Origin of the sequence: Shewanella sp. 10N.286.52.C2 (assembly GCF_002874545.1) — a bacterium.
Taxonomy (GTDB): Bacteria; Pseudomonadota; Gammaproteobacteria; order Enterobacterales; family Shewanellaceae; genus Shewanella.
This window is the reverse complement of record NZ_MCTV01000005.1, coordinates 57672-115223: the sequence shown is the minus strand read 5'-3', so window position 1 is coordinate 115223 and position 57552 is coordinate 57672. Positions and strand designations below refer to the sequence as shown.

The 57552-nt window shown below is 41.5% G+C and carries 59 protein-coding genes and 1 pseudogene (2 of these 60 running past the window's edge); 27 read left to right on the top strand and 33 right to left on the bottom strand.

Translation table 11 applies throughout. From position 1 onward, the window contains the following. Together BCU94_RS03020 and kdsA are read left to right on the top strand one after the other, a co-directional pair. Positions 1 to 991, top strand: the 3' portion of a protein-coding gene (locus BCU94_RS03020; protein WP_076543123.1) for a DUF819 family protein. 263 nt of this gene lie to the left of the window's left edge; the window shows 991 of its 1254 coding nt (coding positions 264-1254); the start codon falls outside the window, past its left edge; it ends in the stop codon at positions 989 to 991. Positions 992 to 1053: 62 nt separating this feature from the next. Continuing rightward, positions 1054 to 1902 (top strand): 3-deoxy-8-phosphooctulonate synthase, encoded by an 849-nt coding sequence (gene kdsA / locus BCU94_RS03015; protein WP_102438923.1) that lies wholly within the window; start codon positions 1054 to 1056, stop codon positions 1900 to 1902. 202 nt (positions 1903 to 2104) lie between these two features. Here the strand turns inward: kdsA and BCU94_RS03010 are convergent. The 4 genes and pseudogenes from BCU94_RS03010 to BCU94_RS02995 all read right to left on the bottom strand — a co-directional run. Next, positions 2105 to 2278 (bottom strand): annotated as a pseudogene (locus tag BCU94_RS03010) (transposase); the annotation flags it as partial. Positions 2279 to 2346: 68 nt separating this feature from the next. Next, a complete protein-coding gene (locus tag BCU94_RS03005) occupies positions 2347 to 3048 on the bottom strand; it encodes a phosphatase PAP2 family protein (protein ID WP_241904950.1) in 702 nt (233 codons plus the stop codon). A gap of 25 nt (positions 3049 to 3073) precedes the next feature. Further along, the gene (locus BCU94_RS03000; RefSeq protein WP_102475582.1) at positions 3074 to 4114 is read right to left on the bottom strand and encodes a 2-dehydropantoate 2-reductase; all 1041 of its coding nucleotides are present in this window, start codon (positions 4112 to 4114) and stop codon (positions 3074 to 3076) included. Positions 4115 to 4131: 17 nt separating this feature from the next. Beyond that, positions 4132 to 4509 carry a VanZ family protein gene (locus tag BCU94_RS02995; RefSeq protein ID WP_102438911.1) on the bottom strand — a complete coding sequence of 126 codons (378 nt, stop codon included), beginning with the start codon at positions 4507 to 4509 and terminating at the stop codon, positions 4132 to 4134. A gap of 169 nt (positions 4510 to 4678) precedes the next feature. On the opposite strand from BCU94_RS02995, the gene BCU94_RS02990 reads away from it, so the two are divergent. Continuing rightward, complete coding sequence (locus BCU94_RS02990) at positions 4679 to 5164, top strand: YajQ family cyclic di-GMP-binding protein (protein ID WP_102438909.1); 486 nt, start codon at positions 4679 to 4681, stop codon at positions 5162 to 5164. 120 nt (positions 5165 to 5284) lie between these two features. Here BCU94_RS02990 and BCU94_RS02985 read toward each other — a convergent pair whose 3' ends face one another. The 4 genes from BCU94_RS02985 to BCU94_RS02970 all read right to left on the bottom strand — a co-directional run bounded on the left by BCU94_RS02985 (position 5285) and on the right by BCU94_RS02970 (position 8744). Beyond that, positions 5285 to 6691, bottom strand: coding sequence for an MFS transporter (locus tag BCU94_RS02985; protein WP_102475581.1), 1407 nt, complete (start codon positions 6689 to 6691; stop codon positions 5285 to 5287). Positions 6692 to 6948: 257 nt separating this feature from the next. Then, entirely contained in the window at positions 6949 to 7287 is a 339-nt protein-coding gene (locus BCU94_RS02980) for a hypothetical protein (protein ID WP_102475590.1), read from the bottom strand. Between the two features lie 291 nt (positions 7288 to 7578). Further along, complete coding sequence (locus BCU94_RS02975) at positions 7579 to 8163, bottom strand: peptidylprolyl isomerase (protein WP_102475580.1); 585 nt, start codon at positions 8161 to 8163, stop codon at positions 7579 to 7581. Positions 8164 to 8177: 14 nt separating this feature from the next. Further along, complete coding sequence (locus BCU94_RS02970; RefSeq protein ID WP_102438903.1) at positions 8178 to 8744, bottom strand: YajG family lipoprotein; 567 nt, start codon at positions 8742 to 8744, stop codon at positions 8178 to 8180. A gap of 222 nt (positions 8745 to 8966) precedes the next feature. On the opposite strand from BCU94_RS02970, the gene BCU94_RS02965 reads away from it, so the two are divergent. Continuing rightward, entirely contained in the window at positions 8967 to 10004 is a 1038-nt protein-coding gene (locus tag BCU94_RS02965; RefSeq protein WP_102475579.1) for a DUF2804 domain-containing protein, read from the top strand. A gap of 87 nt (positions 10005 to 10091) precedes the next feature. Then, the gene (locus BCU94_RS02960; protein WP_102475578.1) at positions 10092 to 11009 is read left to right on the top strand and encodes a sterol desaturase family protein; all 918 of its coding nucleotides are present in this window, start codon (positions 10092 to 10094) and stop codon (positions 11007 to 11009) included. A 211-nt stretch (positions 11010 to 11220) separates the two neighbouring features. Here BCU94_RS02960 and BCU94_RS02955 read toward each other — a convergent pair whose 3' ends face one another. From BCU94_RS02955 to BCU94_RS02940, 4 genes are all read right to left on the bottom strand, one after another. Continuing rightward, entirely contained in the window at positions 11221 to 12522 is a 1302-nt protein-coding gene (locus tag BCU94_RS02955) for an MFS transporter (protein ID WP_102475577.1), read from the bottom strand. Next, entirely contained in the window at positions 12519 to 12866 is a 348-nt protein-coding gene (locus tag BCU94_RS02950; RefSeq protein WP_102438895.1) for a cupin domain-containing protein, read from the bottom strand. The genes BCU94_RS02955 and BCU94_RS02950 overlap by 4 nt, the downstream gene beginning before the upstream one ends. A gap of 25 nt (positions 12867 to 12891) precedes the next feature. Further along, positions 12892 to 15183: a polysaccharide lyase 6 family protein gene (locus tag BCU94_RS02945; protein ID WP_241904949.1), complete on the bottom strand. Its 2292-nt coding sequence runs from the start codon at positions 15181 to 15183 to the stop codon at positions 12892 to 12894. A gap of 110 nt (positions 15184 to 15293) precedes the next feature. Continuing rightward, the gene (locus BCU94_RS02940; protein WP_102475576.1) at positions 15294 to 15599 is read right to left on the bottom strand and encodes a hypothetical protein; all 306 of its coding nucleotides are present in this window, start codon (positions 15597 to 15599) and stop codon (positions 15294 to 15296) included. 374 nt (positions 15600 to 15973) lie between these two features. Between BCU94_RS02940 and BCU94_RS02935 the strand changes: the two genes are divergently transcribed. Next, the gene (locus BCU94_RS02935; RefSeq protein ID WP_102475575.1) at positions 15974 to 16714 is read left to right on the top strand and encodes a FadR/GntR family transcriptional regulator; all 741 of its coding nucleotides are present in this window, start codon (positions 15974 to 15976) and stop codon (positions 16712 to 16714) included. A gap of 912 nt (positions 16715 to 17626) precedes the next feature. On the opposite strand, the gene BCU94_RS02930 is transcribed toward BCU94_RS02935, so the two are convergent. Continuing rightward, a complete protein-coding gene (locus BCU94_RS02930) occupies positions 17627 to 18778 on the bottom strand; it encodes a methyltransferase (protein ID WP_102475574.1) in 1152 nt (383 codons plus the stop codon). A 274-nt stretch (positions 18779 to 19052) separates the two neighbouring features. Here BCU94_RS02930 and BCU94_RS02925 point away from each other — a divergent pair, with 274 nt between their 5' ends. Together BCU94_RS02925 and BCU94_RS02920 are read left to right on the top strand one after the other, a co-directional pair. Continuing rightward, positions 19053 to 19460: a hypothetical protein gene (locus BCU94_RS02925; RefSeq protein WP_102475573.1), complete on the top strand. Its 408-nt coding sequence runs from the start codon at positions 19053 to 19055 to the stop codon at positions 19458 to 19460. Positions 19461 to 19688: 228 nt separating this feature from the next. Beyond that, complete coding sequence (locus BCU94_RS02920; RefSeq protein ID WP_277869668.1) at positions 19689 to 21434, top strand: ABC transporter transmembrane domain-containing protein; 1746 nt, start codon at positions 19689 to 19691, stop codon at positions 21432 to 21434. Positions 21435 to 21542: 108 nt separating this feature from the next. On the opposite strand, the gene BCU94_RS02915 is transcribed toward BCU94_RS02920, so the two are convergent. Beyond that, positions 21543 to 23141: an AMP-binding protein gene (locus BCU94_RS02915; protein WP_102475572.1), complete on the bottom strand. Its 1599-nt coding sequence runs from the start codon at positions 23139 to 23141 to the stop codon at positions 21543 to 21545. A gap of 474 nt (positions 23142 to 23615) precedes the next feature. On the opposite strand from BCU94_RS02915, the gene BCU94_RS02910 reads away from it, so the two are divergent. Further along, positions 23616 to 26183 carry a TonB-dependent receptor gene (locus BCU94_RS02910; RefSeq protein WP_102438881.1) on the top strand — a complete coding sequence of 856 codons (2568 nt, stop codon included), beginning with the start codon at positions 23616 to 23618 and terminating at the stop codon, positions 26181 to 26183. 87 nt (positions 26184 to 26270) lie between these two features. On the opposite strand, the gene BCU94_RS02905 is transcribed toward BCU94_RS02910, so the two are convergent. Further along, positions 26271 to 26801 (bottom strand): thioredoxin family protein, encoded by a 531-nt coding sequence (locus BCU94_RS02905; protein ID WP_102475571.1) that lies wholly within the window; start codon positions 26799 to 26801, stop codon positions 26271 to 26273. 196 nt (positions 26802 to 26997) lie between these two features. Between BCU94_RS02905 and BCU94_RS02900 the strand changes: the two genes are divergently transcribed. Beyond that, positions 26998 to 27615 carry a LysE family translocator gene (locus BCU94_RS02900; protein ID WP_102438877.1) on the top strand — a complete coding sequence of 206 codons (618 nt, stop codon included), beginning with the start codon at positions 26998 to 27000 and terminating at the stop codon, positions 27613 to 27615. Between the two features lie 70 nt (positions 27616 to 27685). Here BCU94_RS02900 and BCU94_RS02895 read toward each other — a convergent pair whose 3' ends face one another. Together BCU94_RS02895 and BCU94_RS02890 are read right to left on the bottom strand one after the other, a co-directional pair. After that, positions 27686 to 28018 (bottom strand): DUF3144 domain-containing protein, encoded by a 333-nt coding sequence (locus tag BCU94_RS02895; protein WP_102438875.1) that lies wholly within the window; start codon positions 28016 to 28018, stop codon positions 27686 to 27688. 119 nt (positions 28019 to 28137) lie between these two features. Then, positions 28138 to 28683, bottom strand: a complete 546-nt coding sequence (locus BCU94_RS02890) for a prepilin-type N-terminal cleavage/methylation domain-containing protein (RefSeq protein WP_102475570.1) — start codon at positions 28681 to 28683, stop codon at positions 28138 to 28140. Between the two features lie 68 nt (positions 28684 to 28751). Between BCU94_RS02890 and ung the strand changes: the two genes are divergently transcribed. After that, on the top strand, positions 28752 to 29417 hold the full coding sequence (gene ung, locus BCU94_RS02885; protein ID WP_102475569.1) for a uracil-DNA glycosylase: 666 nt from the start codon (positions 28752 to 28754) through the stop codon (positions 29415 to 29417). Positions 29418 to 29493: 76 nt separating this feature from the next. On the opposite strand, the gene ispB is transcribed toward ung, so the two are convergent. Continuing rightward, on the bottom strand, positions 29494 to 30465 hold the full coding sequence (ispB, locus tag BCU94_RS02880; protein WP_102438869.1) for an octaprenyl diphosphate synthase: 972 nt from the start codon (positions 30463 to 30465) through the stop codon (positions 29494 to 29496). A gap of 280 nt (positions 30466 to 30745) precedes the next feature. On the opposite strand from ispB, the gene rplU reads away from it, so the two are divergent. From rplU to BCU94_RS02845, 7 genes are all read left to right on the top strand, one after another. Further along, on the top strand, positions 30746 to 31057 hold the full coding sequence (gene rplU / locus BCU94_RS02875; RefSeq protein ID WP_076541221.1) for a 50S ribosomal protein L21: 312 nt from the start codon (positions 30746 to 30748) through the stop codon (positions 31055 to 31057). A gap of 16 nt (positions 31058 to 31073) precedes the next feature. Continuing rightward, positions 31074 to 31328, top strand: coding sequence for a 50S ribosomal protein L27 (gene rpmA / locus BCU94_RS02870; RefSeq protein WP_055024328.1), 255 nt, complete (start codon positions 31074 to 31076; stop codon positions 31326 to 31328). 262 nt (positions 31329 to 31590) lie between these two features. Next, complete coding sequence (gene cgtA / locus BCU94_RS02865; RefSeq protein ID WP_076541219.1) at positions 31591 to 32757, top strand: Obg family GTPase CgtA; 1167 nt, start codon at positions 31591 to 31593, stop codon at positions 32755 to 32757. A gap of 14 nt (positions 32758 to 32771) precedes the next feature. Beyond that, positions 32772 to 33536, top strand: a complete 765-nt coding sequence (locus BCU94_RS02860) for a threonine/serine exporter family protein (RefSeq protein WP_102438865.1) — start codon at positions 32772 to 32774, stop codon at positions 33534 to 33536. Continuing rightward, entirely contained in the window at positions 33533 to 34000 is a 468-nt protein-coding gene (locus BCU94_RS02855; protein WP_102438863.1) for a threonine/serine exporter family protein, read from the top strand. The genes BCU94_RS02860 and BCU94_RS02855 overlap by 4 nt, the downstream gene beginning before the upstream one ends. Positions 34001 to 34032: 32 nt before the next feature. Then, complete coding sequence (gene folA, locus BCU94_RS02850; protein WP_102475568.1) at positions 34033 to 34515, top strand: type 3 dihydrofolate reductase; 483 nt, start codon at positions 34033 to 34035, stop codon at positions 34513 to 34515. 80 nt (positions 34516 to 34595) lie between these two features. Next, positions 34596 to 34988 carry a DUF3718 domain-containing protein gene (locus tag BCU94_RS02845; RefSeq protein WP_102438859.1) on the top strand — a complete coding sequence of 131 codons (393 nt, stop codon included), beginning with the start codon at positions 34596 to 34598 and terminating at the stop codon, positions 34986 to 34988. 222 nt (positions 34989 to 35210) lie between these two features. On the opposite strand, the gene BCU94_RS02840 is transcribed toward BCU94_RS02845, so the two are convergent. The 7 genes from BCU94_RS02840 to lptD all read right to left on the bottom strand — a co-directional run bounded on the left by BCU94_RS02840 (position 35211) and on the right by lptD (position 44140). Continuing rightward, positions 35211 to 37232, bottom strand: a complete 2022-nt coding sequence (locus BCU94_RS02840; RefSeq protein ID WP_102475567.1) for a methyl-accepting chemotaxis protein — start codon at positions 37230 to 37232, stop codon at positions 35211 to 35213. Positions 37233 to 37352: 120 nt separating this feature from the next. Continuing rightward, positions 37353 to 38171: a symmetrical bis(5'-nucleosyl)-tetraphosphatase gene (locus BCU94_RS02835; RefSeq protein WP_102475566.1), complete on the bottom strand. Its 819-nt coding sequence runs from the start codon at positions 38169 to 38171 to the stop codon at positions 37353 to 37355. Between the two features lie 4 nt (positions 38172 to 38175). Next, positions 38176 to 38556 carry a Co2+/Mg2+ efflux protein ApaG gene (apaG, locus tag BCU94_RS02830; RefSeq protein WP_102438854.1) on the bottom strand — a complete coding sequence of 127 codons (381 nt, stop codon included), beginning with the start codon at positions 38554 to 38556 and terminating at the stop codon, positions 38176 to 38178. A 50-nt stretch (positions 38557 to 38606) separates the two neighbouring features. Next, complete coding sequence (gene rsmA, locus BCU94_RS02825; protein ID WP_076541204.1) at positions 38607 to 39413, bottom strand: 16S rRNA (adenine(1518)-N(6)/adenine(1519)-N(6))-dimethyltransferase RsmA; 807 nt, start codon at positions 39411 to 39413, stop codon at positions 38607 to 38609. A gap of 6 nt (positions 39414 to 39419) precedes the next feature. Beyond that, on the bottom strand, positions 39420 to 40406 hold the full coding sequence (gene pdxA / locus BCU94_RS02820) for a 4-hydroxythreonine-4-phosphate dehydrogenase PdxA (RefSeq protein WP_102438852.1): 987 nt from the start codon (positions 40404 to 40406) through the stop codon (positions 39420 to 39422). A gap of 9 nt (positions 40407 to 40415) precedes the next feature. Further along, the gene (gene surA, locus BCU94_RS02815; RefSeq protein ID WP_102438850.1) at positions 40416 to 41720 is read right to left on the bottom strand and encodes a peptidylprolyl isomerase SurA; all 1305 of its coding nucleotides are present in this window, start codon (positions 41718 to 41720) and stop codon (positions 40416 to 40418) included. Positions 41721 to 41842: 122 nt separating this feature from the next. Further along, on the bottom strand, positions 41843 to 44140 hold the full coding sequence (gene lptD, locus BCU94_RS02810) for an LPS assembly protein LptD (protein ID WP_102475565.1): 2298 nt from the start codon (positions 44138 to 44140) through the stop codon (positions 41843 to 41845). Positions 44141 to 44275: 135 nt separating this feature from the next. On the opposite strand from lptD, the gene BCU94_RS02805 reads away from it, so the two are divergent. From BCU94_RS02805 to BCU94_RS02780, 6 genes are all read left to right on the top strand, one after another. Continuing rightward, positions 44276 to 45289, top strand: coding sequence for a phosphotransferase (locus BCU94_RS02805; RefSeq protein ID WP_198590847.1), 1014 nt, complete (start codon positions 44276 to 44278; stop codon positions 45287 to 45289). Between the two features lie 58 nt (positions 45290 to 45347). Beyond that, a complete protein-coding gene (murU, locus tag BCU94_RS02800; protein WP_102475564.1) occupies positions 45348 to 46046 on the top strand; it encodes an N-acetylmuramate alpha-1-phosphate uridylyltransferase MurU in 699 nt (232 codons plus the stop codon). Between the two features lie 107 nt (positions 46047 to 46153). Continuing rightward, a complete protein-coding gene (gene djlA / locus BCU94_RS02795; RefSeq protein ID WP_076541194.1) occupies positions 46154 to 46930 on the top strand; it encodes a co-chaperone DjlA in 777 nt (258 codons plus the stop codon). Positions 46931 to 46989: 59 nt separating this feature from the next. After that, on the top strand, positions 46990 to 47604 hold the full coding sequence (locus BCU94_RS02790) for an outer membrane beta-barrel protein (protein ID WP_102475563.1): 615 nt from the start codon (positions 46990 to 46992) through the stop codon (positions 47602 to 47604). Between the two features lie 14 nt (positions 47605 to 47618). Then, the gene (locus BCU94_RS02785; protein WP_102438842.1) at positions 47619 to 48569 is read left to right on the top strand and encodes a D-2-hydroxyacid dehydrogenase; all 951 of its coding nucleotides are present in this window, start codon (positions 47619 to 47621) and stop codon (positions 48567 to 48569) included. 31 nt (positions 48570 to 48600) lie between these two features. Beyond that, entirely contained in the window at positions 48601 to 49059 is a 459-nt protein-coding gene (locus tag BCU94_RS02780; RefSeq protein ID WP_102438840.1) for a hypothetical protein, read from the top strand. 179 nt (positions 49060 to 49238) lie between these two features. Here the strand turns inward: BCU94_RS02780 and purT are convergent, their stop codons facing one another. Continuing rightward, entirely contained in the window at positions 49239 to 50435 is a 1197-nt protein-coding gene (gene purT / locus BCU94_RS02775) for a formate-dependent phosphoribosylglycinamide formyltransferase (RefSeq protein WP_102438838.1), read from the bottom strand. Positions 50436 to 50666: 231 nt separating this feature from the next. Here purT and BCU94_RS19720 point away from each other — a divergent pair, with 231 nt between their 5' ends. Together BCU94_RS19720 and BCU94_RS02765 are read left to right on the top strand one after the other, a co-directional pair. Beyond that, entirely contained in the window at positions 50667 to 51062 is a 396-nt protein-coding gene (locus BCU94_RS19720) for a DUF3302 domain-containing protein (RefSeq protein ID WP_241900959.1), read from the top strand. Positions 51063 to 51064: 2 nt separating this feature from the next. After that, positions 51065 to 52210 (top strand): HlyD family secretion protein, encoded by a 1146-nt coding sequence (locus tag BCU94_RS02765; RefSeq protein ID WP_102475562.1) that lies wholly within the window; start codon positions 51065 to 51067, stop codon positions 52208 to 52210. An 83-nt stretch (positions 52211 to 52293) separates the two neighbouring features. Here BCU94_RS02765 and BCU94_RS02760 read toward each other — a convergent pair whose 3' ends face one another. After that, the gene (locus BCU94_RS02760) at positions 52294 to 52881 is read right to left on the bottom strand and encodes a DUF4136 domain-containing protein (RefSeq protein WP_102438834.1); all 588 of its coding nucleotides are present in this window, start codon (positions 52879 to 52881) and stop codon (positions 52294 to 52296) included. Positions 52882 to 53091: 210 nt separating this feature from the next. Between BCU94_RS02760 and BCU94_RS02755 the strand changes: the two genes are divergently transcribed. Then, positions 53092 to 53400 (top strand): DUF1289 domain-containing protein, encoded by a 309-nt coding sequence (locus BCU94_RS02755; protein ID WP_102438832.1) that lies wholly within the window; start codon positions 53092 to 53094, stop codon positions 53398 to 53400. 146 nt (positions 53401 to 53546) lie between these two features. Here the strand turns inward: BCU94_RS02755 and BCU94_RS02750 are convergent, their stop codons facing one another. From BCU94_RS02750 to BCU94_RS02725, 6 genes are all read right to left on the bottom strand, one after another. Next, the gene (locus tag BCU94_RS02750) at positions 53547 to 54833 is read right to left on the bottom strand and encodes an ATP-binding protein (RefSeq protein ID WP_102475561.1); all 1287 of its coding nucleotides are present in this window, start codon (positions 54831 to 54833) and stop codon (positions 53547 to 53549) included. Between the two features lie 17 nt (positions 54834 to 54850). Further along, positions 54851 to 55564: a winged helix-turn-helix domain-containing protein gene (locus BCU94_RS02745; protein ID WP_076541172.1), complete on the bottom strand. Its 714-nt coding sequence runs from the start codon at positions 55562 to 55564 to the stop codon at positions 54851 to 54853. Continuing rightward, on the bottom strand, positions 55564 to 55983 hold the full coding sequence (locus tag BCU94_RS02740) for a DUF3019 domain-containing protein (RefSeq protein ID WP_076541170.1): 420 nt from the start codon (positions 55981 to 55983) through the stop codon (positions 55564 to 55566). Before BCU94_RS02740 ends, BCU94_RS02745 begins: the two co-directional genes overlap by 1 nt. Positions 55984 to 55985: 2 nt before the next feature. Beyond that, entirely contained in the window at positions 55986 to 56861 is an 876-nt protein-coding gene (locus BCU94_RS02735; RefSeq protein ID WP_102475560.1) for a MipA/OmpV family protein, read from the bottom strand. A 150-nt stretch (positions 56862 to 57011) separates the two neighbouring features. Next, positions 57012 to 57299, bottom strand: a complete 288-nt coding sequence (locus tag BCU94_RS02730) for a hypothetical protein (RefSeq protein WP_102475559.1) — start codon at positions 57297 to 57299, stop codon at positions 57012 to 57014. A gap of 41 nt (positions 57300 to 57340) precedes the next feature. Beyond that, a protein-coding gene (locus BCU94_RS02725; RefSeq protein WP_102475558.1) for a YcxB family protein crosses the window boundary here: on the bottom strand, positions 57341 to 57552 show its final stretch. It continues 280 nt past the right edge of the window; 212 of the gene's 492 nt are visible here — the last part of the coding sequence; its start codon lies off the right edge, out of view; its stop codon occupies positions 57341 to 57343.

Here is a 57552-nt window from a genome sequence, read left to right as displayed (position 1 = left end):
CGATTTAAAAGCGATTTTAAGTTTAGGCCCTAAAGCCATTGTGATGTTTTTAACCGGCACCGTGGGCATTGTGATTGGCGGTCCCATTGCGTTATTGATTATCTCAGCCATTAACCCTGACGTATTAGGCGGCAATGGCCCTGATGCAGTATGGCGCGGAATGACCACTCTTGCGGGCAGTTGGATTGGCGGCGGCGCTAACCAAGCCTCAATGAAAGAAATTTATGAAGTGGGCGGCGATATCTTTTCCGTGATGGTGACTGTAGATGTAATTGTCGCTAACCTGTGGATGGCAGTATTACTGCTGATGGCATCTCGTGCTAAAGAGATTGATGCTAAAACAGGCGCAGACACCACCGCCCTTGAAGCCCTTAAAGCCAAAGTTGAAAAGTACCATGCAGAAAATGCCCGTATACCTTCACTGCGTGACTTAATGCTGATTGTGGCCATAGGTTTTGGTGTTACCGGGTTAGCGCATTTTGCGGCAGACTTTTTAGGACCATTTTTTGAAGTTAATTACCCTTGGACTCAAGACTACAGCTTAACCTCCAAGTTCTTCTGGCTGGTTGTTATCGCCACTACTATTGGTTTAGCTTTATCCTTTAGTCCAGTAAAGCAGATAGAAGCTGCGGGCGCCTCGAAAGTGGCATCGGCATTTTTATATATCCTTGTTGCGACCATTGGTTTGCATATGGATGTATCCAAACTCGCTGATGAGCAAAACCTGTGGTATTTCGCCATTGGTATTATTTGGATGCTGGTACACGCAAGCTTTATGCTTATCGTGGCTAAAATTATTAAAGCGCCGCTGTTTTATATGGCGGTGGGCAGTCAGGCTAACGTTGGCGGCGCAGCGTCAGCCCCTGTGGTTGCAGCAGCGTTTCATCCAGCACTTGCGCCAGTTGGCGTATTGTTGGCGGTATTGGGCTATGCTGTAGGCACATATATGGCTTGGATGTGTGGCCAGTTACTGCAGATACTTGCGGTATAACATTATTTTTTAATGGGGTTAGCAGCGGCTAATCCCATGGTATTGATTAAAGAGAAATGACTATGGATCATAAAATCATTGGTTTAAATGAGCTAGAAATTGCGAATGATAAACCGTTTGTTTTATTTGGTGGCATGAATGTGCTTGAGTCTCGCGATCTAGCAATGAAAATTGCAGAGCATTACGTAGAAGTAACCCAAAAACTGGGTATTCCTTACGTATTTAAAGCGTCATTTGATAAAGCAAATCGCTCATCTGTGAACTCATATCGTGGTCCAGGTATGGAAGAAGGCTTAAAGATTTTCGAAGAGATTAAGTCGACCTTTAATGTACCTATTATCACCGATGTGCATGAAATTCATCAATGCCAGCCAGTGGCTGATGTGGTTGATATTATTCAGTTGCCAGCATTTTTAGCCCGTCAAACGGACCTAGTAGTTGCTATGGCAGCAACGGGTTCAATCATTAACGTGAAAAAGCCGCAATTCTTAGCGCCCCATGAAATGCGTCATATCATTAAGAAGTTTAATGAAGCCGGTAATGACAACATTATTCTGTGTGAACGTGGTTCAAGCTTTGGCTATAACAACCTAGTAGTGGATATGCTGGGTATGGATGAAATGAAGCAGTCTGGTTACCCAGTCATCTTTGATGCAACTCATGCACTGCAGCGCCCAGGTGGTCGTACTGATAGTGCAGGCGGACGCCGCGCTCAAGCAACCGAACTTGCACGTAGCGGTATGGCATTAGGTTTAGCGGGGTTGTTCATTGAAGCGCATCCAGATCCTGATAATGCTAAGTGCGATGGCCCATGTGCATTGCCGCTTAATCAATTAGAAAACTACTTAACCCAAATGAAAGCGGTAGATGATTTGGTTAAGTCGTTTGAGCCGATTGATACCAGTAAGTAGATAAGAGATTTTTTAAAAGCCCTGAACTTATGATTAAGTTCAGGGCTTTTTTTTGCTTGAACTTAACGTTGTTTGGATAGGTTAAGAAATCGTTTTGATACTCTAGTTGGTAATAAGATCAAGGTCGTGGTGCTTCGCCCACACCAGACCAAAAGGGTATCAACAGCAATACTCTCTTGGAACACCCAGCTGCCCCAACGAAAAATGCTGAAAAGTGTCTGCCATTATTAAAATCATTACCCTCCCCAGCAGCTGCATAAAATGCGGTAACTGTGACTGGCCCGATACCTGGAATACTTTCTAAACGCCAACAAACTTGACTACTTTTTGCCTCTTGTTGTACCTGCTTATCACAAGATTTAATCTTTTCCTCAATACCAATTTGTGGTTAGCTTTGGTATCGACATTTAAGCGGTTAAAAATGACTTAATCAAAGACAGTTATTTATGGATTTTTTGTGCCCGCAATTGGGGCAAGGCAATAATGACTCACCAACTGACTTATCAATACTCCTAGTACCGCCCCTGCCAGTAAGTCACCTAAGTAATGGTAGTTTTGCCCTAATTGACCGATAAAAACGCTTACCATGGCTGTTAACCACAACCAGTAAAGCTTTGGGCTGTATTGCCAAAATAAACTGGCGAAGGCAAAGGTAAATAGCGCATGCCCTGAAGGAAACGAATGATAGCTTTGCGACAATGAAAATGGCGCAAATATCTCCACGCCATGCTCAATCCAAGAGGGGTTATTATTAACCCAAGTTTCTGGCCAGGTGCGGCCGCTGATAATTTTAGCCCCAAAACGGACCACTGTGGCGCTAATAGCGACCAAGACAATGGGCTTAACTAAATGACTGAATGCGTTATTACGACCTAATAAGCCAATTAAAACAAGCACGCCTGCCAATACTTCTAAGGCTAATGGAGTATTTGCCAGTAGTTTAAATACTGAGGTTAATCCAAAGTCGCTTTGCTTACTATCATGTAAAAGCTGTGCCAAAGGTCGATCAATGTAGCTTACGCTTACCAGTATGGCGATAACGGCAACAAGGTAGAATAAACCGACTCGAGCACTAAACGGCAGGGCTTGAGGCTGTAATAAGGCTTTGGGGTGCAATAACATAAGTTTAGCGGCTTGTTTTTTCATAGCTATGGTTTTTCATCTATTGGGTTTATAGCGCACTTTCTAGCGCGGTTATTTCAGTTAGCATGCTTTGATTTATCGCAGCTGTTAAACCGTGATGGGCTGCGCGGGCGACCACGTAACCGTTAATTTGCAGTATCTCGGTTTTGCGATTGTGATGAATATCTTGATGCATAGACGAAAAGTTGTTGGCTGTGAGTTTAATTACCTGATTGATGATGGCAACAGAATCAAGCAGCGAAAGGTTAACCCCATCAGCTTTGGCGACCATGATGCACTCTTGCGTTATCGCCTCGATTTGCTGCTGAAATTGCGGCTGGGCCAATTCACCATTAGCACATTGGGCTAATGCCGTCAGTGGGTTAATGGCGCAATTAACCAGCAGCTTTTGCCACAAACTAGTGACGATATCATCGACTACCGACATATCTTCAACAGCAGCCAGTAATTGGTTTTGTATTGCTAAAGGCATTACTGGGCCAGATAAATGGCCAATAATGCTTTTACCTTTACCCGTATGGCGCACCTGCATCGGCGCCAGTTTTAACGCCGCTTGAGATGTCGTGCCTAAAGATAACCCCAGTTTAAGTTGAGGGTGTTGCTTTAGAAGGGCTAACACCTCTAAATGTGGCCCCATACCATTGTGTAGCAGCAGAATATGACAACTCTGTGGAATAAGCGCCAATATAGAAGCAATAGCATCAGTCACTTGATAAGCCTTTACGCAGACAATGACTAATTTAATATTGGCTAACGCAGCCTTGTTAAGCTGATTTATGTTCGCTTGGATACAGGGCTGATGCAAACTGTCACCGTTAAGAGTTTCAAGAGTGATTGTAGAGCAATCATCATGGCTTGTAGCGCCTACAGAGCGACTGCGTGTGAGTAGTAATGGCTGCTTGATTGCTGCTAACTGGCAGTACAGCAAGCTGCCAATAGCGCCAGCCCCAATAATCGCAATATCAGTCTGGTACACATGATTATCGTTAACATGGTTGTCGTTAACATCAAAAACTGGCTTTTGGGTAGTGTTAAGGATATTGCGGTCGCTGTTAGTGCGCTGTGGCATGTGGTTTCTCTTGAGTGCTATAGGGCAGATTTGAGCGGTCCCTTTTTGAATAACTTTGCAGCTTGATATTTTCTAAACACAAATAGCAATAAGTAAAATAATACCACCCCAATTAAATCTGCAACTACATCAGCAATAGAGGCGCTACGATAGGGGATCTGCGATTGTATCAGTTCAATTAATACCGCATAGGCAGTCATTATCAGCCCCATCCAGTACCATTTAGGCTTGAAGGCAAAATAAGCTAAAAACGTTAAGCCCAAAAAACTGACGGTATGGCCGACTTTATCCATATTAGAAAACGTCATTGGATAGTTAGGTTTAGAGAAAACCAAGTAACTGATGATGATGACAGCGAAAGCAAAAGCGGCGCTAAAAAACAATTTCATTTTCATGCTGTACATATCTTAGCTGGATGCAATGTCGTTTGAGTAAATCAATAATAAAAAAAGCAGCGTTCAAAGTCATTAAATTCCAACTATTAATTGTTTTCTCTTTAGTCTAGGCTTTGCCTACAGGCTTAGAGTGTTAAAATAACCCTAAATAATTTATTGGAGAATGACTATGCCATCTATGGATGTCGTATCAGAAGTTGACGAAGTTGAATTACGTAATGCCGTTGAAAACTCTCGCCGTGAATTGGCGGGACGATTTGATTTTCGCGGTAAAGATGCTGAAATCGAATACAAAGATCATGTGGTGACTTTAAAAGCCGAAGATGATTTCCAATGTCAGCAGTTGGTGGATATTTTACGCATTCAGCTTAGTAAGCGTAATGTTGACCCATCAGCCATGGATGTGGATGACAAGACGGTACATAGCGGTAAAACCTTCAGTCTAAAAGTGAAGTTTAAAGAAGGCATTGAAACACTTATCGCCAAAAAATTAGTCAAAGCGATTAAAGATAGCAAGCTTAAAGTGCAAGCCGCGATTCAAGGTGACTCGGTTCGAGTGACAGGTAAAAAGCGTGATGATTTACAAGCGGTCATGCGTTTAACTAAAGAAGCTGACTTAGGCCAGCCGTTCCAATTTAATAACTTTAGAGATTAAATTTCTGAAGCGTAAAATGCTGCTGCATTAAGTTGTGCTGCGGATAAGCCTCTTAATATAAAAAAGCCCAATGTAATTGGGCTTTTTTTATGCTGAATATCTTGTGATGAATTAAATAGATTAGTTTTTATCGGCCTCAGCTGACAGTATAGGCTCATCAGTTTGTTGATGTTTAACCGAGCTATAGCGTTGTAATAAACTAATTAAAATCAATACCGGAAAGCCAATTAAACTGGCGGCGATAAAGAAATTTACATAGCCAAAGGCATCAACATAAACCCCAGAAAACCCAGCGATAAACTTAGGGAATAGCAACATGATAGAGGAGAGTAGGGCATATTGAGTTGCGCTGTAACCGCTACTAGTTAGGCTTGATAAGTACGCAATAAATGCCGCAGTAGCAATACCAGCGCTGAAGTTATCCACTGAAATAGCAAAGGTCAAAAATGGCATGTTGTAGCCAATGTAAGCTTGCCAAGCAAATAACAGGTTAGTAATGGCCACTAATAATGCACCTAAGAAAAGGATCTTCATGGTGCCATAACGCACTAATAATACCCCGCCAAATGCTGCGCCAACTAAGGTCATGATTAAACCATAGACTTTACTAACAAAAGCAATTTCCTCTTTACTAAAGCCCATGTCGACATAGAACACATTGGCCATAATTCCCATAACAATGTCTGAGATGCGGTAGCAAGATATAAGTAATAAAATCAGTATCGCGGTTTTACCATATCGCTTAAAAAAGTCGATAAAGGGCAATACGCTGGCGCTATACAACCAAGCCAATGGCGCTGCAAGTTTAGGCGGATACTTTTGTGCAAAGCGTTGTTTAAGTTGTAACTCTTGTTCATCAGCGCTTTTGGTGTCAACTTCAGGCTCTTTACTGCAAAGAGTGGTAATAATACCCACTGACATTAATAACGCCATCACAAAGTAAGCGGTTTGCCATGATTCAAGATTGTAGCCATCATTGCCAGGGTCAACCCAAGCGGCAATGGTTAACGCCCCTGCTGTGGCGACAATCATTGCGCCGCGATAACCTACTTGATATGCCGCAGCTAAGGCTGCTTGCATTTTTTCTGGAGCAGATTCAATACGAAATGCATCAATGACAATGTCTTGGGTGGCTGAGGCTAAGGCGAGTAAGAAAGCGCAAATGGCAAGCCGCTCTAAATCCACTAAGGGATCGCTAAATGACATGCCGGCAATGGCGCCCACCAGACATAACTGCGCAAATAGCATCCAGCCACGGCGGCGGCCAAAAAATCGGGTAAAAATAGGCAAAGACATGCGGTCAACCAGTGGTGACCAGGCCCATTTGAAGGCGTAGGTGAGGGCTATCCAACTAAAGTAACCAATGGCGGCGCGGTCAACGCCAGCTTCTCTTAACCAAAAGCTTAAGGTTGAAAATACTAACATTAACGGCAGGCCAGCCGAGAACCCGAGTAACAATAAAATAACCACGCGCTTATGATAATAAACTGACAGCGCTTCTCGAGTTCGACTAAATAATTCTGACATAAGACAACAGATAAGAGGAGAATGGCTCTAGCTTAAGCGGGCTCGCTAGATGGTTCAAGTTATTATCAAGTTATTAATAGTACAGCAATTTGAGCTTGGTCAATAAACAAGGGTATTTGTAATACTCAGGTTTGTTAAACCATGAGTTTAAGCTCAACGCTGCTATGAGTGAGCATTGGTTATATTGATGATTAAAATAATAAAAAAGTAATTAGCATAGCGCTTATAACAAGCTGTGTTGTAACTAAAAAGACCCACTAAATAGTGGGTCTAATGCCAACACAACCTTGAGGTACTTCACCACCGCTATTAATGTAATCACAGCAATCGTGAACTTGTTGACGTAAATATTGATTACCGCGGATAACCATTGCTGGCCATTCATGAAAACAGTGCAATAAATGCCAAAATACTTTTTCAGTATCAGTTGGAGTCATAGTTTCAGGAGGGTTATCTAAGTCGACGGCTTGCCACTCTTCCAATACATCCCACATGTAGAGTTTGATTTCATGGTGATCTAGTTGGTTATCTAAGAAGGCTTTTCCATAATACGCCAGTTGAGGGGCTTTGGTTTCTATAAAATCATTGGGCGTCATCGTCTTTGGCGTTGTTATCTTAATTGGCATGAGAAGCGTCCTTATAATTCCATTTATTGACCAATAAGGTTTGTTACAAGATAGACTAAAGTATAGTTGGTTATCTTGAACATTCACTCGGATTTACAAAGTAAAATGAAATTCAGTATTTATGACTAGATAATCATCGCTAGGCATTGTAAAAAACTACAAAAAAGCGGCGTTAAATGTATATTTAACGCCGCTTTTTTAAATAATTGATGAATTTACGTAACGTAAATGAGTCACCTATAACCATGAAATTTATAAGGTTTATCGTTTCAGTAGTGTCGCTTTATTCAATTTCACTTCTTTAACGGGCACATCAGGCCAATTGAGTTGGGCATTATGGCCAGTTGGAACATATGACATGGCTTCCAGTACTGCCATTCCTTCTACGACTTCGCCAAATACCGCATAACCCCAACGGCGCTTGGAAGGATTGAGGTTTTTATTATCGCCTACATTGAAGTAAAACTGACGCGTGGCAGAGTGGGGGTCGTTATCGCGAGCCATAGCAATGGTGCCCATAGCATTGGATAAACCATTACCGGATTCATTAACGATAGGGTCTAGCGATGGAAGTTCTTCAAACTCCGAGGTTAATCCGCCACCTTGAACCACAAAATCGGCAATGACGCGATGAAAAATCGTATTGTCATAATCGCCTTTGACCACATAGGTCAAAAAATTATCCACAGTGAGTGGCGCACGGGTTCTATCTAGCTCAACCACGACCTTGCCCATGCTGGTATCAAACTCAACTTTTGGGTAAAGCGTATCGGGCTGAATATCCACGGCTGCTTGAGCAACCATGGTTGATAATGCAAGTACGCTGGCTAACATCCACTTAAGCATGGCTTCTTCCTGGGTTATTGTTGTAAGAAATGGTGCAGTTCAGCATCATTAATAATTTTGCTGGTCAGTTCATCGATGAGCTTATTCATATCCAGCTCAAGGGTGGCGTAATCTGGGCTAAATGGGCCCTTTAATAAACCTTTAGCGTTATATATCTTAGTAAATTCTTGGGTTTGATTTTTAGCGACCACATTGATGGTTAATGTCGTCTTTGCCTCAAAACCGAAAGTCGACTCGGTGACATCTGTCAGTAAATAATCTAATTGAAATTCAGCCGAATTGGTCGCTGCAGGGTCAACTTGATAGCCCGCCTTGGTCATGGCTTGCTTAAATACATTGTCCAGTTGCTGCCTGATAGGTTCACTTGGGCTAATTAATTCTGCTGCTTCACCTTCTTTATTAAAGCGAACAATAAAGTTAGCTTTGCGGACATCAATGGTGTTTACCGCAACAGTGGCATATTGGTCGATTTGATTCAGTGGTTGGGGGACACTGGGGTTAAGCGCAATATGGGTCGGGGTGTAACTGGCGCAAGCTGAAAGAAATAACGAGCTGCATAACAACAAAGGTAATGATTTCATGTCACAAAACGGTAAAAAATGATGGCCTCAGAATAACAGATTTTTACTGCCTTGCCAGCCCAATAACCTGAGTTAATCAGTTTCACTGGTTCATTTATTAGTCTGGATTATTTCGCCATGATGATGAGAGATTAGTGGTGATATCCCATGGTAACAAACCATTGACTTTAGCCCTGAAAGTATAGAGGTTAGAGTCTAATCATATTATTCATTGGATGCTAAATGGCTTTACATCATCGACAACCCACTTCGGCATTAGCGCCAGAATCGTTAATTAAAAATGACGGCCAACCTATATATGGGCATTTTGATGGCATTGTCGCAGATCTTGGTGTTAAGCAATTTAGTTACTTTACTGACATGGATAAGCCCAGTTCATGGTTTGCAAAACATGTCGATTTTAAGCAATTTCAATTTGTTAATATTACTACCCCTCGTTATATCATTGGGGTGGCTATTGCCGATATTCGCTATGTTGGCAGCAGTTTTTGTTACCTCTATGACATAGAAAAAAATCGCTTAACACAGACGCAAACCTTAAAACCGTTAGCGCTGGGTATGTTACTGTCTCAGTCACCTAAAAATGGTCAGTCGCGCATTAAGCATCGCCAATCTCAGATTGAATTTGTTATTAAAGACGGTGTCTGGCAGTTATATATCGCCGCAGACAATATTCAGGCTGAGCTTACATTAACAGCGCCCATGTTAAGTTTGCCGATGAGTTTATGCACGCCAACCGGCTATAACGGTTGGACGTATACCCAAAAACACAATGGTTTAAAAGTATCAGGCAGTTTAACGGTCAATGATGAACCGCAGCCGCTGAATCAGGCTTTAGCGAGTTATGATTTTTCTGCCGGATACATGCGCCGAGAAACCAGCTGGCGCTGGGCGTCAATTAATACTCAAGTAGAGTCTGGTGTGTTGGGGCTTAACTTAGCCGCGGGCGTTAATGAAACAGGCGCCACCGAGAACGTGTTATGGATTAATGGTGAACGCCATTTTATGCCCGCTGTAAGGTTTGAGTTTAATCGCCAGCGCAGTGACGATGATTGGTACATCACCGGGGGGGACAATCAAATTGATTTAAGCTTTCACGCATTAAAGTGTCGCAGTGAGAAGATTAACCTTGGGTTTCTTAAAAGTAATTTCAGGCAGTATATTGGTTATTTTAGTGGCCAGATAACCGACAATAATGGCCGAGTGCATCAGTTACAAAATCAACTTGGATTAACCGAAGATCATTTTGCAAAGTGGTAATGAACCTAAGCCTGTTAGCGCCAATGGGTTAATGCATTTATAAATAGATTCATAAAATACAATAATAAAAAATAAAGAAGGTTTTCAATGGATTTGAATATACTGATCACTCACCCCGAGCTCTTGCTACTGGTGCTGGCGCCACTATTTTTCCTGTGCATTTTACTGGAGTGGTATCTAGGCACTAGAGCCAATAAGTTACCCGAATCAGCCAAGTACGCCCCTATGGAAGTTGCGTGTAATTTTTGCCTTGCCGCAATGCATCAACTAACTGACATTTTAGCCGGATTATTTATCGCAAAATTATACCTGATGGTATTTGATTGGAAGCTACTTGATATTCAAATGGGAATTGGCAGTTTTATTGCGTTGATGATCGCCCAAGATTTCTGTTATTACTGGTTTCACCGCGCAAGCCACCGTGTGCGCTGGATGTGGGCGGCTCATGTTGTTCACCATAGCTCTGAAAATATGAATTTCAGCACTGCTTTTAGGCAGAGTTTGCTTTACCCCTTAGCGGGAATGTGGCTGTTTTGGCTGCCATTGGTGGTGATTGGGTTTGACCCCAATTGGGTGGTATTTGTAGTACTGCTTAATTTGGGGTTACAGTTTTTTGTGCATACCCAAGCGATTAAATCTCTTGGCCCGCTTGAGCTTATTTTTAATACGCCGTCACATCATCGGGTGCACCATGGCCGTAACCCACAATATATTGATAAAAATTATGCAGGCGTGCTGATCATTTGGGATAAGTTATTTAACACCTTTGAGCCTGAAAATGACACGGTGATTTATGGTATTACCAAGCCGGTTAATAGTTTTAATCCTATAATCGTGAGCTTTGCTGAGTGGCGAGATATGTTTAAGGAAGTGACTATGGCGGGGTTAACATTAAAGCAAAGATTAGCGGTGTTATTGTCGCCGCCGGCTCAAGTTGATGCTAAGCCCAATAGTCATACTGAAAACCTTAACCATCTTGAGGAAGAGCAGAGCCAGACTCGATAATGATGACGGATTTTTAAAGAAAGGTTTAACCTACTTAACAGATACTCGGAAGGGGTTGAGTACATGAAAAGTAGGTCTCACCAAATAAAAAAGGGCTATTTGGGTTCAGCCCCAGCGACAATTAACTAGTCACTTTATGTTTGCTCAGAACATAAGGTTTATTACTAGATAATGTAATGCTAAATTGTTTAAAGCTAATTCCTTGCTGAGGCTATTTGCTTTTGGGGCTAACAGGCTCAATTCTGGGGATCAATATCCACACCGCAGCAATGGCAATGAGAGCTAAAGATGCACCAATAACAAATGCTGGCGTGTAGTTACCGTCAGCCGTTAAATAGGGCACTAACGCTGTTAACCCTAATGCCCCTAGCTTGGCAGCCATTCCTGAAACCCCTGCTAGTGTACCCACAGCTTTTTTCCCAAATAAATCACTGGGCAGTGTTTGTACATTACCAATAGCGGTTTGAAAGCCGAACAAGATCACCGCCATGATCATTACCGCGGTCGTTGGCCCACCTGGGTTTGCCATAGATAAAAGCGATGGCAACATAATCAAACAACCCAGGGTAATCGTCAGCTTACGGGTTTTATTGGTATCCCAACCTGCTTTTAAACGGTTTTGTGCCAGTAAGCCACCAAACCATGCCCCAAGCATTGCTCCCACATAAGGCACCCAGCCGTATATCCCAATAGACTTAACATCCATGGCGTACACTTCATTGAGGTAAATAGGGATCCAGAAAACAAATAACCACCAGATAGGATCGATTGCTGCAGACGCAATAATCACCCCCCAACTTTGCTTATGAGAAAGTAGCTCTGTGGTGGTCGGGTTATATTCTTTTGCATCAACTTCATCGTCAGCGTTAGTGCATTTCTGACCTGTTAAAATGTATTGTCGCTCCTCCTCGGTAATCCAAGGGTGAGACTTAGGCGGTGCTTTAACTAAGATAATCCAAGGGATTAACCATAATAAACCAACCAAACCAATGACAACGAAGACCATTTGCCAGCTAAAATAAACGGTCATATAAGCGATAAGTGGAATCGATATAATGCCGCCAATCGCAGCGCCTGAGTTAAAAATGCCTTGAGCTAAAGCACGCTCTTTTGTAGGAAACCAATCAGCATTACTTTTAGCTGCGCCTGGCCAGTTACCTGCCTCAGCCAGACCTAGAATTGCTCTAAAGATACTGAAACTCAGCATGCCCTGTGCGAATGCGTGCGCAGCTGTTGCAATAGACCACACCCCAATTGAGAGCACAAAGCCTAGTCGGGTACCAATCCAGTCAAATATTTTACCAAATATCGCCTGACCAAAGGCATAAGATAATATGAATACAATAGAAATATTGGCATAGATCTGTTTGCGCTCTAGTGCGGTTTCATTAGGAAATATATCTTCAACAATATCAGGCCAAAGCACGCTTAGCGCTGAACGGTCGATATAATTAATTACCGTAGCTAATGCGATGAGTAGAATCACCCACCAGCGTAAGTTTCTTATTTTCATTTTAGTCCCTCAATGAAATCTTCTCTTGCGGGACTAAAGGTATCAATTAAAATACCGCCTGTTGGGCAAGTGGCCCCATGGTCTGCATGAGGCGGGATCATACAGCTATCACCCGCTCTTAGAATTTTAGTGACGCCATCGATATTAAAGTGAAATTCACCTTCCACAACGTATGAAACTTGTGAGTGTCTGTGGGCATGATTGTAACCAATGGCTCCTTTCTCAAACCAAATTTTTACTGCCATTAGCTCTTGATTAAACCCAAGCATTTGACGCTTTAAACCGCCGCCAATGTCTTCAATTTCTGTTTCATTTCCAAATGAAAAATGTTCGCTCTGTTTCATTGTGACTCCTACTGCTTATTTTTAGTTATTGGTTTTTATGGATAAATTTAGGGTTTTCATAAAGCGCGCTAATGGTTGGTAGTAGCGTATGAGTAAATTGGTTATGACTGAGTTGAGTGACGGGGTCACCTGTGGTGTGTTCTATTTTGACTGCGGCACTGTCAGTAAATTGATTATTAGCCATATCGGTCACTTGCACGCCATGAAGGTATAAGCTGGCTTTGAAGGGATTACGTTTTCCAAGGCCAACCTGATTGATGTGATTATTCACAAATGTAAGGTGAGGGCCGAAGGTACTTTCGTCTTTACCGCCGCGATATAAATTAACCAGTGAGCCTTGAATATGCTCAAACTGATTGTTGTTTACTTGTACATACTCAGCGTTATAAATGCCTTTATCATCAGTCTCTTTATTGAGCCTTAAAATATCACCGCTGATATTGATAAAGTGATTATTGCTAATGACAATATTATTGGCAAAAGCTCGCGCACCTGAGTCAAAAAAGTGAAATGAAGGCTGGTTATCAAGTTGTTTGATTTCACTATTTAATAAGCTGAATCGATAATTGGTTAACATGCCGGAGCTGGTGGTTTTTACCACACTGTTTTCTGCAACATCGTTAGCTGCAATATCGTTACCTGCAATATTGGTACTATTTTTACCGCTAATGACTAAACCATCGAGCTTTAAACTGCCGTTATTTTGAATTTCAAATAGGCTGGATTGGCTAAAACTCAGTTTGGCTTGTTGCTTTACTCGTGCCTTGATGGTGAGCGGCTTATTGATAAGTAACACTTGTTCAAGTTGATATTCGCCGTTATTGAGTGCGATAACATCGCCAGCGCTTGCATGGTTAACGGCTTGCTTAAGCTCTTGCGCGGTTGAAACTGCGATTTGGTTACCTGAATCAAAGGCGATTTCTGGTTCTGTTTTCGGATACCAACTCACGCCAGTTGCGTTTTTTAAAGTGGGAGTGAGTGAGGTCGATATGCCATAGGCGCTTAAGGCGTTATTGCTTGGATATAACAGGCCATTTTCAGCCCGCACGAGTTTAATCGATTGCGCATCAATGCCTTGAGTAATGCTGTTATTGTTAAGCTTATTAGAAACGTTGTTAGTAAAGCTTATCCCTGAAATATCATCAAATATGGCGAATGGTGATAGTTGATTGCGATTAACTAACAGGTTTTTTGAAAACTTAGTTTCTAGCGGCGCAGCAGAGCGTTCAGCATTACTACCTGCAGCTAAATGAATATGGTTTACATCAATAAAACTGTTGTGATTAATATTGGCATTAACCACTTGGTGATAACGATTTAAAGGCGAGTTAGGTACGCCATTCATAATGGTGAAGCCACTGCCAAAGCGATAACCCGTTAAGCCTTCAAAGTAGTTGTTGGTGACGATTTGATCGCGATTGATCACCCGAACGCCGCCAGTGTGCTCTACGCCATTACCTAAAAATACATTGCTGCTTATTTGGTTAGCATTACCATGACGTAGGGTTAAGGTGCCGCGGGATGCAAAAAAGGTGTTGTTACGAATGGTGTTGTTGCCGGACTTAACGGAGATGATTTCTACTTCGCCATCACAGCGGTCAAAGTAGTTATTTTCGATGACAGTTTGCGATGCCGACATGGAATGATGGCTAGTGCCAATGCGGATTGTTTCACCGCCATTGGATCCCAAGGTTGGCCGAGGACCAAAGTAGTTATGATCAATCTGATGATTATTTTGCTGACTTAACGGCGATTTTAATCGCACCGTTAAGGTCACGCCTTTATTACGCTTACCCACTAAATGATTGTGGTCGAAGCGGTTATTTTTACCATACAGCGCCACCCACTGATCAGAATCAAATCGCTCTGGCTTATTGAAGTTGTCGATGACCACTTCAGATACTCGCGAATGATGAGCAAAATCATCATCACTGCTTCTAAAGGCAATCACTTCACGGCTTGGACTGTAGCCATTTTTAAATACTAAGCCGCTTACATGTAAATACTGGCCAGATAAACGCAAATTAGATTGGCCTGATAATATGACTTTGCCTTTGGTTTGCGCTGACAGTGTGATGGGGGCCGCTTTTGTGCCTTGACCTGTAAAGTTGATTTCAAAGTCTTGCCAAATACCGTCAGCCAAGATGATTTCATCACCTGCGACAATATTTTTTATTGTTTGGTTATATTCCACAGGCGTCTTCACTGTGTAAGTGGCTGCATTGAGCGATAAGAAAGGGCTTAATGCCGATAGACACAGCATAAGAGCAATATGTTTTAAGTTTTTATCCTTGCTAGGTAAATATTGATATTGCATTAGTACGCTCATTGTTATTTTTATACTGAGTTTTAGTGTTGTTTTAATCGTAAATAAACTCCTAGCTCAATAGTGGGGTAGGAGTGGCAATGCTAAGTTTCTAATGCGGATTAAAACTTAACTTTCGCGCCAAGGAAGTACTTAGGCCCTGAACGAGAGTAGTCAGAAACTGTGGTGTCATTACCACGAGTCATGATTTGTGGCTCGTCTAGCAGGTTTAGCGCTTTAAGTGATACCGATAAGTAATCAGAGTCTTGCACATAACGGTTTGAACAATCTGGAAACGGCAAGTTATTAGGTTGGAAATAGGACTCACGGTACTTATAAAGCACTGGCAATGCTGCCCAATCACCTTCCCAATACACTGACGCAGATGCCACTTGTGGTGAGAAACCAAATAGATTTGCATCAGGCACAATATTTTGGCTGCCAGTTAAGCTTACTTAACCTTAATGCGTCGCTTATTTTATTAAGTTTCACGTTTATCTCCCCAGATAAAATATTGTATTTAAATGCGAACACAATCCTTTAAACATGATCTTTAAATACAACCTTTCGCTGCATAGAAACTAACCAATGGTCATGGTGCGTGTCAACCATTTCGTGTTACCAATATTAAATTGGCTTTACTTTTTTGTTATTACCAATAACATTAAGGTAACAATGATTACTGCTTGTATGATTGCTGAATTGCACTCTAAAGTGATAAATAGGCTTTGCGTTGAATGACTAAATCGATATGATGTAGGTTATGCAAATTGTTATTTTTTAAAATATTGAAGGACCAAACATGAAAAATAGACGTATGTTTTGGCGCATCGTAGAAGAGATTGAAGCGTCTATTACTCGCGGCGAATATGTACCTGGTAGTCGTTTACCTCCAGAAAGGGAGCTAGCTGAAAAGTTTGATGTTAGCCGTCCAACCATTCGTGAGGCGATTATTGCACTGGAAGTGCGAGAGAAAATTGAAGTTAAAACGGGTTCGGGTGTTTACGTCTTACAATCAGTCAATCAGTCCCAGCTAAAAAACAAAATCAACGCCTTTGAATTAACCCAGGCTAGAGCACTTGTTGAAGGTGAGATAGCGGCACTTGCTGCAAATACTATTACCGAAGAAGAATTGGTAGAGTTAAATAAGACGTTGGTTATGATGGAAAATAAGTCTTATGTAGAAGAAGCAGATCAAATGTTTCATAACATCATTGCTAACTCCACTCGTAACGGTGCATTAATAAAAATGTTTGAAAGCTTGTGGGCATTGCGGGCATCAAGTCCAAAAATTATTGACGACTATGATAGCGTTTGTAGCAAAGACAACCAGAAGACCTTAGATGAACATACTGCCATTTATGAGGCTCTCGCCGCAGCAGATGCTTCAGAGGCGCGCTTGGCTATGCACAAACACTTTAATCGCTTGATTAATGTATTGTTTGATACTGTTGAGGCTAAATCACTTGAAGAAGTGAAACGTAAAAACAGTGAGAAGCGTGATTTATATTCAATTGATAACTTGGTTAACAGATTAAGTTAACCATCAATACACACTTTAAAGGACGCTAAGCGTCCTTTTTTTATGGTTGTAGAGAATTCTGTTTGTTTTTTTGTACAAAATCAGCGGCCAAAGCAAGGGCTGCGGTTAAAGGTTGTCTTTTTTACTCTTATCGCTAATTCAAATCGCTAATTCAAATCACTAATTTAATGACTTAAGCCGAGTTGGTCTAGAGTCTAACCTTGGTGATATTTTACCTTATCAATTAACAAGGATTGTCAGTTTATTGGACATTATATTAAACCTTCGGGATAAGCTTTTATTGATTTACAGTGAAAAAGTGATGATAGGTGCTTAAAAAGCATGTAATTACCTTGCTATCTTAAAAGTTTTTTTATTACTAAATTGTAACAAATTTTCTGAGAATGATATTTGTTTGTATTTTTGGCGTTGGTTACGAAGATCATTTAGCCGGTCTATTGGTATACCAATTTTTTCTGGTGTTATTACCAATTCAATTGCCTTATCTAAGCTTTTATTTAGGGGCTGGTGGCAGCTTATTAGCTTGAATAATAGCGTCTCGGGTTAGTTAATAGCGTTATAATTTGCTATAGGGTGTCATATCAATATCGATTTATTAGGCGCTTTATTTTATAGCCAGTCTTCGATCATTAGCCGTTATGGTAAGCTCGATTGTTACAGCTGGTAATAAACTTACATGAGTAACAACTTAAGTGGTAATGCTCGTCTTGGCGGTTAACTGTTTTGACTCGGCCGAGTAAAGTATCTGTGGGGGAGAAGTATTGAAACTAGGGCCTGATATGACTAACACAGATTAGCGGCACAGATTAACTGCACTGATTAGCCAGAATGAGTCGTTTAACTGTTAGCGCGATTAAGCCTTTAAGTTAAAGGCTTAATCGAAGCTTGAACAAAGGTTGAGTCTGGCAGGGTTTACTTAATTGCTTGTAAAATAACAAACTTACCATTTGACGCCACAGTGTTGCAGTTTTTAAATAAACGCTTCAATTTTACATGGTAAGCCAAATGCCGATTGCCCACGACTTGTAACATGCCGCCAGGGGCTAAACGTTTACGGGCATCAACAAACATCTGCCATGCAATGTGATCGGTTATTGCTTCCCCCTGGTGAAAAGGAGGGTTACACAACACCAAATCAGCCACCATTTCAGCATCTAAGTGGGTTAAACAATCATCCCAATGAAACTGCGCTTTTTCAGCCCCAAAGCCATTTGCTTGCCAATTGTGACGACTCGATGCAACGGCCATTTCTGAGTCGTCTACAAAGTGGATAGTTGCTTGCGGGTAAAGTTGTCCGGCTCGCAGGCCTAAAATACCATTACCACAACCAAGATCTATAACGGTATTAAACTCACCTTCTGGCAAGTTATCTAGCATGATACGAGCACCAATATCGAGCTTGTTAGCGGCAAATACATTGCTTAAGTTACTGATGTTAAGTGATAACTCATCAACAGGCCAGTTGACAGCTTGTGGAAGTTGGCGTTTATTACCGTCAGCAATACAAGTGATTACGCGGGTTTTCTTCCAAGTTAAGCTAGCATTAGCAGCGCCTAAATTTTTCTCAATGACGGCTAAAATCGCTTTATTGATGGTTTTTGCTTTAGCGCCAATGAGTACCTGAGTACCTTTTGGTAAAACCTGAGATAAGCGCTGCAATTGATGAGCAAAATAACTGAGGTTTTTTGGCAGCTTCATTAACACTAGCTGCAAGGTGTCAGGTAATAGCTCACGGCTATGAAAACGCTGGATATTATCTGATGGCAGTTGATTGGCTGCTAAGTTTAACTCAGCCCCCAGTAAACTGGTTTTCGCGTCGGTTTCCACAAATAAAGGCCAGCTTGGCTCAATCGCAACAAGGCCGCATTGCAGCGCCCCAAAATTATCATTAATGATGGCGGTATTAACTGGGCTCGTGTTTGACTGAATCTGGCTTGACTCAATAATATGTTTTATCAGGTGTTCATCGGCGGCATCCCAAGCTTGCAGGTTGGACTCTTGCTGCTTTGGATAGCGAAAAAGTGTTAACTCAATTCCTTCACATGAGAATTGGTTTGCCGTCATTATAATTACCTGTCATCAACATCATCAAAATAGCCGATAATTATCGCAGATAAGCGTTTATTGTGCGAGAGGAACTCAGGGCTTATCTGCAGTTAATCGCCCCGTTTAATCGCCATATCTAAAATGATGACGCCTTACACCCAAATTGCCCTGTGGCGTATTTGTTCGACATAGGCTGATAAGGTTTGCAGCGCCAAGGTGACTGATGCTAGATTACATAGGCAATAGATTAAGCTCAACGCGCTAATAACATTAACATTTACAAAGGAATTGTATGAAAGGTGCAGGTGGAACGTCAGGTGGAATTGGGTCATTTTTTATTGGTTTGATTATGATGTGCGGTGGTTTTTATATGCTACTGAATGCCATTAAAATCACCAGTTCATTTGGTATGGGGCATAGTCTATACAGAATGGGCGGTATGAACCTGACCAGTGGCATGATCATGATCCCATTTATGTTTGGAGTAGGTTTGATGTTTTACAATGCCAAAAATATTTTTGGCTGGATCCTAACCTTTGGCTCACTGGTTGCGCTTATCTTCGGCGTGATTAGCTCAATTAATTTTCGCTTTACCCAAATGAGCGCGTTCGAATTAATTGTTATCTTAGTGCTGAGTGTTGGCGGCTTAGGGATATTTTTACGCTCACTGAAAACCATCGACAGTAACAGCTTGAGCTAATCTACTGTTTTGTTTTACTGCAAGCAATAGTAAAACCCTGCACCATTTTGCAACAATGCTGAGTTCAATAATTGGCTCAGTATTGTCAATGCTATATTTATCTTCATCTGCTTGATTGTTTATTGGTACTATTTGGCTACTTAGTTTTTATTGGTATCTATTTTGACTACTGACTCGCCTTCACAGCCACTTGAACAAAAGCCATCGTCTAAACAAGCATTTCCAGTATTGCCGTGGATTATGACATTTCTGAAGCCTTATCGAATGAGAGTGGTAGCGGCAATTATCTTTTTATTTATCGGCTCATTTGCTTGGTTATCATTAGGCCAAGGAGTGAAGATGATGGTCGATGAAGGCTTTGTGGCTGATAACGCTGGCCGGCTCAATGAAATCGTCTTGTTTATATTAGTGATAACCGCAGTAAGTGGCACGGCGGTCTTTTGTCGCTTTTACTTAATGACTTGGCTAGGTGAGCGGGTTATCGCTGATATTCGCTTGAAAATATATAACCATTTATTGTCATTATCGCCGGCATTTTTTGCCGAGCAGCGCACTGGTGAAGTGATTTCACGCTTTACCGCTGACAGCACGTTATTGCAAAGTGTGGTGGGCAGTAGTTTGTCGATGGCGTTTCGCTCAAGTGTTACCGTGCTCGGCGCTATAGTGATGATGGCGCTGACCAGTATTAAGTTAACGGGCTTAGTGTTACTGGCTGTGCCTATGGTGTTTGTTCCGGTTATTTTTCTTGGTAAAAAAGTGCGTCAGTATTCACGTACCAGCCAAGATAAAGTGGGCGATCTGGGGGCGTATATCGATGAAACCCTCCATGAAATTCATACCGTGCAAGCCTACGGCCATGAAAGTAAAGATCGCTACGTGTTCAATGAGCAAGTTGAAGCTGTGATGACCGCGGCTAAAAGCCGTATTCTCTATCGCTCTATTTTAATATCTTCAGTAATGTTTTTAAGTATTGCCGCTATTGCCTTGGTGCTGTGGGTTGGGGCGCAAGATGTGATGGCGCAAAATATTACCGCTGGTGAATTATCCGCCTTTATGTTTTATGCGGTAATGGCAGCAGGTGCAGTGGCCACCATTAGTGAAGTGTTCAGTGAAATTCAGCGCGCCTCAGGCGCTGCAGAGCGATTAGTTGAGTTAGTGAACACTCCTATTGATTTACCACAAGTTACAACGCCTCAGATGCTACCTGATGAGGTTAAAGGCCAACTGAGTCTAGAGCAGTTACGTTTTGCTTACCCTAGTGTTGCCGATGATGTCATTAAAGGCATTGATTTACAGATTAAGGCGGGTGAAAGAGTTGCGTTGGTAGGAGAAAGCGGCGCCGGTAAAAGTACCTTATTTGAATTGCTGCTACGTTTTTATCAACCTCGCTCAGGCGCTGTTAAGTTAGATGGATTTGATATCTCGCAGTTGAGCTTAAACCAATTACGCGAGCAGTATGCATTAGTGCCACAAGACTCAGTTATTTTCGCCACTAACGTACTTGAAAATGTTCGCTATGGCCGGGTTGATGCCAGCGAAGATGAGGTTATTAACGCTTGTAAAACAGCTAAAGCTGATGAATTTATTAATGAGTTACCTGACGGCTATCATACCTATTTAGGTGAGAGAGGCGTTAAGCTCTCAGGTGGTCAAAAACAGCGCATTGCCATTGCCAGAGCCATATTGGCAGACAGACCTATTCTATTATTAGATGAAGCCACCAGTGCCCTAGATGCGGTGAGTGAAGTGTATGTAAAGCAAGGTTTAGATAATCTGATGCAGGGCAGAACCACCTTGATCATTGCCCATCGATTAGCCACAGTGATTAATGCCGACAGAATTGTGGTGTTAGAAAAAGGCCAAGTCGTTGCTGTGGGCACACACCAAGAGCTAATGCATACAAGTGAAATTTATAACGCGTTTGCCAGCTTGCAATTACTCGCTGACATTGACATAGGGCAAGAATCTGCTTAGCGCTGACTATTTTCAGTTTAGCCAGCGATAAAAAAATGCCTTCAATTGTGAAGGCATTTTTGATGTTGTTACGAATGATATTTCTTTTAAATCATATACCGTGGACTGCTACTTTCTTAACTCGCGGCGTAAGATTTTACCCACAGTGCTTTTCGGCAGTTGCTCGGTAAACTCAATAATGCGTGGAATTTTATAGGCTGTTAATTGGCTGCGGCAATAATCTGAAATTTGCTGTTTGGTTTGCGCTTCATCAATTGAGGGATCTTTTAAAACGATCACTGCTTTAACTGCTTCACCGGATTTTTCATCTTCGACACCGACTACCGCGCACTCAAGCACTAATTCGTTTTGGGATAAAATATCTTCCACTTCATTGGGATAAACATTAAAACCTGAAACGATAATCATGTCTTTTTTGCGATCGACTATTTTGTGAAAACCATCTTTAGTAGCGACTGCAATATCGCCGGTTTTAAAATAACCGTTACGGGTCATGACTTTGGCGGTTTCTTCAGGCTTTTGCCAATAGCCTTGCATCACTTGTGGGCCTTTAACTGCAAGTTCGCCAGCTTCACCTAATGGCACTTCTTCATCGTTTATATCTAATATTTTAACCTCGGTGGCCAATACAGGTTTACCAATAGTGCCTAACTTTTGGTAACCCGGCGCATTTAAGCTCACTACCGGGGCGGTTTCTGATAAGCCATAACCCTCAGATATCATACTGCCAGTAGTTTTTTGCCAAATATTTGCCGCAGCACTTGTCAGTGCTGTGCCGCCAGAGAGCGTAATGGTTAACTTACTAAAATCCAATGCTTGAAATTCTGGTTGGTGGCATAGGCCAACAAATAAAGTATTAAGCCCTGCAAAGCCAGTAAACGGATAACTGGCCATAGTCTTTATTAAGCCTGCAATATCGCGTGGGTTAGGGATTAGCACTGAGCAGCTGCCAGATTCAAAATACAGGACTAAATTCACCATAAAGGCATAGATATGATAAATCGGTAACGGCGCGACAAAAATGTCCTTGCCTTCAGTCATAGTGCTGGCAATACGCGATTTTACTTGGCCTGAGTTAGCCAACATATTGCGATGACTTAGCATGGCACCTTTTGATAAGCCCGTGGTGCCGCCAGTGTATTGCAGCGCGGCTAGATCTTCTTGCTGAGGTTTGTAAGGACTAAAGCTTGATTGTTCACCTAAGGCGAGCATGTGGTTAAATTCGACTTTTGCAAAAGGGGTGTCGGCTTGAGGCTGAGGATTAATTAAATCCAGTGCATGGGTGCTGATGACTAATTCAATATCAGTTTTCGCAACTACATTATTTAATGTGGGTAATAAGTCAGATAACACCACCAAGGCTTTTGCGCCGGAATCATTAAACTGATGGATTAGCTCACGTTCAGTATACAGCGGGTTAGTGTTGACTATGATTAGCCCCGCACGAATTGCACCGTATGCGGCAATCACAAATTGAGTGATATTTGGCAACTGAATCGCGATGCGATCCCCAGGTTTTAGCTGACTATGGTTTTGCATGTAGGCGGCAAACTGACGTGAAGCAAGTTCGAGTTCTTTAAAGGTGGTTTGTTTCCCCAAACAAGCATAAGCCACATTATCCCCATAACGTTGGCAAGTTTGTTCGATCAAATCTACCAATGAATCATATTGCTGTAGATTGAGTTCTTTATCTGCGTCATACCCCATGCTTATCCCCTTTGTTGTTTTTTTGCTGCATTTCAAACAGGCGTTTAGATTAGAGTGGTTTTAGTTAACAGGTCAACAACATTCTATAGCTTTGTAAAATTATAGTATTAAAAAGAATGGAGTTTTTGCTCTATAATGGCTGATGGTTAGCATTATCTATTCGTTCAGTTTTGATGGTTTTTTGAACTAGAAAGGTGTTCTTGAGCCTCATGGTTAATTGGTTTGTAAGTATAAAGTCAGCGTTATCAACTGCCTTGCTATTCATTTAGTTAGTGTTTTAGTCTTTTACTCTGTTATTACCTCGAAATGCGTAGATTGTTTTGAGAGGTAATCGAAATTGTTCGCAATTAGCTTGCATTTGTTATAGAAATGTAACTGAGATGATGTATTTCATTTTGGGAGAGACGATTTTTAATCATATGTTTATGAATAAAAATGAGTCACAAGCAAAAATATAATAAATAAAGAGACCACATGATGACCAATCTAAAGAAAACAACCAAGTTTGGCTTTAGCTCATTAAGCCTCGCAATTACAGTAGCATTGACTGGTTCAGTCATGTCTACTCAAGTCGCAGCTGCGGAAGAAGTTGCAGACAATGTAGAAAAAATTGCTGTTGTAGGTAGCCGCGCTGCACCTCGTTCAGTGGGTGAGTCCCCTGTACCTATCGATATCATTAGCGCTGATGATTTAAGGAAGAATGGCTCTACCGACATGATTGATATGTTGGTCACCTCAGTACCATCATTTAACTCGCGCGCTCAGCCGATTAGTGATGCTGCAACCCTTGTACGCCCAGTCAATTTACGTGGATTGCCTTCAGACAGTACTTTAATCCTTGTTAATGGTAAGCGACGTCATCGTGCTTCTGTCATTGCATTCCAAGGAGGTGGCATAAATGATGGTGCTCAAGGGCCTGACATTTCGGTGATTCCAAGTATTGCGTTAAAGCAAGTTGAAGTGCTGCGTGATGGCGCCGCGGCGCAATATGGTTCTGATGCCATTGCAGGTGTAATGAACTTCCAATTAAAAGATAGCGCTGAAGGTGGCTCTGTCTCTGTTTCTCACGGTGAATATTATGAAGGCGATGGTGCAACGACAACCGTGGATGGCAACATCGGATTGCCGTTAACAGATGCTGGCTTCGTTAATATTAGTGCGCAATACAAAACTGCTGATGCAACCAGTCGCAGTGTACAGCGCCCTGATGCTGCGGGTTTAATTGCGGGAGGAAACACATTCGTTAATGATCCTGCCCAAATATGGGGTAACCCAGAAATTAAAGATGATTACACTGTATTTGCGAATCTTGGCTTTGACTTTAATGACAAGCACAGCCTTTATGCATTTGGTAACGTATCGTCAAGAGATGCTGTGGGTGGCTTCTATTACCGTAACCCCCATAACCGTGGCAATGTTTACTCCCTTGATGGCGGCGAAACCTTGCTAGTGGGGGCAGTAAATGGCGATCCATCAACATGTGATGTTGTGCCTGCAAATGTACCTAATGTACTTGATACCCCTGAATATGCAGCAATGGTTGCAGATCCTAACTGTTTCTCAATGAACCAAGTGCGCCCAGGTGGTTATACCCCTCAATTTGCTGGGACCATTGAAGATATGTCTTTCTTCTTAGGTTTTGAAGGCGAATTTGGTGAGTGGGCTTATGATGCCAGTGCAGGTACCGGTGCCAACAAAGCAAGTTTTAGCTTAAGGAACTCGCTTAACCCTTCTTTAGGTTTAGCGGCTAACCCTGAAGATACTCAAACTGATTTTGATACCGGTGCTTACGAGCAAGTTGAAACCACAGTCAACCTCGACTTCTCGCGTTATTTCACCATTGGCTCAATTGAAGATATTAGCTTTGCAACGGGTTTTGAGTGGCGTGAAGAGTCATTTGAAATTACTCAAGGTGAAGAAGCTTCTTGGTTAGCTGGCCCATACGCAGATCAAGGTTTCAATATTGGTTCCCATGGCTTTAAAGGTTTTGGTCCTGAAGCTGCGGGTAAAAACTCTCGAACCAATATTGGTATTTATGCCGATGTTGAAGCGTATTTAACTGATGATTGGTTATTGGGTTTAGCGCTGCGTTATGAGGACTTTTCTACTTTCGGCGATACCTTAAATTATAAGATTTCAACCCAATACTCAGTGAATGATTACTTGTCAATTCGTGGCTCACACAGCACTGGGTTTAGAGCGCCAACAGTCGGTCAAGAGAATGTGGTTAACACTCAAACCTCGATTGTAAACGGTGATTTGATCCAGACATTTATTGCTCCACCAACGGATCCATTAGCGGCATTTTATGGTGGTGAAGTTTTAGAACCGGAAGAATCCATCAGCTATGCGTTAGGTACGGTATTTGAGTATGAAGACTTTTTCTTAACGGTTGATTACTACAATATTGAAGTGACAGGTCGTCTGGCGCAGTCAAGTCAAATTGAAGTACAAGCGGATGATTATGATGCGTTAAGAGCGGCGGGAGTAGAGTTTCCTGAGTTAATTTCGGCGGTTACTTATTATACCAATGACTTTGATACTACAACTCAAGGTATTGATATTGTGGGTTCGTATGAAACAGAGCTGATGTCTGGTGACTCAATGTTCAGTCTTGCCTATGGCTGGACGGATACAAACGTTGATAAGTTTGATCCAGATACTACTGACGAAGGTAAAGTGCGTCGTTTAGAAGATGGTATTCCTGCTCATCGTGCGACCTTAACGTGGAATCAAACCTGGGACGATTTAAACGTATCGTTACGTGGTAATTACTTTGGTGAATACTATGCAACCCATGCTGATGATACGTCTGATTGGGGTTCTGAAACGGCAGATTCTGCTTTCACTGTTGACCTTGAAGTGAGTTATACGGTAGTTGATGCATTAACTATTTCAGTGGGTGCGAATAATATCTTCGACCAAGAAGCTCAAAAGCTTAAAGACGGTACTTTAGGTGCTCTAGGTGCAGTTTACTATGAAAGTGGTCCATTCGATTATAACGGTGGCTTCTACTACGGTAAGTTAACTTACAGCTTTTAAGCGTTTAACTTGAACAAGAAAGACTGCATCTGCAGTCTTTTTTTTGCGATAAATTTATTGAGTTGAACTTGCTAAACACTAATCGAATCAGTTAACCGCATCTAAAGTATCAAACAATGATTCAATGGTGAGCACTGTTGGCAGCTTAACCCCTTGTGGGTACTTAGGGCCGTAAACTTTATTGAATGGCGTACCCATGCCGCCTTCATTGGTTACATAGGTTTCGATAAGTGCATTAGGTTCAGTCCAATTGCCTTGCATTAAAATGATATTATCTGCAGTAAGTACATTAACGACTTTTTCTCTATGGGTGACATTGGCTTGGTTGGTTCGACAAGGCAAGCACCAGTCCGCGTATACATCCACAAATACAGTATAGCCTTGCTCAACTAAAGGCGCTATTTGGCTTGGGTTAAGCGTTTGCCACTGCAAGCGTTTATAAGCAATGTAATCTTCATCTTTTTGTAAAAAAGCATACACCCCGCCAAAACATAAGGTCATAAAACTAAGTAACACGATGATCGCAGTAGGAATATTATTCCCTTTTATTTTTAGGATAATCAGTAAACCGATACCGGTTAATAGTAATCCAAGTAATATTGGCAGCAATAAGGCCATAGGATGTGTTCTCAGTTAATTATGCAGAAGATATAGGCGACTATATCAAGTTTTACTTAATTTGAGGTTAAACCCATGTTGTCAGTGGTCATTCATGGTAACGTTACGCCTTTATTAAACTGCAGATAATTAAATGAATATAATCATCTGTATTTAATTGTAAGAATATTCACTCATTAATGATTTGGGAAATAAAATGGCGTTTAGTACGTGGTTAGGTCTATTGGCTATCTGTTGTTTAGGAGCCATGTCTCCAGGTCCTAGTTTAGCTATGGTGTTAAAACATACTTTATCTGGTGGGCGATTACATGGTGTTGTTTGTGCCTGGGCACATTCAATAGGTATTGGTGTTTATGCTTTGGTGACCTTATTAGGGCTTGCAGTGGTGCTAGAAAAGTCGCCAATTGTGTTTAACGGTATTGCGATTCTGGGGGCGCTTTATTTGGCCTGGATGGGGTTTCAAGCACTAAACTCTAAAGGTGGTATGGAGCAAAAGCTACAAGCAGGAGTGCCAGCATCTTTACTTGAGGCTGCAAGAGACGGTTTAGCGATATCATTATTTAACCCAAAGATTTTATTATTCTTTTTAGCATTATTTAGTCAGTTTGTGCTTGCAGCTGAAACCATGGCAGGTCAAACCGTTATTGTGCTAACGCCCTTGGTTGTTGATGGGCTTTGGTACACCCTTATTGCCGTGGTGTTATCCCATGGGCCGATCTTAAATCGGTTACGAAACAAAGCGGCATTGATTGATAAGTTATCGGGTGTGGTACTTATCTTGCTGGCAGTTCGGGTGTTGATAAATCTATTTTAAATAGTATTTATTACAGATAGAGAGAACAAAAAAGCCATCTTGCGATGGCTTTTTTTGGTTAAAGCAGTTGTTAGTTCTTAAATACTTGTACTGAATCGTCTTTCTCTACAACGGCCTCTTCTGATGCCTGCTGGCTTCCTGGTGGGTTCTTTATATGGTCATTTAAGTTTTCACTTAACATTCCTTTGAACTCCTCAGAAAACCACTCTAAGGCATTATCTTTTTCAGCTTCTAAATTTGAAGACTTAATTGCAGCTTCAAATGCATTGTAACGTGCTGCAGCAAAGCGAAGGGCAGTACCGACTTTGCCAATATCGTTTTCTTGCTGGCTAAGTTGGTTTGCTAGCGCGATAAATTGATCAGCAATTTGGTACATTGTTGTTTCAGTTTTTTCTTCTGACATATTTTCCACTTTTTAGTACTGGTTTAATTGCAATTAGTTTACCCACTTTAAAACTTAAATTCAGGTAAAAAACCATTGAGCTTGCGGATTCGATCCAATTATTAAGCAATAACGTCATTTTAACTGTCTGGGTCAGAGTCAGTGATCACTTGACCATTTCGAGAGTCATAGTAAATAGATAAAGTCGTTAGAGAGTTATAAAAATAGCGACATTGATCAGGATTTATATAGGTGGCTTGGTAATCTGATACGTTTTCATCGGCAGTGGTGGAAACACTGGGGGCATCTTGTAGTACGGTTTCCCATACCGATATACAATCAGCGACGTTGTTTAGCCTTGGTGATGGCTCAAACGGAGGCCAGTTTTGTGCTGGATATCCCCACTCATTAATATCTAATTGGCCATCAGTACCGGCATTTTCAAATATTGGCAGATTATCAGCAGGGCCTGAATAGCCTAACGCAGCCCATTTTATATGCGCGAGGCTGATACCGGTTGCGAAGCTGCCGCCAGTGGCTTTTACATTTGCCACATGCGCATCTTGTTGAAGGTTGATAAACTTAGGCAAAGCGATGACGGCTAAAATAGCCAGTATAATAATGACGACAACCAGTTCAATAAGCGTAAACCCAGTTTGAGTTATTTTGAGCTTTTCAATTTGCATTTAGGCATCTTTAGTAATGTGTTGTTAAATAATTGTAGATTGGTTTAGGGGTTATAGGTAGGTATGAGATGAAATATGCGAATTGGCAGCAGCTGTTTAATGAGCAACAACAGCAAGGCTATTATATTGAATTAATGAATTTTTTAGCGACAGAGCGCCAGCAAGGCAAGGTGATATACCCTCCAGAAAATGAGACCTTTGCAGCTTTTGATCTAACGCCATTGAAGCAGGTAAAAGTGGTTGTATTAGGGCAAGATCCTTATCATGGGGCAGGGCAAGCTCACGGTTTATGTTTTTCGGTACAAGCTGGAGTGAAAACGCCGCCTTCTTTGGTAAATATCTACAAAGAGCTTAAGCAAGATATCAGTGGTTTTATCATTCCCGAACATGGCAACCTAACGGCTTGGGCTAAACAAGGGGTGTTATTGCTTAATACGGTATTAACCGTTGAAGAAAGTAAGGCTCATTCGCACTCAAAAGCGGGCTGGGAGCATTTTACTGACCAAGTAATGCAATGCCTTAATCAACAAATTGAACCTATTATATTTGTGCTGTGGGGCGCTCACGCGATAAAAAAAGGCCGCTGGATAACCTCACCTCAGCATCATATTCTTTCAGGGCCGCACCCGTCGCCGTTATCGGCTTATCGTGGGTTCTTTGGCTGCAAACATTTTTCAATTATTAATCAATTATTAGTGGCAAAAAATAGTGCGCCAATTGATTGGCAAGTGTAGGTCTTAGCAATAAAAAATGCACTTGATAGCAATCAAGTGCATTTTAATATTCAGTAACAGCTTAGTTTAGTGGTTTTTAGTTATTACGCTGAACTGAAATCTTAGCTAATGAGATAAGCGCGGTTTTGTATTCGCTATCAGCAATTGGCGCTAATGCCGCAATGGCTTTATCCGCTTCTTCATCGGCTTTTTGTTTGGTGTACTCTAATGCACCTGAATCTTTTAAGGCTGCGACGATTTCGTCGATAGCTTTGGTGCCATCTCCATTTTCAATTGCGTCTTTGATCAGCGCTTTAGCTTCATCATTACCGTGTGCCATGGCATAGATTAGCGGTAAGGTAGGTTTCCCTTCGGCTAAGTCGTCACCAATATTTTTACCTAGCTCATCAGCATCTGCAGTGTAATCAAGCAAGTCATCGGTTAGTTGGAATGCGGTACCTAAAAATTTACCGTATTCACCTAATGCGTGTTGTTGCTCTTTGCTCACATCTGCAATAACACCTGTGAGTAAGGTCGCGGCTTCGAATAATTTAGCTGTTTTGCAGTAAATCACTCGCATATAATTCTCTTCGGTGGTTTCAGGGTCATTACAATTCATTAATTGTAAAACCTCGCCTTCGGCAAGAATGTTAGTGGTGTCAGCCAGTACGCGCAGTACTTTCATGCTATCTAACTCAGTCATCATCTGGAATGAGCGAGTGTATAAGAAGTCACCAACAAGCACGCTAGCGCTATTGCCAAAAAGGGCATTAGCGGTTTTACGGCCACGTCGTAAGGTTGATTCATCAACAACATCATCATGTAGTAGTGATGCCGTATGAATAAACTCTATAATGGCAGCTAACTTTAGGTGTTCTTCACCTTTATAGTCGATAGCACGAGCGGCTAAAACTGAAAGCAATGGACGTAGTCGTTTACCACCGCCATTGATAATGTAAAAACCGAGTTGGTTTATTAATGCAACATCAGACTCAAGTTGTTTGTAAATTAACTGATTTACGGCTTGCATGTCGTTATCAGCTAGTTGACGAATGGCGTTTAAATCCATAATGGTCTCTAGTTATTAGGCTACCGGACAAAATTATATTGCCCACTATATAAGGTTCAAATTGTATATTAACAAATTTTACCGAATTTTCATGCTTTAGGCAGCTTTTGTTCTTAGATAGTGGGAGTTAAGCCGAGCTTTTTTTATTGATTCAAATTTAACGCTTGCCAGAATGCAAATCTTGCCGTAGAATCCGCGCCCATTGTCATTAAAAGTTTTTAGCACCCGGTATCAACATAACAATGAACCGGAGTGTTAGTCCATTTGGAGTGAAATAGCTATGTACGCTGTTTTTCAAAGTGGCGGAAAGCAACATCGTGTTGCTGAAGGTCATACAGTTCGTTTAGAAAAAATTGAAGTTGCTACTGGTGAAACTGTAGAGTTTGATCAAGTATTATTGGTTGCTGATGGTGAGAACGTTCACGTTGGTGCACCTCTAGTTGCAACTGGTAAAGTTGTTGCTGAAGTGGTTAGCCACGGTCGCGGTGAGAAAGTAACTATTCAAAAGTTCAATCGTCGTAAGCATCACGAAAAGAAAATGGGCCATCGTCAATGGTTCACTGAAGTTAAAATCACAGCGATCAGCGCATAATTTAGGAGTCTAACTCATGGCACATAAAAAAGCTGGCGGTTCTACTCGTAACGGCCGCGATTCGGAAAGTAAACGTCTTGGTGTTAAGCGTTTTGGTGGTGAATCAGTTGTAGCTGGTAACATCATCGTTCGTCAACGTGGTACTAAATTCCACGCTGGTGTAAACGTAGGTATTGGTCGTGACCATACTTTGTTTGCATTAACAGACGGTAAAGTTAAGTTTCAAGTAAAAGGTCCTAATAACCGTAAGTTTATTAGCATCGAAGCTTAATCTAGACTCTAATCAGTCTTTGAAAGCCCCGCCTTCTGGCGGGGCTTTTGTGTTTTTTTACTTCATTGTTGATTTAGTTAGCTAGACTTTAGTTTATTAAAAATTAGTGGATTAAATTTACGTGCGGTATTTGCGATGTTTTGCATCGTTGATTATTTATTTTGCAGTAAGCGATTTATGGTGATTGTATCTTCTACGCTTCCCTGCACATCTCAATCTTTTGAGGTTATAATTGACACATTAAGTGGTGTCAGGAGTATGTATGAAGTTTATTGATGAGGCTAAAATCAGAGTTGAAGCGGGTGACGGTGGCAGTGGCTGCGTTAGCTTCAGACGTGAAAAATATGTGCCAGACGGCGGCCCTGATGGTGGTGACGGCGGTGATGGTGGTAGTGTATTTTTAGTCGCAGATGAAAACATGAACACGCTTATTGATTTCCGTTTTGTCAGCTCGCATATTGCTGAGCGTGGTAAAAATGGACGTGGCCGTGATTGTACCGGTCATGGCGGTGAAGATTTAATGCTTAAAGTACCTGTGGGTACGCGTGCTGTTGATTTCGATACTGAAGAATTATTAGGTGATTTGACTACCCATGGCCAAAAGTTACTTGTGGCTAAAGGTGGTTTCCACGGTTTAGGTAATACGCGCTTTAAAAGCAGTACCAACCGTGCGCCGAGACAGAAAACATTAGGTACGCCTGGTGAAGTACGTTTCTTAAAACTGGAATTATTGTTACTTGCTGATGTCGGCCTATTGGGCTTACCAAATGCAGGTAAATCAACCTTTATTCGTGCGGTATCTCGTGCAACACCAAAAGTTGCTGATTATCCGTTTACGACACTAGTACCAAACCTTGGTGTGGTAAGTCCACGACCTGGGCAAAACTTCGTTATCGCCGATATTCCTGGCTTGATTGAAGGTGCCTCAGATGGTGCTGGTCTTGGTATTCGTTTCTTGAAGCATTTGGAACGTTGTCGTGTGTTATTACACATCATCGATATCGATCCTATTGATGGCAGTGATCCGGTTGAATCTGCGCGTTCAATTGTGGCTGAACTTGAAAAGTATTCACCAAAGCTTGCAGCTAAGCCACGTTGGTTAGTCTTTAACAAAATCGATTTATTGCATGAAGATGAACTTGCAGAAAGAATGGATCGCATTGTTAAGGAAATGGATTGGAAGGGTGACATTTACACTATGTCAGCATTCAACCGAACGAACACTAAAGACATTAGCTTAAAACTATTAGATTTCATCAATTCACTTCCTCCTGAAGATGAAGGCACTAGCCCAGATGATGAAGTTGAGTTTAAATGGGATAACTACCATGAAGCTAGCGTTGAATCGGTAAATGAAAATTACGACGACGACTTTGATGATGACTTCGATGACGATGACTACGATGTGGAAATCATTTACCAACGTTAATAGTCGAGAGACAAGTGTACGCAGAAACTCAAAATGATATCACTCGTCTTGTTGTACGAAGTGCACAATTACTTCTAGCCTATGGCGCTGAGTCTGATCTTGTTGAAGAGATCAGTCAGCGCTTAGGTAAAGCGCTGGGTCTTGCCAGCGTTGAACTTTCAATTTCCTCCAACTCCCTTGTACTGACCAGTTTAGTCCATGGCCGCTGTATAACTACAACCCGACGCATTCGAGAGCATGGCATCAATATGAAGGTGGTGTGCGAAGTACAACGCATTTGCCTCTTGGCAGAGCGCGGAGTGTGCAATGCCAAACAAGTTAAACGCCGCTTAGAGATCATTGAGCCTAAGAGTTATCCGGCAAAATATTTGATCCCGATGATTGGGCTATCTTGTGCGAGTTTTTGTCACTTGTTTGGTGGTGATATTACCGCGTGTCTTATTACATTCTGTGCTTCAGCTATTGGTATGTCAGTGCGATTATCATTAGTCAAAAAGCACTTTAATGCACTCATTATCTTTGCCATTACCGCTTTTATCACCACAATCATTGCCCAAATCGGCTTCATCACTGATTTAACCTCAACCCCTAAAACCCCAATGGCTGCCAGTGTGCTGATGTTAGTGCCCGGTTTTCCGTTAATTAATGCGATATCAGATATGGTTAAAGGCCATATGAATGTGGGTATATCTCGCTGGGGCCACGCGACACTCTTAACACTGGCTACTGTCATTGGGATTACACTTTCAATGGCATTGGGTGGGATTTTGTTTATATGAATCTTATTTTAGAATTGCTGCATGATGGACTTTTTTCAGCAATACCAGCGCTAGGCTTTGCGATGTTGTTTAATGTCCCGAAGCGATACTTACCTTTTTGTGCGGTAGCTGGCGCCATAGGGCATAGTTCAAGAAGCCTACTTATGCATTTTGATATGCCCATAGAGTGGGCGACATTTGCAGCTGCAGCCATCGTTGGTATTATTACGATACGCTTTGCTAAGCGTCACCTCGCGCCGCCGCTAATGTATGCTGTTGCAGCTATCATACCCATGGTACCGGGTACCTATGCATACAATACCTTGATAGCTTTGGTACAACTGAGTGTTCAAGAGCAAGTCAGCAGTGATTTAACTTCGATAGTCATTCTTAATGGCCTGAAAACCGTATTCATTCTTGGGGCATTATCAGTCGGCTTAGCAATGCCCTCATTAGTGTATTATCGAACCAGACCTATTATTTAACCCCCGTTTTAGCATCAAATAAGGATTTTTATATGCGCATCGCGATGATAGCCGCCATGGCCAATAATCGTGTCATTGGTAAAGATAATAAAATGCCTTGGCACTTACCTGAAGATTTAAAGCATTTTAAGGCGATGACCTTAGGTAAGCCTGTGGTGATGGGGCGTAAAACCTTTGAATCTATTGGTAGACCGCTTCCAGGTAGACATAATATTGTCATCAGCCGCCAAGCAGATTATCACATTGAAGGCGTTTCATGTGTGAGTTCATTTGAGCAAGCTAAACAACTTGTTACAGATTGTGATGAATTAGTTGTCATTGGTGGTGGGCAGCTCTATAAAGAAATTTTACCGCTGGCCGATATATTATATCTAACCTTCATTGAGCTAACTGTTGATGGCGATACTTTTTTCCCCGAGTGGGATGATGATAGCTGGACGTTACAAGATAAGGTTAATCAGGTTAATGCAGCACAATTGCAATATAGCTTTAACACTTTTGTGAAAAAATGTTAAATTACAAGCTGTTTTACCCTGAATAGAGGTTTACCCTTGATGGTAAGCTGAAAATAATAATACCTACAAAGGAGTATCGGATGCGTTTAATGCCTGTGGCCGTCGCCGTCCTAATTGCAGCATCTTCAGTTTCAACCCCAGCAGTCGCTGATACCGATCAACTTGTGGCAAGTATTTGTGATTACGTTAAATCGAATGATAAAAATCGACTACGTAAAAAACTCAAAGAAAGTCGTGTTAAATTACGTAATATCTATACCGGTGTTTCTTGTGATGGCGCAAGCTTATTAAGAACCGCTTATAATGCAAATTCATTTGAAGTGGGTGAGTACATCGCTAAACGTCTTCCTGCTGGTGATTTAAGTTCACCAGAAGCCGACGGGAAAAGCATTCTTGATTGGGCTAATAGCAATGGCCATAGTGGTAGTGCTATTACTGCTGCAGTTCAAGATCGCATTAATAGTGGTGAGTAAAGCGCATTGATTAATTTGGTGATAGCAATTGTGAATTATCAAATATAATCTTATGCATAAATAAAGTTGATAGCTTTGACTGCCAAAACCGCCTTAGGGCGGTTTTTTGTTGCTTATGGTTTTTATTGCCGCAAATCATTGCTAAGTCATGGCGCTATTAGGCTTTAAAGGCAATAAAAAAGGCTCTAAAGAGCCTTTTCTACATTTAGATACTGTGAGTCGTTAAACTTTAAATTCCTTCACAGAGCTTTGTAGCTCTTCAGACAGCATTGCTACTTGCTGACTTGATTGTGCTGTTTGATCTGCGCCTATGGCGGTTTCTTCTGAAATAGCAGCAATGTGCTCTAGCATTTCAGAGACTTGCTGACTGACCAAGTTTTGCTCTTGAGCGGCTTGGGCAATGTGATTACCAGAGTCGTAAGCTTTATGTACTGACTGACTAATGGTTTCTAAGGCCAAGTTAGCTTGTTCTGTTTTATCGACACAGCTGGTTGCTTGTGTGCGGCCTAATTCCATGACCGTCACTGCTTGTTGTGCACCTTGTTGTAACACTTCAATCATTTGCTGAATTTCGCTAGTCGATTCTTGGGTTCTAGAAGCAAGACTGCGCACTTCATCGGCGACAACAGCAAAACCACGGCCTTGCTCACCCGCGCGGGCAGCTTCAATCGCAGCGTTTAATGCCAGTAAGTTAGTTTGCTCTGCAATACCACGAATTACATCAAGAATAGAGCCGATTGATGCGCTATCAGTATGGACCTTATTGATCACCACGCCCGCTTTAGCGACTTCTTCTGCTAATGCCAAAATAGTGACTTTGTTTTCTTCAGCAAGTGTGCGCATATGCTGAGTTTCTTGATCGGCTTGCTTAATTTGTTCAAGGGCTTGATCGGCGCTCATTGAAACTTGTTGGGCGCTAGAGCTTAGCTCAGTAGTTGCGGTGGCCACTTGATCCACTTGATTTTTTTGCTCTTGAATACCAGATGTAGTTTGGGTGGTTATTGCTGACGTTTCTTCTGCTGCAGCAGCTAATTGATTCGAACGGTCTAAAATGCCGACAATTAAATTACTTAAGCTATCGACTAGGCTGTTACAGTTTTTAGCCAATAGGGCAAATTCATCGTGACCAGTATCATCTAATTTATGAGTTAAATCTCCAGAGGCAAGAATATTTAGCGCCTGGTTTACTTTTTCTAATGAGCGAGTTAATGGTTTCACTACGGCGTAACTGACGATAATTGCCACCACAATGGCCAGAATAACTACCAGCATTGTTTGTATAGTAGCCGAATCGATATTTTTAATTGCATCGTCACTTATTTTAGCTGTGAAGTTTTCAATTTTATTAGCTAGCTCGTTCATTCTAGCATTAACGTCTAAACGGTCTTTATCGGTTGCAGCTAACATTTCGGCAGCGGTTTGATCATGCTTTAGTTGCTGGCCTTTCAAGGTAACTATGGAGTTATTACCTGTCACTAGGGCAAATACAGCATCACTTTCTACGTTTAAATCATTAAGAGTGCTATCGCTAATAATACCGCGGCCTTGTAAGTTGATATGCTCAATCTTTGTGCGGGTATCGTTGAGCATGTACTCTAGCTCATTCACTATTACTTCATATTTAGCGTTTTCTTTAGCGGCAACTAAATCATAAATGGTGGTAATAATATTGATGAAATTACTATCAACGACTCCCGCTGCAGCTGCAATACTTTGTTTAGTGGTATCTTCACTCAACTCTAGATCTATCAGGTCTAATAAAATCGATGATGCATCATCTGCGCTGTCTTCTAAATTATCTCGAAGTTGTAATAGTTGTTCATGTTTTAATAATGCATTTTCATGCTCTATTAGCATTAAAGCGCTATTTCTTTCAAAATTATGGTAGCTGTTTTTAAGCTGAGAAAGGTTACTGGAAAACTCTTGTCTACCAGAAATTAACCCAGTCAAGATATTGAGTTTTTTGTTAAATTCCACTGATTCAGTGTTTATATTTTTTTTGACTGCTGGAATTTGAGCTGATTGATCAGTGTAGTAACCGAATAGAATGTGAATTTGCTGGGCGCTTAAGTTTTGCGTTAATTCACCGGTAGCAGTAAGGGCAGGCAAACTAACTTGTTGTAAGGTGCTAGTACTGCCCTTGATGCTATTGTTGGTGAGCAAAGACACGCCACCTAAAACTATCAAAAGGAGAGTCACAACGGTAAAACCGCCAATCACTCTGGTGGCAACATTAATTTTCATAGCATACTCCGGCTGTTATTATTTTATCCCGAATTTATCTCTTTGATCACTCAGGGCTGTATGATCATTGGAGATCCAATAACTGTATCGGCTTTGTTACTGGAAAGTTTAATTATTTATTTATGATTTTATTTTGTGCTGTTGTATTTTTTCGTTGGTTTCTAAATGCCATAGGGTTAAATGCTCTCCCCAGCAACATCCTGTATCCAGTGCTTGCATATTAGGTTGGTTAACCACGCCCATTAACGCCGCCCAATGACCAAATACCAAAGTGTGGCTTTGTTTTAACGGGGAGTTGAATTCGAACCAAGGCGTGAGTTGTGGTGGTTTGTCTTGAATGGGGGATTTACATTTAAAGTCTAAACTGCCATCAGCAAACAAATAGCGCATTCGCGTTAGGGCATTGATGCAATATCGCAGTCTTGGCAAGCCTATGGCTGTACTGTCCCAGCGCTCTGCATCATCGGTGTACATTTTTGCAATTAGTGAATCGATATAATCATCTTGCTGTAATGCTTGGCTCACCGCATTAGCTTCTGTGAGTAAGGTCGCTAAGTCCCACTGCGGTGGAATGCCTGCATGGCTCATGATGATATTGTGGGAGGGCAGTGTCTGCACCAAGGGTTGCTTTCTTATCCAAGTAATTAAGTCGGGTAAATCATCAGCGCTTAGCAATTCAGCAAGCTTATCTTTGGGGTTGGGTCTTTTAATGTTGCCGTTAAGGGCTAATAGATGCAGGTCGTGATTACCCAAAGATATTTTGGCACTGGCCTCTAATGATTTTAAATAGCGTAAAGTTTGTAAGGAGCCATTACCTCTGGCGACTAAATCGCCGACAGCCCATAGTTCATCCTTTGAAGGGTTAAAGTCCACTTTAGCGAGGATCAGTTGTAATTCTTCAAAACAGCCTTGTATATCGCCAACAAAATAATGTGCCATAGGATTATTGTAGAATCCCTGGGACGGCTAATCTAAATGTTGGGATTGCAGCTTTAAAAGCTTCACCTTGGGCGCTGCTCATGCCGTATGAGCCTTCCATAAAGCCAACGGGTGTTTCTAATACTGTGCCACTTGAGTATTGGTAAGCTGTATTAGGCTCGATAGTCGGTGTTTCTCCGACCACGCCAGGGCCTTGCACTTCACTTTTTTCACCGTTTGAGTCAGTAATAATCCAGTGGCGATCTTTGAGTGTCACTGCAATGTCGCTCAGATTAATGATGGTAATGGTATAACTGAATAAATATTTTGATTCTGCTGCTGATGACTGCTCTTCTAAATAGTTAGTCTCAACTTTTATTTTAATTTTGGGGGCTACAGAGGACATTAAACTTCCTAAAAACGAAAGGGCACTTTCAATGAAAAGTGCCCTTAGAATTATAGATTTTTATCGCAAACTAAATTTGCAAGTGCCACATACTGCTCGACAGTTATTTGCTCCGGTCGAAGAGTCGAATCAATGTTCAGCGCGCTGAACTCATCATCTGTTATCATGTGCTTTAAGTTATTCCGTAGTGTTTTACGGCGCATATTAAAGGCTGTGGTACATAGATGACGTAAAACGGTGACATCTTTACACGGGAATGGTTTTACATCGTATGGCAACAAACGTACCACTGCAGAGTCGACCTTTGGCGCCGGAGTAAAGCTTTGTGGCGGCACTTCAAGTACAGGTACCACTTTACAGTAGTACTGCGCCATCACAGTTAGGCGGCCGTAAGCTTTAGTGCCTGGACTTGCAGAAAGGCGCAAAACCACTTCTTTTTGTAGCATAAAGTGCATGGTTTCAATTATTTCAGCGAACTCAAATAAGTGAAACATTAACGGCGTTGAGATGTTGTACGGTAAATTACCAAATACTTTCATCTTTTTGCCGTCTTGTTGCAACTGGCTAAAGTCGAAGTTCAGTGCATCACCCTGATTGATATTAAGCTTATGCTTTAATACTGGGTGGTTTTCTAAACGCTCGACTAAGTCTCTATCTAATTCGACTACAGTTAAGCAATCAACTGATTCAGCAACAGGTTCAGTTAATGCGCCAAGGCCTGGGCCAATTTCAACCATAACATGGTCATTATCTGGCGAGATGGCGCCCACGATCCGACTGATCACACTTTCATCAGTTAAAAAGTTTTGTCCAAAACGTTTTCTGGCCGTGTGGCCTAAATGTACTTTATTGCTCATTAAAATTTAACTACTTACTTTTGAGGCCAATTCAATGGCTTTATTTAATGCACAGGTAAAACTACCACTATCAGCTTCACCGGTTCCGGCTAGCTCTAAAGCTGTGCCATGATCGACAGAGGTTCTGATATACGGAAGACCTAAGGTAATGTTAACCGATTTTCCAAAACCTAAAGATTTAAGTACTGGAAGTCCTTGGTCATGATACATAGCAAGAACCACATCTGCTTCTTGTAAGTATTTAGGCTGGAATAAAGTATCTGCAGGTAATGGACCTACAATATCAATACCTTGCTCTCTAAGTTCATTCAGGGCAGGGATCATGATATCGATCTCTTCTCGGCCTAAGTGTCCATCTTCACCAGCATGCGGATTAAGGCCGCAGACGAATATTTTAGGTGAAGTAATGCCAAACTTTTGCACTAACTCACTGTGCAAGATTTGTATTATATGATGTAAACGCTCGCGTGTAATGGCTTTTGCAACATAAGCCAGTGGAATGTGGGTGGTCATTAACGCCACCTGCAGACCTGGCGCTGCCAGCATCATTACCACATCTTGGCAATTTGCTTGTAATGCAAAAAATTCAGTATGGCCGCTAAAAGGTATACCCGCTTGATTAATAATGCCTTTATGAACAGGGCCCGTTACCACAGCTTCAAATTCATTGGTCATGTTTTTCTCACCCGCATAACGCAAGGTGTCGACCACATATTCACTGTTAAGCTCATTTAATTTGCCGCATTCAACTTCTGCAGCAAGAGTAAATGGCGCAATGGTTAAGGTGCCAGCTTCCTGAGCCTTAGCAGGTAACGTTGGCTGGTAAGGTCTTAATGTCAGCGGCAAGCCAAGCATTTTTGCTCGGCTAGTTAATAATTCTGGGTCGGCGCAAACAACTAACTCAGCAGGCCATGGCTGCTGAGCAAGTTTAATAACAAGATCTGGGCCGATACTCGCCGGTTCACCCGGCGTAATCGCAATACGTATTGTCATTAAGTTAGCTTAACCTCGAGTACTCTCAGGTTCAAAAACTTCAATATAGGCTTCTGAACGCATTTCATCTAACCAGTTTTGTAGCTCTTCATTGAACTTACGACGATAAATCAACTGGTGAGCACGATTGCTATTAAACTGAGCAGTAGCATCAGTTTTACGTTTTTCTTCAAGTTGAACGATGTGCCATCCATGGGTTGTTCTAAAGGGTTCACTATACTCATTAATTTCTAAGCTTGATAATGTTTGAGCAAACTCAGGTACATATACAGTCGGTTCTGCCCAGCCTAATTCACCACCTTTTGCCCCAGAACCAGGATCTTCAGAGTATTGGCGGGCAAGTGCTGCAAAATCAGCTTCGCCTGAACGAACTTGAGCTAAAAAGCTTTCTAGCATTGCTTTAGCACGATCTTCTGAAAGGATCGGTGATGGTTTTAGCAGAATATGTCGTGATCTTACTTCATTGATTTCTTTGGTTTGCAGGCCGCGAGCGTCCATGATTTTAATAATATGGAAACCTGAGGCACTTTTAATTGGGCCAATGACATCACCAGTTTTAGCGTCAGTTACTACCTCAGCAAACAAGGTTGGCATTTCGTTCACGCTCATGTAATCCCAGATACCACCTTCAAGCGCTTTAGGCCCTGATGAAGATGCGATAGCTGTGCGGCGAAAATCTTCACCTTCATTTAAGCGGTCTAATACGATATTCGCCCGTTTGCTCGATGCTTCTAGTTGTTCACTGCTTGGGTTATTTGGCACTTCAATTAAGATATGTCCAACTTGGAACTCGACATCTTTTAAACCTTGCTCTTGGATCATTTTAACTAAGTTACTGATCTCTTGAGGTGAGACTTGAATACGACGCTGAACTTGAATACGTTGGATTTCACCTAGGGTGATTTCTTCACGTAATTGCTCACGGTATTGCGCATAGCTCATGCCTTCGCTTTCAATTTGTTGTTGCATTTGAGAAACCGTTAGCTTTTGCTCTTTAGCAATATTCTCAATGGTTTGATCAAGCTGTAGGTCACCAATAGATAGACCAATACGTTCTGCCATTTGTAATTGCAAGTGAGTCAAAATTAAACGTTCAATAACTTGAGTGCGAAGTGCATTATCTGACGGTAAGCCTTGGCCTGCTTTTAGCGCATTGGCTTTTACCGACGCCACCATATGAGTGATTTCACTTTCAAGAATAATACCCTCATTAATTTGTACTGATACGCGGTCGAGGGGAACTGGCGCCGCGATGGTTACTTGGCTCATTGCCAAAGTAAATAAAGCAAAAATCATTTTCTTACAGTGTTTCATCCACGAAATCCTTGGCACTTTTAGTTTTAATTGCAGTGGAATATATACCACATACAGTGTTGTTATCTTTTATTAGGACTGTTTGTTTTCCAGTAGGTTCAGCAATCTACCACAAATGATGGCTAATTCCTCAAGTAAAGTGGTTTACGATAGTTAAATAATCCGTCATCAAGCATGTCTTCGACACCTAGGGGGCCAGAACCACCTAAGCCTTTAATGATAAAGTTAAGGTATACACCACTTTCAAACTCTTCTCGGGTATCTAAACTTGGATTTAAATCATCATCGTAATTAGTTTTAATGCGGTAATGGTAACTTAAGCGCAATGCCCAGCAGCAAGATTCGTATTGGACACCGGTATAGGTTTCAATATTTCTTGATTCATTTAAGTCGTAATAAAAGTTACCGACAAAATATAAATCATCACTTATTGGCCATGAGGTGCGCATGCCTATTTGAGATATGTTCACTCTGTCATTAGTGTTGGTGTTAAGCAAATCAGGCACATAGCGATAGCTAAACTGTAATAATTTGTCATTACTGGGCCTAAAATCTAAGGTGACTTCACTTTTCTTATTCTCACCGTTTTCAGTATCAAATTGCACAGCACCACTAATAAACCAATCTTGATACATATTGGCATCGATTTCAGCGGCAAGCACAGAGGTTGATGCGTCCGCTTCTATGTCGTTGTAACTATTTATTTTACTATCTTCAATAAACACAATTTGACCTATGCTGAATTTAAATTTTTCAACATTGGACTCATCAAAGAGGCGCGTTGTAACCCCTAAGGTTATTTGATTGGTGTCTGCAATTCTATCTAAACCAGAAAAGCGGCGGTCTCTAAATAAGCCAAAGTAATCTTCTTGTAACTGGGCAGTATCATAAATCCCAATATTAGATTGGTCTTCGTAGCCGACATATAAATATTGAAATTGTGGCTCTAAGGTTTGTTTGTAATTACTGCCAAGCATGGCTAACTGACGTTCAAAATTAATTTGACCGTGAATTCGCACTTGAGGAATGGTTCGGTTAACCGTGTCATCCAGTTCATCATTGCTGTTATTGTTGTCTTGCCAGTATTGGGTTTGCAGTAATTTAACTTCACTGGTCACAGAACCTGCAGGCCCCTGTATCGGCCAGCTTATACTTGGCTCCATATGAAAACGTGTCGCCGTGGCATAGTCATTTTCTGTATGTTGAAAATTGGTTAGCTCAGAATTGAATTTAAAATCTAACCCATTCCAAAAATCATTAGTCTGATAGTTAAAGTTCAGCTGAGGCATAACCTGATAAGGGCTCTCTTCTTCGCCGAGAACTTTAATGTCTTGTACCCGCATGCCGAGGTTCCAATCTCGTTCAAAGTAGCTAATTTCACCAATACGTGAAAGCTGATTATCCGTTGATCGATTAACATCAGAACTGAGATCATTGAAATAGTTATTGTCTGAGACATCTGTAAAGTTAGCTTGTACACGCCAATTGTCATTTATTGCGCCTTGATGGCGCCAATGGTACAGATAGCGGTCAGGGCTATTATCTAACTTGTCGTCATTAGCAAGGAATTCAAAGTTGAATTGACCATTTTGTTGTTCACCGGCTAAGTATCGAAATTCTGTTTTACTGTAAAACCCACGGGCTGACATATAGGTTGGGGTAAAGGTTAAGTCGTATTCTGGGGCGATATTCCAATAATAAGGCACACTGACTTCAACGCCATTGGTGGTACTGGTGCTAAAACTGGGAAATAAGAAGCCTGACTTTCTTTTATCTGAAACCGGAATGGTCATATAGGGGATGTACATAATCGGTACATCGGCTATGCGTAATTTAGCATCCCAGATCTCACCCCATTCTTCACTGCTGTCGATGCGTATTTCTTTGGCTTCAAGGCGCCAAGAGTTATCGCCAGGGGGGCAGGTGGTGAAATTGGTGTTACTGAGCTCTAAATTGTTTTGTTCGGTAATTTTTAATTGCTGAGCATCGCCGTTAATTTGTTGGCCATTAAGCCAATACTTAGCCCCAGTAAGGGTGGCGCTGTTGGTCAGCATTTGCGCATTTAATGAATCTGCGGTTACGGTAAATTGCTCATCACTGAAAATCAGATTGCCATTAGCATCTAATTGTTCATTTTTTTGATCTAAGATGGCTTCGTCAGCACTGATATGGCGACTACCTTGGCTGAAACTGACATTACCAGAAAAATGGGCTTTATCGCCCATGGCTGCTTCAGAGCGATCGGAAATAATGACAATATCTTCAGCTGAAATATTGCTAATGCTATCACGGTCGTTTATTGACGGTGAAACGGGGGCCTGCACTGCACACTGAAGCTGAGCCTCTTCAATTTCAGGAGACTCTTGTGCCAAGACTAGGTTTGGTAACAGGCTTAATGCCAGGAAATAACGGATCTGCATGTTAATAATTGATTATGAATTCTTAGTCTAGACAAAATGAATTGAAAAAAGAGCCACAGCTAACATTTTATCTTTAGCTGTTTCCAAATGTTATGTTGGCTATAATAAAGCAATTTTTACATAAGAGCCATTGAGATGAGTTTATCTGATACAAGATTTATTTTACTGAGTAAGTGGTTAAGTCAACATTTCAACACAGATATCACCCCAACACTCATTTGTGGTGATGCCAGTTTTCGTCGTTATTTTCGCGTTCAGCATTTAGCAAATACGTATATCGTCTCTGATTCGCCTATTGAACTGGTACCTATAGCGCCCTTTATTGAGCTAGCAGCTGCATACGCACAATCAGGATTAAAGGTACCTGAAGTTATAGCACAAGATGATATTAACGGCTTTGTATTGCAGTCAGATTTAGGCGATGAGCAACTCATAACACGCTTGAATGACCAATCTGTGATTGATTTTTATCAGCAAGCGTTAGGGTTATTGCCGCAAGTGGCACAGGTTAAGTCCACCATTAAGGGGGATTTACCGCAATACGATGCCGCTTTTGTGCAGCGAGAGTTAGCCATTTTTACCGAGTGGCTGTTATCGAAGCATTTGCAATTAACCCTGAGTGAAGATGAGCATGGCATTATCGAGAATGCTTTTGGGGTGTTAACCGCCAATGCAATTGAGCAGCCTAGTGTCGGAATGCACCGTGATTTTCATTGCCGCAATATTCTCATAAATCAGCAACAATTAGCCTTAATTGATTTTCAAGATGCGGTGATTGGCCCTGTTACCTATGATGCGGTGTCATTACTGCGAGACTGTTATGTGAGATGGCCAGATGCTGTGGTTAATCAGCTTCAAATGGATCATTTTAATTTATGTATTCAGCATGGATTAATTGATGATGGTGTAAGCTTTAGCCAATATCAGCGCTGGTTTGATTTAATGGGAATGCAGCGCCACATAAAAGCCGCCGGCATTTTTGTACGGCTGAATTTGCGTGATGGCAAAGCCGGTTATTTGAAGGATATTCCACTTACCCTTAGTTACATCGTTGATATTGCCGCTTTATACCCAGAGCTACAAGACTTTGGTCAATGGTTGCAACAAAAGGTGCTAACGCATTTTACTGCAGATGCGACAGATCAATGATATTCGTGCGGCTACCGTTAATATACACAGATAAGCTTAACCTTATGGACATTAAAATATGAAAGCCATGATTTTGGCTGCGGGTCGTGGTGAGCGATTACGACCGCTTACAGATTCACTTCCCAAACCTTTGGTTGCAGCAGCGGGTAAACCGCTAATTGTTTACCATTTAGAAAAGTTAGCCGCCGCTGGTATCAAAGAAGTTGTCATCAACCATGCTTGGTTAGGGCATAAATTAGTACAAGCGCTAGGCAATGGCAGTCAGTGGGGGCTCACTATTAACTATAGTGCTGAAGAGAACGCCTTAGAAACTGCTGGCGGTATTAAACAAGCCCTAAGCCTATTAGGTGACGAAGCTTTTTTGGTTATCAATGGCGATATATATATCGATGAACTGCCTGATATCACCCAGGCAATGGCGCAATTAAAAGCAGAACCCGCATTAGAGGCTTTTTTATGGTTAGTTGATAATCCTCAGCATAACCCAGAAGGTGATTTTGCGATTATTGGAGCGCAATTAGCGCAAGCTGGTGCCAATAAGCTAACCTATTCAGGCATGGGGATTTATCATCCCAAAATGTTTGCTGACATTGGCGCTGGTAAGCAAGCCTTAGGGCCATTATTACGTCACAAAATGGCTGATAAAAAGATTATCGGTAGTCGTACCAGTACTTACTGGTGTGATGTAGGTACCATTGAGCGGTTAGACTTGTTAACAAACTACTTGGCAACAGGCACCATATCGGCAGAAACGTAAATTGTAAGCAAGCCGCAGTAAGCACATGACGACATGTGCCATAAATAACCAGTCGACATAGACAGTGATGAGCTCAGCAGTAAGACAAATTAACAACAGGAAGATGAATGCGTATTTGGGGTAAGGTTTTCGGTTTTATTATCGGCTACATGTTTGGTAAAGGTTTCGGCGCCCTATTAGGGCTTTGGCTTGGGCATATGTACGATAAACGCAGTGGTTTTGCCGAGATGCTGCGTAAGGGGCATCAGCGTCAAGCTGAGTTTTTTAATACAACCTTTACAGTTATGGGCCATGTTGCCAAAGCTTCTGGCCATGTGACGGATGTGGATATTCGTATTGCCACTATGCTGATGGATCAAATGAAGTTAACTGGCGATGCAAGACGTGATGCGCAAACAGCATTTAGAAATGGACGCGATGCCAATTTCGACTTAGTCAAAACCCTGCGCGAATTTCGAGTGATGACCCAAGGTCGCCGTGAAATATTACAAATGTTTCTTGAAATTCAAATTCAAACCGCACTGTCTGATGGCGAATTACATAGCAAAGAAAAGCAGATTTTATCAACCATAGCCAAAGAGTTAGGGTTAGGCCAAGCTCATTTGGATGCGCTACTTAATCGTTGGCAGGCAGAGTTTCACCATCATCAAACGGCTAATGGCAGCCACATGCAGCTTGAAGACGCTTATTCACTATTGGGTAAGCAGGAGTCTTCCAGCGACCAAGAAATCAAACGTGCTTATCGAAAACTCATGAATGAGCATCATCCAGATAAACTGGTCGCTAAAGGTTTGCCAGAAGAAATGATGGAGCTGGCAAAAAGTAAAGCTCAAGACATTCAATCTGCTTATGAAACAGTTAAAACATCTCGAGGAATGAAATAAGCGCAGGGGTGGTAAACACAATAATCATCATTAAGAAGTGATGTTAAAGGGAGTTTTCTATGCAATATAAAGCGACTGTGAGTCTAGTAAGTTTGGCGTTGTTAGCAACCTCTGTTCAAGCTGAGGTGTTTGTTGCTCCTTTTGGCGGTTATAGTTTTGGCAGTACAGAATTTGACATTGGCGATCTGAATAGTCAGCAAACAGATAAGCTAAAAATAACCGAATCTGAGCATTATGGCTTTATGGCAGGAGTCACGACCAAAGACCCAGGTAATATCTACTTTCTGTATAGCACGCAAAAAACTGATTTGAGAAGCAATGCTTTTAGTGCGGATGTCTTTACTGATCTTGATGTTGATTATTTCCATGTCGGTGGAAGTTTATTTTTCCCCAATGGCCGCGTTAAACCTTACGTTACCGTCACTGCCGGTGTCACGCACATGCGACCGAGCAATGACTTTTCAACTGAAACCCGTTTTTCAATGGGATTTGGCGGCGGCGTAGCCTATGACATTACCTCTCAAGTGGCCTTATTTGCCGATGTAAGAGGCTACGCTACATTCGTTAACTCAAACAATAGCTTTTTCTGCGGCCCCAATGAATGTGTGTGGAATATTTCTGCCGATATCATGTGGCAAGGGCAGGGCAATATTGGTTTAGAGGTTAAATTTTAATTAGGTGACCGAACATGAAAATTGTTGTACTTGATGGCCATACATTAAATCCGGGTGATTTAGATTGGTCATCGTTAGCTGCGCTGGGTGAGCTTAGCGTTTATGAACACACTATGGCGGCAGATATTATCTCCCGTAGCAAAGATGCCGATATAATTTTAACCAATAAAGCGGTAATCAATGCTGAGGTGATAAGCCAATGTCCACAGCTTAAATACATAGGTGTGACGGCAACAGGTACCAATGTGGTTGATATCGCAGCGGCTAGCGCGCAGCAGATAGTTGTAACCAATGTGCCTGCTTATGGCCCTGATGCTGTGGCGCAAATGGTATTTGCTTTAATACTGCAACATACCCAGCAGGTGGATTTACATGATAAAGCAGTAAAAAAAGGTCAGTGGAGTCAATCAAGAGACTTTTGTTTTACGCTTTCATCTTTAGTATCACTTAAAGGCAAAACTATGGGGGTTGTTGGCTATGGTGATATTGGTCAACAAGTGGCAAGGTTAGCGCTGGCATTTAATATGAATGTGTTAATTAACACATCGACACCCAAAACGGATTTACCTGCAGGTGTTCAATGGCAGACGCTCAATAAGTTATTAAGCCAGTCAGATATCGTGTCGTTGCATTGTCCGCTTAATCAAGCCACTGATAAAATGATCAATGCTCAAAGTCTTGAGTTGTTTAAGCCTAACGCTTTATTGGTTAATACCGCTCGAGGCGGTTTAGTGGATGAAGTAGCATTGGCAGATGCGTTAAATGACAACCGCCTTAGCGCTGCACTTGATGTGCTTTCAAGCGAGCCGCCAATGGCTGATAACCCGTTATTAGCGGCTAAAAATACCATTATTACCCCTCACATCGCTTGGGCAACAACAGAGGCAAGGCAAAATCTGTTAAATATTGCCGTGGATAATGTGGCGCAATTTTTAAAAAACAGCCCATGTAATCAGGTTACTTAGCCAGAAAAACAAATAAGGATATTTGTGCAATATGAGTTTATGGAAAGCGCTTTACGATGTATTTGAAAAAGAGCATGCGCGGGTTGAGAAGCATAAAGGCCAGCAACGCGCGCTGTTATTTGAAATTGAAGCCAATATCAATTTTATCGCTGTAGGGCTAAAACAGGGTCTTAGTGCTGATCAAATCGTGGCAGGAATTGATGTCGATGTGTTTAAGCAATCAATGATACAAGGTTATGACTTTAATCGTTTAACTGCTAATAGCTTATTGGCCAAGGCCATTATTGATTACCCTGAGTTTGATAAATATATCGGTAAAAGCTCTGATGAGCTGGTTGCCAATGTTTACGGTAAAATATTTGTTTTGCAAAAGTTGATGATAGCGGGGCGTTTCGAGCAAGGTGGTAAACTTAAATCCTTATTAAGGATGTTAATTTTAGTGTTATTTCATTTGCAAGGTAGAGCACTGCCTAAAAGAAAAAGCAGCTAACTGCTTCATAAGCCCTTCAAGGTGATGTTAATACCACATCGAATTTATCCAATAAAAAGCCTAACCTTAGTACTTTATGTGCTTGAGGTTAGGCGTTTATGTCTACAGCGAGCAATCATTAACCTAGGTCACAAAGCGTAATTATGACGTGGTAATAGGCGAGTTATCATAGTGTAAAGCTAAAATATAACCTTAACTTTTGCCGCCGATGCTATGGCTTTCGTTATGGCATTATCAATATTGTTATCACGGGCTAAGGCAACACCCAGACGGCGTCTACCATCAATATCAGGTTTACCAAACAGCTTAATTTGGGTATCCGTTTGCACTAATGCTTCAGCAACGCCTTGATAGCGAATATTTTCAGACTTTCCTTCAGCCAGAATAACCGCAGAGGCACTTGCGCCATGTTGCTTAATTTCGGTAATAGGCAGGCCTAAAATAGCCCGAACATGCAAAGCAAACTCAGATAAATCTTGGCTGATAAGCGTGACTAAACCAGTATCATGGGGTCTTGGTGATACTTCTGAAAAGTAAACATCATCACCTTTGATAAACAGCTCAACACCGAATAAACCATAGCCGCCTAACGCGGTTACTACTTGCTCACCAATTTGCTGCGCTTTGGTAAGTGCAGCTGCTGACATTGCTTGAGGCTGCCAAGACTCACGGTAATCACCGTCTTCTTGTCTGTGGCCAATGGCATCACAATAATGAATGCCATTGACAGCACTAATGGTCAGCAAGGTGATTTCATAATCAAAATCAATAAAGCCTTCCACAATCACTCGCCCACCACCCGCGCGGCCACCTTCTTGAGCGTATTGCCAAGCTTGTTCAATTTGCGCATTGGTTTTTATCACGCTTTGACCTTTACCTGATGAACTCATTACAGGTTTAACCACACAGGGCTGACCAATTTGCTCAATTGCGGCAGTAAACTCAGCGAATGTATCGCAAAAGAAATAAGGCGATGTTGGAATACCTAAGGTTTCAGCGGCTAGGCGGCGAATGCCTTCTCTATCCATGGTTAACTGAGTCGCTTTAGCTGTTGGAATGATATTGATGCCGCCTTTTTCTAACTCAACTAGGGTTTGAGTAGCGATAGCTTCAATTTCTGGGATCACTAGATGCGGTTGTTCTAATTCAATAACGTCTCGTAATGCTTTTTCGTCCAACATGTTTACCACATGAAAACGATGTGCAATTTGCATGGCTGGAGCATTAGGGTAGCGATCTACGCCAATAACTTCGATGCCAAAGCGTTGTAATTCGATAGCGACTTCTTTACCAAGCTCACCACAACCTAGCAGCATGGCTTTAACTGCACCGTCAGTTTCAGCGGTACCAAAGGTGAAAGGGACATTGTTATTCATTATTTAACCTTGTAGGGGGAAAAAATAGCCGAGGCAGTTTACCTTTTATTCGTATTTGATTGATTAGCTAAACCGATAAGTGTGTAAAAGATCACGTGAAAACTCTTATTTTTATAGCGAATAAAGCACTTTAATTGGTTATTTTAGCTATTGCCTTGTGTTATCTTGAGGTTGCCAGTTTGTTGATTTTGGTTGTTATTTCTTTTGCTTTGATTGTGATAGGAGTGTCATATGTTTTTGGATTATTTTGCTCTAGGACTGCTGTTTTTTGTAGCATTAGTTATTTTTTACGGTGTTATCGCGATTCATGATATCCCCTATGAAATTGCTAAAAAGCGTAATCACCCACAGCAGGATGCTTTGCATATCGCTGGTTGGGTCAGTTTATTTACCCTACACGCTATTTGGCCATTCTTATGGATTTGGGCAACCTTATACCGCGAAGATAGAGGCTGGGGCTTTAGTGATGGTAAGAAGCGAGAGCTTATGTTGGAAGGTGAAGTGAAAGAATTGTTAGATAAGGTTAATGACCTAAATGAGCGTTTAATCTCTATTGAGTCGCCATCGGAACAAGCAAGTGTCACCGATGCTGTTAAACCTCAACCGCAGCCAGAACAAGGAGCGTAGCGATGGATCTGTTACTGATATTAACCTATACCGCTTTATGTGTGGCGATATTCAAAATTTTTAAAATCCCACTCAACAAATGGACTGTGCCAACGGCGGTGTTAGGCGGAATAGTATTAATTGGTACTTTATTAGTACTGATGAACTATAACCATCCTTATACTAAGTTTGCCCGTGAATATTTCGTTTCGATCCCAATCAATCCTGCAGTAAAAGGCTTAGTGGTTGAAGTCAATGTTAAGCCCAATGTTCCTGTCAAAAAAGGTGAAGTGCTATTTAGAATCGACCCAACCCCTTTCATTGCTGTCGTTAAACAAAAAGAAGCGGCACTGGAAGATGCACTGCAAGCCGTGCCACAATTAAAAGCCTCATGGGATAGTGCGATTGCCCGCGCAGCGCAAGCAGAGGCTAATCGTGACAGAACCAAATCTGCCTTTGAGCGTTATGATGAAGGTCGCCGTAAAGGTGGTAGAAACTCGCCATTTTCTGAAATTGAGTTAGATAATAAACGCCAATCATATTTAGCAGCAGAAGCTGCTTTTAAATCGGCGTTAGCGGAAGAAATCCGTTTTAGACTGGCATTTGAGTCAAACATCGACGGGGTAAATACTGATGTAGCTGTGGTTAAAGCCGAACTTGATGCCGCTATCTTTAATTTAGAACAAACCGAAGTGAAAGCACCAGTTGATGGCATAGTCACTCAAATGGCGTTGCGTCCGGGGGTGATGGCTGTGCCTATTCCGCTGCGACCCACTATGACATTTATACCTGATGAAGACCGCTACTTTGCTGGTGCATTTTGGCAAAATTCATTACTGCGCTTAAAAGAAGGTGATGAAGCGGAAATTATCCTTGATGCTATGCCTGGCCAAGTACATAAAGGTAAAGTCGTTAAGGTATTACCTGCAATGTCAGAAGGTGAGCTGCAATTTGGCGGTGCGCTGCGCTCTTCAAATGAGTTATTTAAGCGTGGCCGGGTGTTAGTATTAATCGAGTTAGCTGACGATGAACTACGCACCAGCTTGCCTGCAGGTGTAGCTGGGCAAGCGGCAATTTATACCGAGCATTTCACTCATGTTTCGATTATTCGTAAAGTGTTATTGCGGATGCAAGGTTGGCTCAATTATCTGTTTGCTGAAGGGCATTAGTGATAATGTGATTATTCTTTTATAAAAAAGTCCGCGATTGCGGACTTTTTATTTTAGCAACTTATAAAGAATAAGATTAATTGTTATTTTACAGCAGCCTGAGGCGGGAACTGAGCCAGAATGGTATTAATGGTTTTGGTCGTTTCAGTGACTTTTTCATTACCACCAGATTCAAAGTCATATTCATCAGTGCCGCGCCAGATGAGTCGGTTATCTTTTAAATCTATAATATCAATTTGAATCACTTGGATTTTAGCGCTGTCACTGCCGATGGGGATTCCCATGCTAGTACCAATCCCAATACCACCATTACTGCCACTAGTACCAGTACCTAGACCAATAGAAAGCCCTGAGCTTTTTGGTTTGTCCTTGGTTAAAAAGGCGTAGCTGACGCCAAAGTCACCAGTTATGTCATTACCAGTGGCTTCACCACTCACGGCTAAGTCATTTTCTACTTGCTCGATAAAGTTTTTGGCTAATAAATTGGCACGTATACTGGCTCTGATCCGCTCGGCGCTAAGTTGATCCCCTTGATTTGACACTTCAATAAAATGAAATCGTTTTAACTGACTAAAGTCATATTTGGTATCAAAGTCTGACTTTCCTGTGGTGCTTTGGCAGGCGCTTAATCCTAGTAGAAGTAACATTGTAAATAACGCACGAAATAGCATAAGTGGCTCCGGTTAATCAATGAATCTGTTTGTTATAGGATGTTTTCTTGAGCGAATTAATAATCAGCTTAAATCAAAAGCCTGCAGTAAACCAATCTTACACAGAATTCGTCGGTCAAATAACCAGCGCTGAACATGGCTTTTTGGTTAATTAATGCTAAGTTAGAAGCATAAAACTTCAATTTTGTCGGAGAGAAACGTCAGTTAAATATGGAACAGTTAAGTTTTTTTTCCGTCCCAAGTCCTTGCATAGGTGTGTGTCAAACTGATGCGCGCGGATATTGTAATGGCTGTTTGAGAAATCGAGATGAGCGTTTTAACTGGCTGCATTTTTCTGATGCACAAAAGCATAATATTATTCGCTTATGCCAGCAGCGAAAGCGCCGCCGACAATATGCCAAATTTAAAGCCCATCAAATAGCGATAAAACAGCAGCAAGCTCAGGCTAATCCACAATTTGACTTTGATGAACAAACTGATGATGACAACATTGATTTGGCTGATTTTAGCTTAGATTAGTGATTGCAACCTTGTGGTTTTAGGTAGGCTTTAGCTGTAATTAATATTATTGAGTTTGATGTGGTGGGTCTATTACAGCCTGCGCCGCTAACGGCCAATCTCCATTATTTCTATCGTCAGCTTCAGCGTTAAGCTAACCATTGAGATTAATGTGCGCTTTCTGCAGCTAGTTCGCGTTTACTTTTTGGCCACATTAAAGTGAAACAAGTGTTGTCATCATCACTGGTTAATGTGACATCGCCTTTGTGGCGCAACATGATGCGTTTGATAATGGCTAAGCCTAAACCATGGCCTTTATTGCCTTGGTGCTGTGACTTACTGCGATAAAAAGGCTCAAATAATCTTTCATGATCTTCTTCAGGGATCGCGGGACCATCATTAGATACTGTTAGGAGCAGGTGTTGGTCATCTTCAGACAAAGACACAACAATTTCATTATGGGTGTAGCGTTGGGAGTTAGTAACAAGATTTTGAATCGCACGCTCAATCAGCAGTGGTTCTGCCATCACATATAACTCACTATACATATGCTTAAATTTAATCGGTTTATCGCTTAATGGGGTTAAACGCGTGATCAGCTCTTCTGTAATGGACACTAAGCCGCAGCGCTCTAATGTGGGCTCTTGTTGCACTTCTAAGCTGGCATAGGTCAATAGCTCTTGCAGTAAGGTTTCCATTTCTTTGATATCAATTTGCATGTCATCAAGAAATTGCTGGCGTCGTTGCTCATCACTATTGGGCAAACAATATTGTGGTAGTAAGGCTAAAGCAAACTTTAACCGTGCTAGCGGGGTTCTGATTTCGTGTGATACGGCATTAGAGAGGTGTTTTTGGTTTTCAATTAAATCACTGATATGCCGCGCCATGTCATTAAAGGTGTTGGCTAACGGTGCGACTTGAGAGCCGGGATTGAGCTCAATACGGGTATCCCATTTGGCTTCACCAAAGTTTTGCGTGGCTTTTTTAAGGGTTTTGAGATCTTTGGATAATGGCCATACCCAAATTAAGGCGACAAAGGCCAGCATCAAATAAAAGAATATCGTAAAAATATTACGCAGCAACCCGCGGGGATCGATATCTACTGGGCCTGCCATTAACACTTGATCACCCACGGCAATAAATTGCAATTCGTGGCTGCTATCAGTGGTGGTGGTGACTATTTCATTGGCCAAGAATTCGACATTGCCACTTAAAGCAATTTCATCTTTTTCAAATAAAGCTAACGGGTAGGGGTGTTGCTTTTGAATGATTTTAAGCTGCGCTAAGCGCTGCTCTTTAGGTTGCAAAGACAATAATAATGCAAAGGCGATTAATGGCGAGTCAATGTTCTCGTATTCATCGACTTGCTGTTGCCAGAGGCTATCTAATGTCCAGCCTATACCTAAAAAGCTTAAGCTAAGTAATAGGTATAGGCTGATGAAGAGTCTTTTCAAAGTCTTCTATGACCTAATTAGTTATTCCACGCTTCAGGCGCGAATAAATAACCTTGTCCCCAAACAGTTTTTATTCTGAATGGTGTTTCGATACTATCTCCAAGCTTTTTACGTAAGCGAGATATGCGCACATCAATTTTTCTGTCTTTACCATCAAAATCGATATTGAGTAAGTATTGGTAGATGTATTGTCGACTTAATACTTGCCCCGCTTGTGACGCCAGTAACCACAATAATTCAAACTCATGGCTAGTTAAATCAACCTCGGTATTGCCTAAGCGAATCGCTTGGGTATGCGGGTCGATGCTTAACTTACCAAAGCTTAAACAATGAGATTCTGGTTTTGGCGGTTGTGCCTGACGGCGTAATAGGTTGTTTATACGTGCCACTAACAAGCTTGGGTCGACAGGTTTGACAACATAATCATCAGCGCCTAATTCTAGGCCTTTGATTTGGTCTTCTGGAGAGCCAAGCGCACTCATTAACAATATAGGGCCTGAGAAGTAGTCAGGTAATTTTTCACACAGGCTTAATCCATCAAGTCCAGGCAGCATAATATCAAGTAGGATGATATCAGGCTTGTAACTAATCAATCGTGTTAAAACGGTATCGCCACGTCGTTCAACTTCAACGTGCATATCGTGTGATTTTAGGTAGTCCACAATTAAGTTGGCAAGACGAATATCATCTTCTACCAACAGAACTCTATGAGTTGATGGGGGGGTTGCCATTAAAATAAACTCCAAGGATTTCGGTAACGTCTGCGAACTTTAGGTTCGGACATTGTGGTGACTTTTAGGATTACGTCCGCCAATTCATTATTATTATTTTTACTCACCAAGACAAAGTGAATGTCTTTATTGGTTTTTACTGAAAATTGCAATGAATGATCATCAGTAGAATCACTACACCAGCGACTCATTGCTTGATAGTTAGATTCAATACAAATGAGTTGGTCAGTTTTCAGTTGCCAATTTAGCTCAATATCCATCTCGCAATGTTTGTTTTGAGCGTCTTTGAGGCATAAATGAGGCGTAGCCGAAAGCTGTGCTTGCGTTTCAAGCGTATCAGCTTTGACGCAGAAAGCACTAAATATCAGTATTAATATACCGAAAAAGTGATAGAGGTTATATTCTTGTTTACTGAACAAGATTAGAACCTATATGCAGCTCCAATGAAGTAGGAGCGAGAGTAATTTTCATTAATAATTGGACTGTCAATAATTTCATCAGCTAACCGGGTGTAACGTGCCGCTAAAAGTAAATCCCAGCGTTGTGAAAGACTATAACGTGTCGTTAGCTCAATCGCTTTATTCCAGCCAGAACCTGGCTGATATTGCGTGTTCCAGTATAGATTTTCAGTTGATCTAATACCATAGTAATAAGCAATAACTTGCGAACTTTTCCAATCAGCTTCTAATGATAAATCAAAGCGGAATTTATCAAGAGCTAAAGAGTACGACCAACTGGCACTGGCTTCTTGTCCATTATGAACATTAAGTAAATCATGGGCTGCGGTGAGTCTTAATATACCTAATTTGCCGTACCAAAAAAATTCCACACCACCATATACAGTGAAGTGTCTGGTTTCAAGCTCATTTAAAACCTCAGGTTGTGATATACCTCTAGATTCTGTGAGATCCGCTGCAGGGAGTTCAACCGTCTCATCAAAGCTACTGGCTTGGGGTAAAAAAATGTTTGATGGGTCCCAGCGATAAAAGAAAGCACGTTCATCGCTATAACTGCTCGCGAGATTAAGGGTAAAACTTTCTTGCTCTACCAGGGTGTAGCCAAAATTGAAGTTGTCAAAAAACCAGCTTTCACCATAATAGGCGACGGAGGGTATGACATAGATAGGTATATCTTTATAGGTACTTACTGGGTTGGTTTTATTGCCCCAGCCCAAAGCTAGACTGACATCCCATTGACCAACCACAATGCAGTCGCCATCAATTTGACAGGTGTCTTCAGCTTGCGCTGGCTTGATACCAGCAATAACAATGGTAAGTATGAGCAATAATCGATACATCTAAGGCTGCTACCTAATCAATAAAACTTCAATAAACATAATGTTAACATTGTTCATTATTTAGCTACACTGATTTTACCTTAATGATACAAACTGATACTGGTGTGATTAATTTACATTAAGCCGTTTTTAACCAAAGGCGTCACGGCGTTAATTTAATTCTTGCTCAACTGGTTCAGTATTTGATTGTTCAATCTCTAGCGGTGCTTGCCTTTGATAGCCCATTTCAATTAACTGAGCATTGATGCAGTCGGTAATAAATTGCTGTTTTTCGATGGCTTCAATTTGTTCTTCAGCGGCCATATTTTCACAGGCCGCCGTTAATGATTTTACGGTATCCTCAGGGGCTGGTATTCCATTGGCATTGGTATCTGTGCTGAAAAAACTGCAGATAACAAGGCTTACGACAATACTTAAACTTAATGATGGTTTAGTCATAATTGTTCCTCTAAGTGTTAACACGTTATGTAAACAGATGCTTAGTTCATTTTTTTGCGAATAAAATCACTGCAAGTGTCATCTAAGCAGCGCTTAGAAACATAATGCTTGGTTAATTGGGTTGTGAGTAAAAAACCTTGGCTTGTTTCTGCAATGCGATAAACATCATCCCAAGCTAAATGATGATCAATATAAGTCGACTTTGTATGAATACCGTTATCGTCAATGGTTAAATTTACTGGGTTATTCGCTG

Bases quoted from the DNA above. Each gene is read 5' to 3' on its own strand.
- BCU94_RS02990 (WP_102438909.1), top strand. From the start codon at position 4,679: ATGCCATCTATGGATGTCGTATCAGAAGTTGACGAAGTTGAATTACGT.
- ung (WP_102475569.1), top strand. From the start codon at position 28,752: ATGAAATATGCGAATTGGCAGCAGCTGTTTAATGAGCAACAACAGCAA.
- folA (WP_102475568.1), top strand. From the start codon at position 34,033: ATGCGCATCGCGATGATAGCCGCCATGGCCAATAATCGTGTCATTGGT.
- apaG (WP_102438854.1), bottom strand. From the start codon at position 38,556: ATGTCCTCTGTAGCCCCCAAAATTAAAATAAAAGTTGAGACTAACTAT.
- BCU94_RS02730 (WP_102475559.1), bottom strand. From the start codon at position 57,299: ATGACTAAACCATCATTAAGTTTAAGTATTGTCGTAAGCCTTGTTATC.
- BCU94_RS02970 (WP_102438903.1), bottom strand. From the start codon at position 8,744: ATGAAATCATTACCTTTGTTGTTATGCAGCTCGTTATTTCTTTCAGCT.
- BCU94_RS02930 (WP_102475574.1), bottom strand. From the start codon at position 18,778: ATGACGGCAAACCAATTCTCATGTGAAGGAATTGAGTTAACACTTTTT.
- BCU94_RS02835 (WP_102475566.1), bottom strand. From the start codon at position 38,171: ATGGCACATTATTTTGTTGGCGATATACAAGGCTGTTTTGAAGAATTA.
- BCU94_RS02900 (WP_102438877.1), top strand. From the start codon at position 26,998: ATGGCGTTTAGTACGTGGTTAGGTCTATTGGCTATCTGTTGTTTAGGA.
- BCU94_RS02955 (WP_102475577.1), bottom strand. From the start codon at position 12,522: ATGAAAATAAGAAACTTACGCTGGTGGGTGATTCTACTCATCGCATTA.
- BCU94_RS02755 (WP_102438832.1), top strand. From the start codon at position 53,092: ATGGAACAGTTAAGTTTTTTTTCCGTCCCAAGTCCTTGCATAGGTGTG.
- BCU94_RS02980 (WP_102475590.1), bottom strand. From the start codon at position 7,287: ATGACGCCCAATGATTTTATAGAAACCAAAGCCCCTCAACTGGCGTAT.
- BCU94_RS02935 (WP_102475575.1), top strand. From the start codon at position 15,974: ATGAAAAATAGACGTATGTTTTGGCGCATCGTAGAAGAGATTGAAGCG.
- rsmA (WP_076541204.1), bottom strand. From the start codon at position 39,413: ATGAGCAATAAAGTACATTTAGGCCACACGGCCAGAAAACGTTTTGGA.
- BCU94_RS02925 (WP_102475573.1), top strand. From the start codon at position 19,053: ATGAAAGGTGCAGGTGGAACGTCAGGTGGAATTGGGTCATTTTTTATT.
- BCU94_RS02805 (WP_198590847.1), top strand. From the start codon at position 44,276: ATGAGTTTATCTGATACAAGATTTATTTTACTGAGTAAGTGGTTAAGT.
- BCU94_RS02950 (WP_102438895.1), bottom strand. From the start codon at position 12,866: ATGAAACAGAGCGAACATTTTTCATTTGGAAATGAAACAGAAATTGAA.
- BCU94_RS02945 (WP_241904949.1), bottom strand. From the start codon at position 15,183: ATGCAATATCAATATTTACCTAGCAAGGATAAAAACTTAAAACATATT.
- BCU94_RS02765 (WP_102475562.1), top strand. From the start codon at position 51,065: ATGGATCTGTTACTGATATTAACCTATACCGCTTTATGTGTGGCGATA.
- BCU94_RS02895 (WP_102438875.1), bottom strand. From the start codon at position 28,018: ATGTCAGAAGAAAAAACTGAAACAACAATGTACCAAATTGCTGATCAA.
- djlA (WP_076541194.1), top strand. From the start codon at position 46,154: ATGCGTATTTGGGGTAAGGTTTTCGGTTTTATTATCGGCTACATGTTT.
- purT (WP_102438838.1), bottom strand. From the start codon at position 50,435: ATGAATAACAATGTCCCTTTCACCTTTGGTACCGCTGAAACTGACGGT.
- cgtA (WP_076541219.1), top strand. From the start codon at position 31,591: ATGAAGTTTATTGATGAGGCTAAAATCAGAGTTGAAGCGGGTGACGGT.
- BCU94_RS02915 (WP_102475572.1), bottom strand. From the start codon at position 23,141: ATGGGGTATGACGCAGATAAAGAACTCAATCTACAGCAATATGATTCA.
- BCU94_RS02965 (WP_102475579.1), top strand. From the start codon at position 8,967: ATGGCTTTACATCATCGACAACCCACTTCGGCATTAGCGCCAGAATCG.
- BCU94_RS02855 (WP_102438863.1), top strand. From the start codon at position 33,533: ATGAATCTTATTTTAGAATTGCTGCATGATGGACTTTTTTCAGCAATA.
- BCU94_RS02905 (WP_102475571.1), bottom strand. From the start codon at position 26,801: ATGGCCTTATTGCTGCCAATATTACTTGGATTACTATTAACCGGTATC.
- ispB (WP_102438869.1), bottom strand. From the start codon at position 30,465: ATGGATTTAAACGCCATTCGTCAACTAGCTGATAACGACATGCAAGCC.
- pdxA (WP_102438852.1), bottom strand. From the start codon at position 40,406: ATGACAATACGTATTGCGATTACGCCGGGTGAACCGGCGAGTATCGGC.
- BCU94_RS02745 (WP_076541172.1), bottom strand. From the start codon at position 55,564: ATGGCAACCCCCCCATCAACTCATAGAGTTCTGTTGGTAGAAGATGAT.
- BCU94_RS02840 (WP_102475567.1), bottom strand. From the start codon at position 37,232: ATGAAAATTAATGTTGCCACCAGAGTGATTGGCGGTTTTACCGTTGTG.
- BCU94_RS02960 (WP_102475578.1), top strand. From the start codon at position 10,092: ATGGATTTGAATATACTGATCACTCACCCCGAGCTCTTGCTACTGGTG.
- BCU94_RS02910 (WP_102438881.1), top strand. From the start codon at position 23,616: ATGATGACCAATCTAAAGAAAACAACCAAGTTTGGCTTTAGCTCATTA.
- BCU94_RS02760 (WP_102438834.1), bottom strand. From the start codon at position 52,881: ATGCTATTTCGTGCGTTATTTACAATGTTACTTCTACTAGGATTAAGC.
- BCU94_RS19720 (WP_241900959.1), top strand. From the start codon at position 50,667: ATGTTTTTGGATTATTTTGCTCTAGGACTGCTGTTTTTTGTAGCATTA.
- BCU94_RS02995 (WP_102438911.1), bottom strand. From the start codon at position 4,509: ATGAAAATGAAATTGTTTTTTAGCGCCGCTTTTGCTTTCGCTGTCATC.
- surA (WP_102438850.1), bottom strand. From the start codon at position 41,720: ATGAAACACTGTAAGAAAATGATTTTTGCTTTATTTACTTTGGCAATG.
- murU (WP_102475564.1), top strand. From the start codon at position 45,348: ATGAAAGCCATGATTTTGGCTGCGGGTCGTGGTGAGCGATTACGACCG.
- BCU94_RS02985 (WP_102475581.1), bottom strand. From the start codon at position 6,691: ATGTCAGAATTATTTAGTCGAACTCGAGAAGCGCTGTCAGTTTATTAT.
- kdsA (WP_102438923.1), top strand. From the start codon at position 1,054: ATGGATCATAAAATCATTGGTTTAAATGAGCTAGAAATTGCGAATGAT.
- BCU94_RS02735 (WP_102475560.1), bottom strand. From the start codon at position 56,861: ATGTATCGATTATTGCTCATACTTACCATTGTTATTGCTGGTATCAAG.
- BCU94_RS03005 (WP_241904950.1), bottom strand. From the start codon at position 3,048: ATGAAAAAACAAGCCGCTAAACTTATGTTATTGCACCCCAAAGCCTTA.
- lptD (WP_102475565.1), bottom strand. From the start codon at position 44,140: ATGCAGATCCGTTATTTCCTGGCATTAAGCCTGTTACCAAACCTAGTC.
- BCU94_RS02790 (WP_102475563.1), top strand. From the start codon at position 46,990: ATGCAATATAAAGCGACTGTGAGTCTAGTAAGTTTGGCGTTGTTAGCA.
- BCU94_RS02975 (WP_102475580.1), bottom strand. From the start codon at position 8,163: ATGCTTAAGTGGATGTTAGCCAGCGTACTTGCATTATCAACCATGGTT.
- rplU (WP_076541221.1), top strand. From the start codon at position 30,746: ATGTACGCTGTTTTTCAAAGTGGCGGAAAGCAACATCGTGTTGCTGAA.
- BCU94_RS02845 (WP_102438859.1), top strand. From the start codon at position 34,596: ATGCGTTTAATGCCTGTGGCCGTCGCCGTCCTAATTGCAGCATCTTCA.
- BCU94_RS02780 (WP_102438840.1), top strand. From the start codon at position 48,601: ATGAGTTTATGGAAAGCGCTTTACGATGTATTTGAAAAAGAGCATGCG.
- BCU94_RS02785 (WP_102438842.1), top strand. From the start codon at position 47,619: ATGAAAATTGTTGTACTTGATGGCCATACATTAAATCCGGGTGATTTA.
- BCU94_RS03000 (WP_102475582.1), bottom strand. From the start codon at position 4,114: ATGCCACAGCGCACTAACAGCGACCGCAATATCCTTAACACTACCCAA.
- BCU94_RS02890 (WP_102475570.1), bottom strand. From the start codon at position 28,683: ATGCAAATTGAAAAGCTCAAAATAACTCAAACTGGGTTTACGCTTATT.
- rpmA (WP_055024328.1), top strand. From the start codon at position 31,074: ATGGCACATAAAAAAGCTGGCGGTTCTACTCGTAACGGCCGCGATTCG.